This is a genomic window from Kitasatospora sp. NPDC018619 (assembly GCF_044391605.1).
Taxonomy (GTDB): Bacteria; Actinomycetota; Actinomycetes; order Streptomycetales; family Streptomycetaceae; genus Kitasatospora.
In genome coordinates this window covers 1-57,671 of record NZ_JBISAI010000025.1, presented here as the reverse complement: position 1 = coordinate 57,671, position 57,671 = coordinate 1, and the positions used below count along the sequence as shown (strand labels likewise).

Annotated in this window: 38 protein-coding genes and 2 pseudogenes (1 of these 40 running past the window's edge); 16 read left to right on the top strand and 24 right to left on the bottom strand. The window is 75.4% G+C overall.

Annotated elements, in window-relative coordinates:
- The 5 genes from ACH5AR_RS29920 to ACH5AR_RS29900 all read right to left on the bottom strand — a co-directional run.
- A protein-coding gene (locus ACH5AR_RS29920; RefSeq protein ID WP_396304658.1) for a non-ribosomal peptide synthase/polyketide synthase crosses the window boundary here: on the bottom strand, positions 1–7,795 show its 5' portion. 9,764 nt of this gene lie to the left of the window's left edge; 7,795 of the gene's 17,559 nt are visible here — the first part of the coding sequence; its start codon is at positions 7,793–7,795; the stop codon falls past the left edge of the window.
- Between the two features lie 171 nt (positions 7,796–7,966).
- Positions 7,967–9,331 carry a serine hydrolase domain-containing protein gene (locus ACH5AR_RS29915; RefSeq protein WP_396304657.1) on the bottom strand — a complete coding sequence of 455 codons (1,365 nt, stop codon included), beginning with the start codon at positions 9,329–9,331 and terminating at the stop codon, positions 7,967–7,969.
- Positions 9,332–10,127: 796 nt separating this feature from the next.
- Positions 10,128–10,637, bottom strand: a complete 510-nt coding sequence (locus ACH5AR_RS29910; protein ID WP_396304671.1) for a gluconokinase — start codon at positions 10,635–10,637, stop codon at positions 10,128–10,130.
- A 41-nt stretch (positions 10,638–10,678) separates the two neighbouring features.
- Positions 10,679–12,046: a glucose-6-phosphate dehydrogenase gene (locus ACH5AR_RS29905; protein ID WP_396304656.1), complete on the bottom strand. Its 1,368-nt coding sequence runs from the start codon at positions 12,044–12,046 to the stop codon at positions 10,679–10,681.
- Positions 12,043–13,872, bottom strand: coding sequence for a glycoside hydrolase family 15 protein (locus tag ACH5AR_RS29900; protein WP_396304655.1), 1,830 nt, complete (start codon positions 13,870–13,872; stop codon positions 12,043–12,045). The genes ACH5AR_RS29905 and ACH5AR_RS29900 overlap by 4 nt, the downstream gene beginning before the upstream one ends.
- 283 nt (positions 13,873–14,155) lie before the next feature.
- On the opposite strand from ACH5AR_RS29900, the gene ACH5AR_RS29895 reads away from it, so the two are divergent.
- Complete coding sequence (locus tag ACH5AR_RS29895; RefSeq protein ID WP_396304654.1) at positions 14,156–15,202, top strand: lactonase family protein; 1,047 nt, start codon at positions 14,156–14,158, stop codon at positions 15,200–15,202.
- 3 nt (positions 15,203–15,205) lie between these two features.
- Here the strand turns inward: ACH5AR_RS29895 and ACH5AR_RS29890 are convergent, their stop codons facing one another.
- The 4 genes from ACH5AR_RS29890 to ACH5AR_RS29875 all read right to left on the bottom strand — a co-directional run bounded on the left by ACH5AR_RS29890 (position 15,206) and on the right by ACH5AR_RS29875 (position 20,904).
- Positions 15,206–15,661 carry a universal stress protein gene (locus ACH5AR_RS29890; RefSeq protein WP_396304653.1) on the bottom strand — a complete coding sequence of 152 codons (456 nt, stop codon included), beginning with the start codon at positions 15,659–15,661 and terminating at the stop codon, positions 15,206–15,208.
- Positions 15,662–15,825: 164 nt separating this feature from the next.
- On the bottom strand, positions 15,826–18,576 hold the full coding sequence (locus ACH5AR_RS29885; RefSeq protein WP_396304652.1) for a bifunctional YncE family protein/alkaline phosphatase family protein: 2,751 nt from the start codon (positions 18,574–18,576) through the stop codon (positions 15,826–15,828).
- A gap of 4 nt (positions 18,577–18,580) precedes the next feature.
- Entirely contained in the window at positions 18,581–19,963 is a 1,383-nt protein-coding gene (locus tag ACH5AR_RS29880) for an ABC transporter permease (protein WP_396304651.1), read from the bottom strand.
- A complete protein-coding gene (locus ACH5AR_RS29875) occupies positions 19,960–20,904 on the bottom strand; it encodes an ABC transporter ATP-binding protein (RefSeq protein ID WP_396304650.1) in 945 nt (314 codons plus the stop codon). The genes ACH5AR_RS29880 and ACH5AR_RS29875 overlap by 4 nt, the downstream gene beginning before the upstream one ends.
- Positions 20,905–21,190: 286 nt before the next feature.
- On the opposite strand from ACH5AR_RS29875, the gene ACH5AR_RS29870 reads away from it, so the two are divergent.
- The 4 genes from ACH5AR_RS29870 (at position 21,191) to ACH5AR_RS29855 (ending at position 26,152) form a co-directional block, all read left to right on the top strand.
- Complete coding sequence (locus tag ACH5AR_RS29870) at positions 21,191–21,949, top strand: class I SAM-dependent methyltransferase (RefSeq protein WP_396304649.1); 759 nt, start codon at positions 21,191–21,193, stop codon at positions 21,947–21,949.
- A gap of 175 nt (positions 21,950–22,124) precedes the next feature.
- Positions 22,125–23,609, top strand: a complete 1,485-nt coding sequence (locus ACH5AR_RS29865; protein ID WP_396304648.1) for a Y4yA family PLP-dependent enzyme — start codon at positions 22,125–22,127, stop codon at positions 23,607–23,609.
- Positions 23,606–24,940: a pyridoxal-phosphate dependent enzyme gene (locus tag ACH5AR_RS29860; protein WP_396304647.1), complete on the top strand. Its 1,335-nt coding sequence runs from the start codon at positions 23,606–23,608 to the stop codon at positions 24,938–24,940. Before ACH5AR_RS29865 ends, ACH5AR_RS29860 begins: the two co-directional genes overlap by 4 nt.
- Positions 24,941–24,952: 12 nt before the next feature.
- On the top strand, positions 24,953–26,152 hold the full coding sequence (locus ACH5AR_RS29855) for an aminotransferase class V-fold PLP-dependent enzyme (RefSeq protein WP_396304646.1): 1,200 nt from the start codon (positions 24,953–24,955) through the stop codon (positions 26,150–26,152).
- Positions 26,153–26,229: 77 nt separating this feature from the next.
- Here ACH5AR_RS29855 and ACH5AR_RS29850 read toward each other — a convergent pair whose 3' ends face one another.
- Positions 26,230–27,075, bottom strand: coding sequence for a PIG-L family deacetylase (locus ACH5AR_RS29850; protein ID WP_396304645.1), 846 nt, complete (start codon positions 27,073–27,075; stop codon positions 26,230–26,232).
- A 194-nt stretch (positions 27,076–27,269) separates the two neighbouring features.
- Here ACH5AR_RS29850 and ACH5AR_RS29845 point away from each other — a divergent pair, with 194 nt between their 5' ends.
- Positions 27,270–28,103 carry an SAM-dependent methyltransferase gene (locus ACH5AR_RS29845; RefSeq protein WP_396304644.1) on the top strand — a complete coding sequence of 278 codons (834 nt, stop codon included), beginning with the start codon at positions 27,270–27,272 and terminating at the stop codon, positions 28,101–28,103.
- A 51-nt stretch (positions 28,104–28,154) separates the two neighbouring features.
- On the opposite strand, the gene ACH5AR_RS29840 is transcribed toward ACH5AR_RS29845, so the two are convergent.
- Positions 28,155–29,234 (bottom strand): inosamine-phosphate amidinotransferase 1, encoded by a 1,080-nt coding sequence (locus ACH5AR_RS29840; RefSeq protein ID WP_396304643.1) that lies wholly within the window; start codon positions 29,232–29,234, stop codon positions 28,155–28,157.
- Positions 29,235–29,535: 301 nt separating this feature from the next.
- Positions 29,536–31,329 (bottom strand): hypothetical protein, encoded by a 1,794-nt coding sequence (locus tag ACH5AR_RS29835; protein ID WP_396304642.1) that lies wholly within the window; start codon positions 31,327–31,329, stop codon positions 29,536–29,538.
- 287 nt (positions 31,330–31,616) lie between these two features.
- On the opposite strand from ACH5AR_RS29835, the gene ACH5AR_RS29830 reads away from it, so the two are divergent.
- The 3 genes from ACH5AR_RS29830 to ACH5AR_RS29820 are packed head-to-tail and all read left to right on the top strand — an operon-like array spanning position 31,617 to position 34,313.
- Entirely contained in the window at positions 31,617–32,528 is a 912-nt protein-coding gene (locus tag ACH5AR_RS29830; protein ID WP_396304641.1) for an HpcH/HpaI aldolase/citrate lyase family protein, read from the top strand.
- A 2-nt stretch (positions 32,529–32,530) separates the two neighbouring features.
- A complete protein-coding gene (locus ACH5AR_RS29825) occupies positions 32,531–33,766 on the top strand; it encodes an aminotransferase class I/II-fold pyridoxal phosphate-dependent enzyme (RefSeq protein WP_396304640.1) in 1,236 nt (411 codons plus the stop codon).
- A gap of 16 nt (positions 33,767–33,782) precedes the next feature.
- On the top strand, positions 33,783–34,313 hold the full coding sequence (locus ACH5AR_RS29820; RefSeq protein WP_396304639.1) for a MaoC family dehydratase: 531 nt from the start codon (positions 33,783–33,785) through the stop codon (positions 34,311–34,313).
- A gap of 56 nt (positions 34,314–34,369) precedes the next feature.
- Here ACH5AR_RS29820 and ACH5AR_RS29815 read toward each other — a convergent pair whose 3' ends face one another.
- Both ACH5AR_RS29815 and ACH5AR_RS29810 read right to left on the bottom strand, forming a co-directional pair.
- Entirely contained in the window at positions 34,370–35,341 is a 972-nt protein-coding gene (locus ACH5AR_RS29815) for a zinc-binding alcohol dehydrogenase family protein (protein WP_396304638.1), read from the bottom strand.
- Between the two features lie 71 nt (positions 35,342–35,412).
- Positions 35,413–36,738, bottom strand: a complete 1,326-nt coding sequence (locus ACH5AR_RS29810; RefSeq protein ID WP_396304637.1) for a peptide ligase PGM1-related protein — start codon at positions 36,736–36,738, stop codon at positions 35,413–35,415.
- 266 nt (positions 36,739–37,004) lie between these two features.
- On the opposite strand from ACH5AR_RS29810, the gene ACH5AR_RS29805 reads away from it, so the two are divergent.
- Complete coding sequence (locus ACH5AR_RS29805) at positions 37,005–38,048, top strand: NAD(P)-dependent alcohol dehydrogenase (protein WP_396304636.1); 1,044 nt, start codon at positions 37,005–37,007, stop codon at positions 38,046–38,048.
- A gap of 101 nt (positions 38,049–38,149) precedes the next feature.
- On the opposite strand, the pseudogene ACH5AR_RS29800 reads toward ACH5AR_RS29805, so the two are convergent.
- The 5 genes and pseudogenes from ACH5AR_RS29800 to ACH5AR_RS29780 form a co-directional block, all read right to left on the bottom strand.
- Positions 38,150–39,112, bottom strand: a pseudogene (locus ACH5AR_RS29800) (chitinase); the annotation flags it as partial.
- Between the two features lie 204 nt (positions 39,113–39,316).
- A pseudogene (locus ACH5AR_RS29795) lies at positions 39,317–39,850 on the bottom strand (carbohydrate binding domain-containing protein); the annotation flags it as partial.
- Positions 39,851–40,084: 234 nt separating this feature from the next.
- Entirely contained in the window at positions 40,085–41,095 is a 1,011-nt protein-coding gene (locus ACH5AR_RS29790; RefSeq protein ID WP_396304635.1) for a metallophosphoesterase family protein, read from the bottom strand.
- Between the two features lie 242 nt (positions 41,096–41,337).
- Entirely contained in the window at positions 41,338–42,921 is a 1,584-nt protein-coding gene (locus tag ACH5AR_RS29785) for an FAD-dependent monooxygenase (RefSeq protein ID WP_396304634.1), read from the bottom strand.
- Positions 42,922–42,987: 66 nt separating this feature from the next.
- Positions 42,988–43,635, bottom strand: a complete 648-nt coding sequence (locus ACH5AR_RS29780) for a TetR/AcrR family transcriptional regulator (RefSeq protein WP_396304633.1) — start codon at positions 43,633–43,635, stop codon at positions 42,988–42,990.
- A gap of 315 nt (positions 43,636–43,950) precedes the next feature.
- On the opposite strand from ACH5AR_RS29780, the gene ACH5AR_RS29775 reads away from it, so the two are divergent.
- Positions 43,951–44,862, top strand: coding sequence for a glycoside hydrolase family 19 protein (locus tag ACH5AR_RS29775; RefSeq protein WP_396304670.1), 912 nt, complete (start codon positions 43,951–43,953; stop codon positions 44,860–44,862).
- A 77-nt stretch (positions 44,863–44,939) separates the two neighbouring features.
- On the opposite strand, the gene ACH5AR_RS29770 is transcribed toward ACH5AR_RS29775, so the two are convergent.
- Positions 44,940–45,941 carry a LacI family DNA-binding transcriptional regulator gene (locus ACH5AR_RS29770; RefSeq protein ID WP_396304632.1) on the bottom strand — a complete coding sequence of 334 codons (1,002 nt, stop codon included), beginning with the start codon at positions 45,939–45,941 and terminating at the stop codon, positions 44,940–44,942.
- Between the two features lie 142 nt (positions 45,942–46,083).
- Here ACH5AR_RS29770 and ACH5AR_RS29765 point away from each other — a divergent pair, with 142 nt between their 5' ends.
- A complete protein-coding gene (locus tag ACH5AR_RS29765) occupies positions 46,084–47,820 on the top strand; it encodes an amidase (protein WP_396304631.1) in 1,737 nt (578 codons plus the stop codon).
- Between the two features lie 57 nt (positions 47,821–47,877).
- Here ACH5AR_RS29765 and ACH5AR_RS29760 read toward each other — a convergent pair whose 3' ends face one another.
- Positions 47,878–48,765, bottom strand: coding sequence for an alpha/beta hydrolase (locus ACH5AR_RS29760; protein WP_396304630.1), 888 nt, complete (start codon positions 48,763–48,765; stop codon positions 47,878–47,880).
- Positions 48,766–48,911: 146 nt separating this feature from the next.
- Between ACH5AR_RS29760 and ACH5AR_RS29755 the strand changes: the two genes are divergently transcribed.
- Positions 48,912–49,775 (top strand): helix-turn-helix domain-containing protein, encoded by an 864-nt coding sequence (locus tag ACH5AR_RS29755; RefSeq protein WP_396304629.1) that lies wholly within the window; start codon positions 48,912–48,914, stop codon positions 49,773–49,775.
- A 423-nt stretch (positions 49,776–50,198) separates the two neighbouring features.
- Here the strand turns inward: ACH5AR_RS29755 and ACH5AR_RS29750 are convergent, their stop codons facing one another.
- On the bottom strand, positions 50,199–51,251 hold the full coding sequence (locus tag ACH5AR_RS29750) for a 2,3-butanediol dehydrogenase (protein WP_396304628.1): 1,053 nt from the start codon (positions 51,249–51,251) through the stop codon (positions 50,199–50,201).
- Positions 51,252–51,561: 310 nt separating this feature from the next.
- Here ACH5AR_RS29750 and ACH5AR_RS29745 point away from each other — a divergent pair, with 310 nt between their 5' ends.
- Complete coding sequence (locus tag ACH5AR_RS29745; protein WP_396304627.1) at positions 51,562–52,566, top strand: PucR family transcriptional regulator; 1,005 nt, start codon at positions 51,562–51,564, stop codon at positions 52,564–52,566.
- 185 nt (positions 52,567–52,751) lie between these two features.
- Here ACH5AR_RS29745 and ACH5AR_RS29740 read toward each other — a convergent pair whose 3' ends face one another.
- Positions 52,752–53,957: a hypothetical protein gene (locus ACH5AR_RS29740; RefSeq protein WP_396304626.1), complete on the bottom strand. Its 1,206-nt coding sequence runs from the start codon at positions 53,955–53,957 to the stop codon at positions 52,752–52,754.
- Positions 53,958–54,372: 415 nt separating this feature from the next.
- On the opposite strand from ACH5AR_RS29740, the gene ACH5AR_RS29735 reads away from it, so the two are divergent.
- Both ACH5AR_RS29735 and ACH5AR_RS29730 read left to right on the top strand, forming a co-directional pair.
- Positions 54,373–54,855, top strand: coding sequence for a hypothetical protein (locus tag ACH5AR_RS29735; RefSeq protein ID WP_396304625.1), 483 nt, complete (start codon positions 54,373–54,375; stop codon positions 54,853–54,855).
- A gap of 489 nt (positions 54,856–55,344) precedes the next feature.
- The gene (locus tag ACH5AR_RS29730) at positions 55,345–56,091 is read left to right on the top strand and encodes a DUF5131 family protein (protein WP_396304624.1); all 747 of its coding nucleotides are present in this window, start codon (positions 55,345–55,347) and stop codon (positions 56,089–56,091) included.
- Here ACH5AR_RS29730 and tcmP read toward each other — a convergent pair.
- Positions 56,081–57,232 (bottom strand): three-Cys-motif partner protein TcmP, encoded by a 1,152-nt coding sequence (gene tcmP / locus ACH5AR_RS29725; protein WP_396304623.1) that lies wholly within the window; start codon positions 57,230–57,232, stop codon positions 56,081–56,083. The two genes, ACH5AR_RS29730 and tcmP, sit on opposite strands and share 11 nt — an antisense overlap.
- Positions 57,233–57,671 lie beyond the last annotated feature (439 nt).

Below are 57,671 nucleotides of genomic sequence, written 5' to 3'. Positions count from 1 at the left end.
CGGCCAGGTAGCGGGCGGCGGTCTCGCCGGGGCGGCCGGCGTAGCCGCGCGCGAGGCCGGCCCCGGCGATGTACAGCTCCCCGGTGACGCCCGGCGGCTGCGGCTGGAGCGCGCCGTCCAGGACGTACACCCGGGTGTCGTCCAGCGGGCGGCCGATCGGCAGCACGGCGGGCAGCTCCTCGCCGTGGCGGAAGGCCCGGCGGGTGGCGAAGGTGGTGGTCTCGGTCGGCCCGTAGCCGTCGACGACGGTGAGGCCGGGGCAGGCCGCCAGGACCTTGCGGACGGCGGCGCCGGGCACCGCCTCGCCGCCGGTCCACACCTCGCGGGCGCCGCGCAGGCAGCCCGGGTCCTCCTGGGCGAGCAGCCGGAACAGCCCGGCGGTCAGCCACAGGCAGGTGACGCCCCGCTCGGTGACGGCGTGCCGCACGGCGGCGGCGTCCAGGTCCCCGGGCGGGGCGAGGACGGCGGTGCCGCCGCGCAGCAGCGGCACCCACAGCTCGTAGGTGGCGGCGTCGAAGGCGTGCGGGGAGTGCACCAGCACCCGGTCGTGGCCGGCGAAGGCGCGGTCCAGGGCCAGCGCGGCGACGTCCCGGCGGCGCACCGCGACGCCCTTGGGGGTGCCGGTGGAGCCCGAGGTGAACATCACGTACTGGACGTTGTCGGGGTGCGCGGCCACCGGCGGCGCCGGCGGCGCCCCGTCGGGCCGGTCCAGCCGCAGCACGTGCCCGGCCGGGCGCAGCTCCGCGGCCTCCGGCGCCCGATGGGCGTCGGTGAGCAGCAGTTCGGCGCCCGCTGCGGCCAGCATCCGGCGCAGCCGCTCGCGCGGTGCCCGGCCGTCCAGCGGCACGTAGACCGCGCCGGTGCGCACCAGCGCCAGCTGGGCGACGACCAGGTCGGCGGAGCGCTCCGCCAGCACCCCGACCGGCTGCTCCACCCGCACCCCGCGGGCGGCCAGCCGGCCGGCCAGCGCGGCCGCGCGGGCGTCGAGCTCGCGGTAGGTCAGGCGCTCGTCCCCGGCCTCCAGGGCGACGGCCCCGGGGGTGCGGCGCACCTGCGCGGCGAACAGTCCGGCGACGTCCTGCGCGGGCTGCCCGGTGGCGGTGGCGTTCCAGTCGACCAGGACGCGCCGGCGCTCCCGGGCGCTCAGCAGCGGCAGCCGGGCCGGCGGGCGGTGGGCGCCGCCGGGCAGGCCGGTGAGCACCGCGGTGAGCTGCCCGGCCAGCCGCCGCACGGTGGACTCGTCGAACAGCCGCGGGTCGTAGCAGAGCCGCAGGGACAGCTCCGGGCCGGGGTAGGCGATCAGGGCGAGCGGGTAGTTGGTGGTCTCGATCCCGTCGAGGTCGCGCAGCCGCAGGCCGTGGGCCTCGGCGGCGTCGGCGTCCACCGGGTAGTTCTCGAAGACCACCAGGCTGTCGAACAGCCCGGCCTGCTCGGGCAGTCCGGTGCCGGCCCGCATCCGGGCGAGCGGGACGAAGCCGTGCCGCCGGTCCTCGGCCTGCCGGTCCTGGAGGTCGCGCAGCCAGTCCACGACGGTGCCGTGGTCCGGCACGGCCGTGCGGGTCGGCAGGGTGGTGATGAACAGGCCGGTCATCGCCTCGACGCCGGGCAGCTCGGGCGGCCGCCCGGAGGAGGTGGTGCCGAAGACCACCTCCTCCCGCCCGGCCTGGCGGCCCAGCAGCACCGCCCAGGCGCCCTGGACGAGGGTGTTGAGGGTCAGTCCGCGGCCGCGGGCGAGGTCCTCCAGCGCCCTGGTCGCGGCGGCGGGCAGGGTGAAGGGCACGGCCCGGGTGGACTCGGCGCGGTGGCTGGCCACCGGCTCGCGGTCGTACGGCAGCGGCGTCGCCTCGGCCAGCCCGGCCAGCCGGGTGCGCCAGTGCCGCTCGGCCCCGGCGTGGTCGCGCCCGGCCAGCCAGGCCAGGTAGTCGCGGTAGGGCCGGCGCTCCGGCACGGTGCCGTACGGGACCTCGCCGCGCGCTCCGGGGGCGGCCAGGGCGGCGTGCACCGCGAAGACGTCGGAGAGCACCTGGAACAGGCTCCAGCCGTCCAGCACCAGGTGGTGGAAGGACCACAGCACCCGCACCCGGTCCTCCGGGAGCCGGACCAGCAGCAGCCGTTGCAGCGGGGCCGCGGCGAGGTCCAGGCCGCGGGCGCGGTCGCGGTCCAGCAGCTCGGCCAGCCGGTCGCGGCGCTCCCGCTCGGGCAGCGCGCGCCAGTCCAGGTGGGTGACCGGCACGGCCGCCCGGCGGTGCACCACCAGCAGCGGCTCGGGCACCTGCTGCCAGTGGACGCGGGCGCGCAGCACGGCGGTGCGGTCGGTGACCCACTGCCAGGCCTCGGCCAGGCGCGCCGGGTCGGCCACCCCCTCCAGCACGAAGTCCAGCTGCTGGAAGTAGGCGCCGCTGTCCTCCTCGGCGAGACCGTGGAAGAGCATGCCGGACTGGGTCGCGGTGAGCGGCAGGACATCCTCGACGCCGCCCGGGTCGGCGCCGGTGACGAGGTCCACCGCGGCCTGGTCGAGCCGGGCGAGCGGGAAGTCGGACGGGGTGCGCCCGGCGGCGCCGGGGGCGGCCGCGTGCCGGGCGAGGTCGGCCAGCTCCGCGGCGAAGCGCCGGGCCAGCGCCTCGACGGTGGCGGCGCGGTGGACGGCGGTGGAGTGGAACCAGGTGAACTCCAGCGCGTCGCCGTCCAGGCGGCCGACCACCTCCAGCGGGTGGGGGCGCTCGACGGCCGGGTCGGCGTCCAGCTCCAGCGGCCGGAAGGTGCCGCGGAACAGCCCGTCCCCGCCGTCCGGCAGGTCGATGCGGCCCAGGTAGTTGAAGCCGATCCGGGCGGGCGGTGCCTCGGGCGCCGTCCCGGGGCGCCCGAGGTGGCGCAGCGCCTCGAAGCCGAGGCCGCGCCGGGGGACGGCCCGCAGCTGCTCCTTGACCTGCTTGAGGACGGTGTCCCAGCCGGCTCCGGCGGGGACGGCCAGGGCGACGGGGTGGCGGGTGGTGAACCAGCCGACGGTGCGGCCGAGGTCGAGGTCGGGGAAGAGCTCCTCGCGCCCGTGGCCCTCGACGTCCACCACGACCCGGTCCCGGCCGCCCTCCGCGCACAGCGCCCGGCCGAGCGCGGCGAGCAGGACGTCGTTGGCCTGGGTGCGGTAGGTGTCGGGCAGGGTGCGCAGCAGGGCGGCGGTGTCGGCGGCGCTCAGCCGGACGGTGACGGAGCGTTCGGTGGCGTAGGTGTCGGGGCCGTCCAGCTCGGCCGGGAAGGCCTCGGCGGGCTCCGCGGGCAGGGCCCGCGCCCAGTACGGCGCCTCGTCCTCGAAGCCGCCCGCGGCGGCGAAGGCGCTCAGCCGCCCGGCCCAGGCGCGCAGCGGCGAGGACTTCGGGGGCAGGGCGGCCGCGCCGTCCCGGCCCTCGCGGCGGGCCCGGTAGGCGGTGTCCAGGTCCTCCAGCAGCACCCGCCAGGAGACGCCGTCGACCACAAGGTGGTGGGCGGCCAGGTGCAGCACCGGGGGCCGGCCGCCGGCGCGCTCGTGCAGCACGGCGCGCAGCAGCGGGCCCCCGCCGGCCAGGTCGTACGGGCCGAAGTGCGGGCTGTCCTCGTCGGGGCCGGTGTGCCGGGCCAGGGTGAGGCGGCCCGTCGGCTCCTGGATCCGCCACCGCGCGGCGCCGCCGCCACCGGGGGCGGTGAAGGCGGAGCGCAGCGCGTCGTGGTGGTCGACCAGGTCGTTCAGGGCCAGCTCCAGGGCCGCCCGGTCGAGGTCGGCGGGCAGCAGCAGGGAGAGCGCCTGGTTGAAGTGGCCGGCCCGCGCGGCGGCCCGCTCCAGCCACCAGCGCTGGATCGGGGTGGGCACCGCATCCCCGGTGGCGCCCACCGGGGCGGCGGGCGCGGCGGGCGCCCCGGCGTCCCCGGCGTCCTCGGCGGCCAGGGCGAGCGCGGCGACGGTCTGGTGGCGGTAGAGGTCCCGGGAGGTCACCGCGAGCCCGGCGTGCCGGGCGCGGGCCACCACCTGGATGCCGAGGATGGAGTCGCCGCCGAGGTCGAAGAAGTTGTCGTCGGCGCCGACCCGCTCCACGCGCAGCACCTCGGCCCAGATCCCGGCGAGCACGCGTTCGGCGGGCGTGCGGGGGGCGACGTGGCGGGCGGCCGACGCGGCCGGGCCCGGGTCGGGCAGCCGGCCCCGGTCGAGCGTGCCGTCCGGGCGCAGCGGCAGGGCGGCCAGCGGCACCACGACGGCGGGGACGAGGTGGTCGGGCAGGGTCAGGGCGAGGGTGCGGCGCAGCGCCTCGGGCTCGATCCGGCCGCCGGGGACGGGCACCGCGTAGCCGACCAGCCGGCGCGGGTGCCCGGTGCGGACGGCGGCGGCCCCGGCCACGCCCGGGCAGCGGCGCAGCGCCTCGGCGGCCTCCTCCGGGTCGCCCCCGCGGCCGCCCGGCCGGGCCCACTGCTCGACCCGGCCGAGGCGCTCCAGCCGGCCGTCGGCGGTGCGCCGCACCAGCTCCCCGGTGCGGTGCATCCGCTCCCCCGGCGCGCCGTACGGGTCGGGGACGGAGCCCTCGTCGCCCTCCCCCGGGAGGTACAGCTCGCCGGGCACGCCGTCGGGCTGGGGGCGCAGCCCGCGGTCCAGGACGTACCCCTGGCGACCGGCCGCCGCCCGCCAGGAGCCGACCAGCGCGCGCTGCTCCTCCTCGGGGATCATCGGCAGCTCGGCGAGGGTGCGCCGCGGCCCGTCCGCCATCGCGGCGAGCAGCCGGTGCAGGCGCTCCGCCAGCGCGGCCGCCGTCCGGTGGTCGAACAGGGCGGTGTCGTACTCCACCGTCAGGGTGCAGCCGCCGTCGGCCTCGGGGGTGAACTCCAGCACCAGGTCGAAGCGGGCGGCCGGGCGGGGCAGCGGGTGGTCGGCGAAGCGCAGGCCGGCGGCGGGCGCCGGGACGGCGGGGGTCTGCTGGACGACGACGACCTGGACCAGCGGGGTGCGGCCGGGGTCGCGGGGCGGGGCGAGTTCCTCGACCACCCGGTCGAAGGGCACCTCGGCGTGGGCGAAGGCGTCCAGCAGGGTGGTGCGCATGCTCTCCACGAAGCGGTCGACGGTGGCCTCCTCGTCCACGTCGCCGCGCAGCACCACGGTGTTGACGAAGAAGCCGGCCACGTCCTCCAGTTCGCGCCGGGCGCGCCCGTCGGTGACGGTGCCGAGGACGACGTCGCGCTGGCCGCTGTGGCGCGAGAGCAGCAGCGCGCACGCCCCGGCGTACAGGGTGAACGCGGTGGTGCCGCGGCCCGCGGCGAGGTGGCGCAGCCGCTCGACCAGGTCGGCCGGGAGGCGGTGGCGGTGCGCCGCGCCGCGGCCGGCGCGCTGCTCGGGCCGGGGGCGGTCGGTGGGCAGCCGCAGGGTCGGCAGGTCCGCGAGGGTGCGCTTCCAGTAGGCGAGGTCGGCCGTGTGGTCGGCCGGGCGGTGCTGCTCCCAGTGGGCGTAGTCGGGGTACTGGAGCGCGGGGGCGGGCAGGGCGGCCGGTGTGCCGTCGGCCTCGGCCCGGTAGAGCTCGGCCAGCTCGCGGGTGAGGACGCCCACCGAGCGGCCGTCGGTGACGATGTGGTGCTGCGCCAGCAGCAGCAGGTGCTCCCGCTCGGCCAGCCGGAGCAGCAGCAGCCGGGAGAGCGGGCCCCGGGCCAGGTCGTAGGGCCGGGCCAGCTCCTCGGCGAGCAGGCGCTCGGCGGCCGCGGCGCGCTCCCCGGCGGGCAGGGCGCCCAGGTCCCGGGTGCGCAGCGGCAGTTCGGCCCGCTCGGCGACGCGCTGCACCGGCTGTCCGTCGAGGGTGTGGACGGTGGTGCGCAGCGCGTCGTGGCGGGCGGTGAGGCGCCGCAGGGCCCGGTCCAGGGCGTCCCGGTCGAGGGCGCCGTCCAGCCGCAGGGCGGCGCCGGTGTGGTTGCCGGCGCTGCCGCCGGCGAGGTCGTCCAGGAACCAGAGCCGGCGCTGGGCGGAGGAGAGCGGCAGCGGCCCGCCGCGCGGGGCGGGCGGGATCGGCGCGTCCGGCGCGGCGGCGGCCGGCTGGTCGAGCAGCGGGGCGAGGGCGGCGACGGTGCGGGCGGTGAAGACGTCCCGCAGGGTGAGCCGCGCGCCCAGCCGTTCGCGGATGCGGGTGAGGGTGCGGGCGGCGAGGACGGAGTCGCCGCCGAGGTCGAAGAAGTCGTCCTCCGGGCCCACCTCGTCGAGTCCGAGGACCTCGGCCCAGACGGCGGCCAGGGTGCGCTCGGCCCCGGTGCGCGGGGCGGGGCGGCCGGTGGCGGCCTGCCGGGCGGGCGCGGGCAGCGCCCGCTGGTCGATCTTGAGCTGCGGGGTGAGCGGGAAGGCCGGCAGCACGACGACGGCGGCGGGCACCAGGTGGGCGGGCAGCGCGGCGGCCAGGGCGGTGCGCAGCACGGCCGGGTCCGGGGCGCGGTCCGGGTCGGCGGGGGTCGCGTAGCCGACCAGCCGGGGGTGGCCCGGCTCGTCCTCGCGGACCGCCACCACGGCTTGGTCGACGGCGGGGTGGGCGCGCAGCGCGGCCTCGATCTCGCCCGGTTCGATCCGGAAGCCGCGGACCTTGACCTGCCGGTCGAGCCGGCCGAGGTACTCCAGCTGCCCGGCGGCGTCGACCCGGGCGCGGTCGCCGGTGCGGTAGAGCCGGGCGCCGGGCGGGCCGAAGGGGTCGGGGACGAAGCGGGCGGCGGTCAGCCCGGGGCGGCCCAGGTAGCCGCGGGCGACGCCCTCGCCGCCGAGGTACAGCTCGCCGGCGGTGCCGGGCGGCTGGGGCCGCAGGTGCTCGTCGAGCACGTGGGCGCGGGCGTGCGGCAGGGCGGCGCCGATGCCGGGCGCGCCGGTGCCGGCGGTGAGCGGGCCGGTCCAGGTGGCGACGATGGTGGCCTCGGTCGGGCCGTAGGAGTTGACCATGCGCCGGCCGGGCGCCCAGCGGTCGACCAGCTCGGCGGAGCAGGCCTCGGCCCCGACGATCAGGGTGCGCAGGTGGCGGCCCGCTCCGGCGGGGACGGTGGCCAGCGCGGCGGGCGGGATCAGGGTGTGGGTGATCCGGTGCTCGTCCAGGACGGCGGCGAGCTCCTCGCCCAGCCAGGGGCCGTGCGGGGGGACGACCAGGGTGGCGCCGGTGAGGACGGAGACGAACAGCTCCAGCACGGAGGCGTCGAAGCTGGGCGAGGAGAACTGGAGCACCCGGTCCCCTGGGCCGACGGCGTACCGGTCGGCCGCCGCCGCGGTGAAGCCGGCGATCCCCCGGTGGGTGACGACCACGCCCTTGGGCGTGCCGGTGGAGCCCGAGGTGTAGATCACGTACGCCGGGTGGTCGGGGCCGGCGGCGGCCGGGGCGTCCCGGTCGTCCGCCGCGCCGGGCCGGTCCGTCTCCAGGGCCTCGGCGAGGGCCGCCGGGTCGTCCAGGACGACCGCGGGGGCGGCGTCGGCGAGCATCAGGGCGCGCCGCTCGGCGGGGTAGGCCGGGTCGACGGGCAGGAAGGCGGCGCCGGCCCGGGCGACGGCGAGTTCCGCGGCGACCAGCTCCATGGAGCGCGGCAGGACCAGCGCCACCGTCCGCTCCGGCCCGGCCCCGCGCCGGCGCAGGTGGGGGGCCAGCCGCTCGACGCGCTGCGCCAGGTCGCGGTAGCTCCAGCTGCGCCGCCCGTCGGTCAGCGCGGGCGCGTGCGGGGTGCGGGCCGCCTGGTCGGCGAACAGGGCGTCCAGGCTCCGGGGCGTCCCGCGGGTGCCGCCGGCGGCCGGCGGCGGGGCGGACGGGGACACGGGCTGGGCAGGCCGGTCGGCCATGGCGGAAGGTCCTTCCGATGGGGGCGGCGACGAGGGCGCCGGGGCAGGCGGTGGCCGCCCTCGGGCCGGGGGAACGGTGCGGCGGCGGTGCGGGGAGGCGGCAGTACGGGGAGGCGGGGCGGGCGGCGGTACGGGGCAGGGCGGGCGGCGGTACGCCGGGCCGGAGGGCGGTCAGCCGCCCGCCCGGCGGGCGGTGCGCCCGGAGACCTGCACCCGGTCGATCCGGCCGGTGGCCGGGTCCCGGTGGAAGCGCCCGCCGGGCTCGGGGCGGCCGGTGTCGGGGGCGATCAGGTCGTAGGAGAGGTCGGCGTAGCAGCGCAGCGGGATCGGCAGGTCGCCGTCGACCGAGAGGGTGGCCGGTCCGGCGCCGGGCGGTTCGACCCGGTAGCGGACCGAGCCGTTGCGGTAGTCGCCCGCGCACCGGGCCAGCGTCGCCGGTCCGGCGAGCAGCGCGGGGCCGCCCGCCGCCACCGGCTCGATCGCCGCGGGTATCCGCAGCCCGGCCAGCTCCTCCAGTTCGGCCGCGAGGTCGCGCCACAGGGCGGTGGCCGAGCCGGCGTTGCCGGTGAAGGCGACCACCACGCCGCTGTCCGGGTCGGCCCGCAGGTGGCAGGAGGTGCCCATGGCGTTGCCGTCGTGGCCGCACCAGAGCCGGCCGTCCCGCCGGTGGAGCGCGACGCCGGCGCCCCAGCCGTCGGCGAGCGCGCCCGGCCGGGCGCCGGGCTCCGGGCGGCGCATCCGCGCGGCGGCCTCGGGGGGCAGCGCCTTGGCCCGGCCGACCAGGGCGGCGCCGAGCGCGGCGAGGTCGGCGGCGCCGGCCAGCAGGGCGCCGGCCGGGGCCTCCAGCGGGGCCAGGTTCTGCCGCACGGCCCGGGGCCGGCCGGTCGCCGCGTTGAGCGCGTGCCCGCTGGCGACGGGCCGCCCGGGCGCGGTCGTGCCGACGAACACCGCCCGGGTGCCGAAGGGTTCGAGCAGCAGGGTGCGCACCGCCTCGTGCCAGGGCATCCCGGTGACGGCCTCGACCAGGCGTCCGGCGGCGACGTAGCCGGCGTTGGAGTAGGAGAAGTCCGTGCCGGGCGGGAAGAGCGCGTCCCGGGCGGTGCACACCGCGGCCAGGTAGCGCGTCGCGGTGGTGCGGGCGGCGGTGTCGGAGTCCGGCCCGGTGGGCAGTCCGCCGGTGTGGCTCAGCAGATGACGAATCGTTACTTCAGGCAGCTCGCGGAGCTCCGGGAGGTGCTCGGCGGCCGGTTCGTCGAGGTCGAGGTCGCCGTCGTCGGCGAGCAGCACGACCAGGGCGGCGGTGTAGGGCTTGGTCAGCGAGCCCACCGGCACGGCGGTGTCCTCGGTGAACGGCTCCCCGGTGCCGGTGTCGGCCACCCCGGTGTGCAGGGCGACGGTCTCCGAGCCGGTGTCCAGCACGAGCTGGGCACCGGGCACCCGGTGGGCGCGGGCGAGTGCGTCGAGCCGGTGCTGCAGCTCGCCGCGCAGGAGGAGCGGCGACCGCTCGCGGGCGGGCGCCGGACTGGCGTACGGCATGACGGAAGCTCCCGTTGACTGGTTCTCGGGTGCGGGCGCGCCGGGCGCCCGCGGTGGATTCGCGGATCGGGGGTGCGGGGCGGTGGGAATTCCCGGCCGCCGGAACCGCCCGCTTCAGGACACGTGGGAACGGGGGAATCGGCCCGGGCCCGGTCGTGGGCGCGCGGTCGGTGCCGGGAACGGGAATCCCCGGACACCCGCGGCCGGGCGCCGATCCCGCCCTCGCGGAGCCGTTCCGGAGTCGCTCCGGCACGTCCTGACCGGGCCGTGCGAATGCGACCGGAAAATCCTTCCGCGCGATGAGCGGCGGACCGGTTCGCGGTGCACCGCGGACCGCGAATACCCTTACCCCGCCGGGACCTTCGAACAGAAAACCGTTCCCCGCCGACCGCCCGTTCTTCCGGCGCCCACCTGCGCAACGGCCTTACCCGGCATGTCCATCCCCCTTGTCGGCGATCCGTCCCCGCGCACGTCGCGCGGAACGCGCCGACACGGCCGAGGAGCCGCGCAATCCCTGTCGCCCCGAACGTCCGGACGACGAACGCGCAACAGTCTTCACGGCGGATCAGCCGCTCGCAACCCCATCCGATTGAACGGAAAGCGGCCCCGCCGGTAATCGGAACCCCAAAATCCCTGGTGCGCCTCCCGATCCCGCCCGGAACGCGCGAGAAGGGGCCCGAATTCTTTGGCTGAAAATATGAGGTTCAGATCTCACCAGCCACTCGAACAGCTATTCGTCAGATTATATGCGTTATTTCTTGGGCGCCTGTGACGGCTGTGCCGGAATGCGACAGGATCACGCGGTTGGGTCGGGAGTGGCGCCCCCCGGCCCCGGCAGCAGCGCCAGCGCCGCCTCGACCAGCACCGCGGGGGCCGGCCCGACGTCCAGCTCCGCGCCCCGCTCGTCCGCGCCGAGCGGTTCGAGCGCGTCCAGCTGCGAGCCGAGCAGCGACTGCGGCATGAAGTGCCCCCGCCGCCCGCCGATCCGTTCCGCCAGCAGCGCCCGGCTGCCCGTCAGGTGCAGGAAGAAGGCGTCCGGGCTGGCCTGCCGCAGGACGTCCCGGTAGCGCCGCTTCAGCGCCGAGCAGGTCACCACGCCCCCGCCGCCCGCCGCGTCCCGCTCCGCCAGCCACCGCCCGACGGCCCGCAGCCAGGGCAGCCGCCGCGCGTCGTCGAGCGGGACGCCCGCCGCCATCCGGGCGATGGAGTCCGGCCGGTGGAAGTCGTCCCCGTCCGCGAAGGGGACCGCCAGCCGCCGCGCGAGCAGCCGGGCCACCGTGGACTTGCCGGTGCCGGCCACCCCCATCACCACGACGCACGGGGTGCGGCCCCCGCCGCCCGGCACCGTCAGCTCCACCGCGGCGGCGGCCCCTGCGAGCCGGCCGGGTACTCCTCCAGCGGGACGAGGCCCCGCTCCCAGGCGGACAGCACCGGTTCGAGCACCCGCCAGGCCTCCTCGGCCTCGTCGCCGCGGATCGACAGCGCCGGATCCCCGTTCAGCACGTCCAGCAGCAGCCGGCCGTACGCGGGCAGCTCCTGCGGCGCCATCCGCGCGGTCAGCGAGACCGGGGCCAGCTCGTGGGCGCGGGCCCCGATGCCGGTCAGGTCCAGCGCCAGCCCCTCCGGCTCCAGCTCGAAGCGCAGCACGTTGGGCCGGGCCTGCCCGCCGTGGCCGAACGGCAGGTGCGGCACCGGGCGGAAGTGCACCGCGACCTCCTTGCGGTCCTCCCCCAGCGCCTTGCCGCTGCGCAGCCGGAACCGCGTCCCGGCCCACCGCCAGCTGTCCAGCCCCAGCTCCACCTCGGCGAAGGTCTCGGTGCGGCGCTCCGGGCGCACGCCCTCCTCCTCGGCGTACGCCGGGACGTCGCGGTCGCCGATCCGGCCGGGCAGGTAGCGCGCCCGCCGGGTGCGGTGCAGCACGTCGTCGCCGGTCAGCGGCCGCACCGAGCGCAGCACGTCCACCTTCCGGTCGCGCAGGTCCCGCTCGCCGAGCGTGATCGGCGGCTCCATGGCCACCAGGCAGAGCAGCTGGAGGAGGTGGTTCTGGACCATGTCCTTGAGCGCCCCGACCTGGTCGTAGTACCCGGCCCGGCCCTCCAGCGCCAGCGTCTCGTCCCAGACGATGTCCACCTCGCTGATGTGGGTGCTGTTCCAGATCGGCTCCAGCACCCGGTTGGCCAGCCGGCTGCCGAGGACGTTCTGGACCGTCGTCATGGCCAGGAAGTGGTCGACCCGGAACACCGCCCGCTCCGGCACGAGGTCGGCGAGCAGCCGGTTGAGCTCCTGCGCGCCGGCCAGGTCCTCGCCGAACGGCTTCTCCAGGACGATCCGGCTGCCGGCCGGCAGGCCCGCCGCGTGCAGGGCGGTGACCACGGCGGGGAACAGCGCCGGCGGCAGGGCGAGGTAGACGGCCACCGGCCCCTCGCCCGCGACGACCGCGGCCACGTCGGCAGGGTCCGTGACGTCGGCCCGCCGGAAGTCCACGGCGCCCGCCACCGCCTCCCGCGCCCCGGCCGGGAGGTCGCCGCCGTGCTCGTCCAGCCGGGCCGCCGCCCAGGCGCGGTACCGGCCGGTGTCCCACTCCTCCCGGCTCGCCCCGGTCACCCGCAGCGCGTCGCCGACGTGCCCGCCCGCCCGCAGCGCGGCCAGCGCCGGCAGCAGGAAGCGGGCGCTGAGGTCCCCGGTCGCGCCGAGGATCGCCAGTCGCTCGATCATCCCCGCCCACCGGCTCTCGCCCGGCCGAGGCTGACGCCGCCGGCGATGATCCCGATGTGGCTGAACGCCTGGGGGAAGTTGCCCATGAACTCTCCTGTGGACGGGTCGATCTGTTCGGACATCAGCCCCAGCGGGCTCGCCCGGGAGCACAGCGAGGCGTACAGCTCCTCGGCCTCCTCGGTGCGGCCCTGGCCGACGAGGTTCTCGACCAGCCAGAAGCTGCACAGGACGAAGGCGCCCTCGTCGCCCGGCAGGCCGTCCGGGGACTCCTCGTGCAGGTAGCGGTAGAGCAGCCCGCCGCCCGCCGACAGCCGCTCGGCCACGGCCGCGGCGGTCGCCACCATCCGCGGGTGGCCGGCCGGCACCACCTCGCGCAGCGGCAGGGCCAGCAGGCTCGCGTCCAGCGTGCCGCCGCCGTCCAGGTGGGCGCTGAGCGTCCCGGCGTCCTCGTCCCAGGACTGCTCCAGGATCAGCCGGCGCAGCTCCTCCGCCGAGGCGCGCCAGTGCTCCGTCCCGGCGGGCCGGCCGAGCCGCTCGCCGATCCGCGCCGCGCGGTCCAGGGCGACCTGGCACAGGCCCGCCGAGTACGTGAACACCCGGCCCTCGCTGCGCACTTCCCAGATGCCCTGGTCCGGCTGGCGCCAGGCCCGGGCGGCGGCGTCGGCCAGCCTGGCCAGGCCGGCCCAGAGCGCGGGCTGGATCTCGCCGCCGGCCCGCAGCCACTGGTCGGCGCAGTCCAGGATCTCGCCGTAGACGTCGTGCTGGCGCTGGTCGGCCGCGCCGTTGCCCCAGCGCACCGGGGCGGAGCGCCGGTAGCCCTCCAGCTCGCCGTCCTCGATCTCGTCCGGCACCGGGCCGCCGCGCAGGTCGTACATGATCCGGGGGCGGCCGCTGGCCTCGAAGGCGTCCAGGACCCAGCCGAGGAAGGCGTCGGCCTCGCCGCGGAAGCCGATCCGGCGCAGGGCGAAGACGGCGAACGCCGCGTCGCGGATCCAGCTGTAGCGGTAGTCCCAGTTGCGGACCCCGCCGATCGGCGCGGGCAGCGCGGAGGTGGGGGCGGCGACCAGCGAGCCGTTGGCCCAGTCGTCGCAGAGCTTCAGGGTGATCGCGGCCCGCCGCACCAGCGGCTCCTGGGGGCCGTCGTAGGCGAAGTGCCCCATCCAGCGGCGCCAGGCCTCGGCGGTGCCCCGCAGGGTGGCGTCGGCGTCGAAGCGGTGGTGCCGGTGGAAGCGGCCCCAGGACAGCACCAGGTCCAGGCGCTCGCCCTGCCGCAGCTCGTGGGTGGTGCGCAGGCCCGCCAGCGGCCGGTTGGCGCGCAGGTGCAGGCGCAGGTCCGGGCGCCGGTTGGGCCGCACCTCCAGCCCGCTGAACAGGGCCCGGCTCTGCGCGCCGCCGCGCGGCTCCAGCTCCGCCCGCAGCCGGACGGTGCCGTCCAGCACCACGGCCGAGCGCACGAGTTCGCCGCGGTCGGCCGGCGCGTCGTCGGTGAGGTCCGCGCCGGAGCGCAGGGTCAGCGCGTCGGTCACGCGCACCAGGCCGGTGGGGCCGCGCAGGTCGGTGACCAGCACGCCGGTGTCCGGCTCGTAGCGCTGCCTGGCCTCCAGCAGGCCCTCCGGGGCGAGCGTGAAGTGCCCGCCGCGCGCGTGGTCCAGCAGCCCGCAGAACAGCGGCTCGGAGTCGAACCGGGGCAGGCACAGCCAGCACACCGCGCCGTCCAGGCCGACCAGTGCGGCCGTGGTGCCGTTCCCGATCAGGCCGAGGTCCTCCAGCGGCGGGTAGCCGTCGCGCCGGCCCAGCGGCCGGAACGGCGGGTCGGGGTCGTGCATGGCGCCTCGCTTCCGCAGGGTCGTCGGGTGGGCGGGGCGCGGGACTCGGGACCCGGGGCACGGGACCGGCCGGACGGCGGCGCCGCCGTGACGGCGTCCGCCGGCTCCGGTGTGGCGGCCACCGGCTCCCACGTTCCCGGGGATCGGCCTGCCGCGCGATCCGGCCGCGCCCGGCAGCCGTGCATTCCGGTGAAAAATCCCGCCCGCCACCACCGGGCGCGGGCGGCCCGGAGCCAACTGCTAGCGTCTGAGCGCGCACAGACGGCGGACAGCGGAGGTTGCGGTGGCGGGCAGGGACGCGGGGCGGGCCTTCATCGGCTCCTTCACCTCGGGGGGCGGGCGCGGGATCGTGGTCGCCGCCGTGGATCCGGACACCGGGGCGCTGACCGCCACCGGTACGGTCGACGCCGTCGACCCGTCCTACCTCGCCCTCGGGCGGGCCGCGGACGGCCCGGTGCTCTACGCCGTGTCCGAGACGCAGCCGGGCGCCGTCGGCGCCTACCGCCTCGACGGGCCGCTGCCCCGCCCGCTCGGCGCCCCCGTCCCGGTGGACGGGGACCACCCCACCCATCTGAGCCTCGCCCGGGGCCACCTGCTGACCGCCAACTACGGCTCCGGGAGCGTCAGCGTGCTGCCGCTCGCCGCCGACGGCTCCCCGCGGCGGCCGAGCGACGTGCTGCGCCACCGGGGCAGCGGCCCGGACCCGGACCGCCAGCGCACGCCGCACGCCCACCAGGTGCTCCCCGACCCCTCGGGGAACTGGGTGCTCAGCGTGGACCTCGGCACCGACTCGGTGCGGGTCTGCGCCCTGGACCCGGCGACCGGCGCGCTCACCCTGCACGCGCAGACCCCGCTGCCGCCCGGCACCGGGCCGCGCCACCTCGCCTTCCACCCCTCGGGCCGGCTGGCGTACGTGCTCGGCGAGCTGCGGCCGGTCGTGACGGTCTGCCGCTGGGACGCCGGGGCCGGGACGCTCGAACCGCTCACGGAGGCCCCGCTGTTCCCCGACGGCGTCGAGGGCCCGGTCTCGCCGTCGGCCCCGGTGGTCTCCCCCGACGGCCGGTTCCTGTGGGCGGCCGAGCGCGGCACCGACACCGTCGTGGTGCTCGCCCTCGACGCGACGGGCGAGCGGGCGCACGTCACCGCCTCGGTGCCCTGCGGGGGCCGCTGGCCGCGCGACCTGGTGCTGGGCCCCACCGGCACCCGGCTCTACGCGGCGAACGAGCACTCCGGGGACGTCACCTGGTTCGACGTGGACGCCGCCACCGGCGTCCCCCGCCGGGCGGGCTCGCTGGCCGTCCCGGCGGCCTCCACCGTCCTGTTCGCCTGACGGCTACTCCTCCTCCCGGACCACCACGACCGGGACGGTGGCGTGCCGGGTGCAGTGCTGGGCCACCGAGCCCAGCAGCATCCCCGCGAAACCCCCGAGGCCCCGGCTGCCGACGACCAGCAGGTCCGCTCCGCGGGCCGCCTCGACCAGCGCCCCGGCCGGGGTGCCGTACCGCGCCTCGGCCCGCACCTCGACCGGCGGGCGCTCGCCCACGGCCTGCCGGACCGCCCGGTCGACCTCCTGGCGCGCCCGCCCCTCCAACGCCGCCTCGTCGGTGGCCGCCGGCGGGAACCAGCCGCGCGCGCCGTGGTAGGTCGGGTACTCCCAGGCGATCACCGCCACCACCGCGGCGCCGGTGAGCTCGGCCTGGCGCACGGCCCAGCGCAGCGCCCGCTCGGACGGCGCCGAGCCGTCCACCCCGACCACGATGCGGCCCCTGCCCTCGGGCTGCTCGGCCATGTCTCCTCCTCGACTCGACGGCGGCGGAGGATCGCACCGGTCGGTGGTCCGCCGTCACCGGGCTCGGGCTCCAGCCTGGTACCGACCGCACCGGGCGCGCAGTCCGGCTGGTCCGGACGGGGCCCGGCCGCCCACGGCGACCGGGCCCCGGCAGGGGGAGGCGCTCAGCCGTCGTTCTCCGGCGAGGGCAGGTACGCCCCGGGCACGTCGTCCGGCGCCAGGATCGCGCCCTCGCCCGGGTACGGCGTGGCCCAGTTGTGCGTCTGGTACCAGACCAGGTGCTCCATCTGCGCCGGGTTGGCGCGGTCCGGGGCCGCGTTCGGCCCGGTCAGCCGCTGGTGGGACTTCCAGGCGTCCCACTGGGCCGCGACGGACTGCCGCTGCGCCGGCGGCGCGGCCGTGACCGGCGCCGCGGCCGCCCTGAGGTCCTGCTCGCCGGGGACGTCCGGGCCGCAGGAGGGGGCCGTCTTCAGGCCGTCGGTGAGCGAGGTCCGGTTGGGCACCGCGGTGAACGGCGTGTAGTCCGGCTCGTCGGTGAAGGCGCCGGTCATCGGGCTGGCCGCACTGTCCTTCTGGTTCATCGGGTGGATGCCGAGGATCTGCTCGATGGTGCGGATCATCGTGATCTGCGAGTAGTAGCGGCTGTCCACGGCCCCGTGCTGCGCCCAGGGGCTGATGATCTGGATCGGGGCGCGGTGGCCGTCCACGTGGTCGAGGCCGGCCTGGGAGTCGTCCTCGACGACGAAGACCGCCGAGTCCTTCCAGTACGGGCTGTGGCTGATCTCGTCGACGATCCGCCCGGTGGCCAGGTCGTTGTCGGCGACCTGGGCGGCCGGGCTCGCCGGGCCGCCGGTGTGGTCGCTGGACAGCCACAGCATGTTGAGGTCCGCCGGGCCGTTCTTCTCGAAGTCCTGCTTCCAGACCTGGTAGCGGTACAGGTCCGGCACGTCGGTGTCGAACTTCGGGAAGCCCGGCACCGAGACGCTGTTGAGCGAGGGGATCGGCGAGGAGGACCGGAGGGCGTAGGCGCTGCCCTGCCCCGTCGCGTCCATGGTCCTGGCGTCGCAGTAGAGGTTCTGCCAGGTGGCGTCGGCGGGCTTGTCCAGGAACTGGTGGAACTCGCCGAAGTCGCGCACCGTCCTGCCCGCGGCCTGCGCGCCCGTCCACAGGAAGCCGGAGCGCTGGTGGCCCAGGGCGTCGTCCTCGGTGTCGTAGCTGCGCTCGTACTCGCCGGCCGAGGACTCGGTGTACTCCGGGTTGTCCGCCTGCATCAGCCAGTTGTGGCCCTCGGCGGAGTTGGTGCCGATGTCGTAGGTGTTGTCGTAGAGCCCGAACTGCTCGGCCAGCGCGTGCTGGTTGGGCGTCACGTTCGCGCCGAACTGGGCCAGCGCCGGATCGCCGTTGCCCTCGGCGACGTCGCCGAAGACCTGGTCGTAGGTGCGGTTCTCCTTGACGATCAGGAAGACGTGCTTGATCGGCGACGGGTCGCCGATCCGCTTGGGCACCGCCTCGGCCTTCGCCTTGCGGCCGTTCGCGAGCTTGACCGCGTTGGCGGTCCAGCCGTTCTGCCGGAACACCCCGGCGGTCTGCGAGCGGATCTCCCTGTCGCTCGGCAGCGTGAACCGGGTGAGGCTGGAGGTGGTGTCGTGGGTCCGGTGCGCACCGGTGCTGTCGGGCCGCCGGGCGTCGATGCCGCGGGTGTTGGAGACGATCACCTCCGAGCCGACGGTGGCGATCTCCGCCGGGAAGTAGTCGGTGGGCAGCAGGCCGACGTAGCCCACCGGCTCCTGCGCGCCGGTGAAGCGGTAGACGGCCACGGCGTTGGCCCGACCCAGGGTCACCAGCAGCCGGCCGTCGTCGGTGAGGGTGACGGCGGTGGGCTCGTAGCCGACGGAGGCCTCCGGCCAGGGCTTGGTGGAGACGGTCTGGACGACCGTGTCGTGCGCGGTGTCGATCACCGACACCTCGTCGGAGGCGGTGTCGGCGACGAACACCACGCCGTCGCGGGCGTGCAGCGCGGTCGGGTGCAGGCCGACGGCGACGGAGCGCACGGCGGCGGCCGGGTCCGCGAGGTCGATCACGCTGACGGTGCCGGTGGTGGTGGCGGCGGTCGAGGGGTCGGCCGGGACCTGGGTGCCGTAGGAGTTGATCGTGGTGTCCCCGGCGGTGGCCGCGCGCCCGCCCTCGTTCGAGACGTACAGCTTCGCGCCGACCCGCACCACGGCGCGCGGCGCGTTGCCGACCGTCCAGCTCTGCCGGACGGCGCCCGTCGCCGCGTCGATCGCGACCACCCGGTTCTGCCCGTTGACGGCGGCGTACACCGTCGAGCCGTCGGCGGAGAACACCGCCCCGGAGGCCAGCGCGTGCTTGCCGCCGTCGGCCGGTATCGGCACCGCGACCGGGGCGGACAGCGTGCCGTCGGCCTGCACGGTGAACCGGGTGTAGCCGTCGAGCTGGCCCAGCCACAGCTGCCGGCCGTCCGGCGAGTAGACCGGGGACTCCTGGCCGACCGAGCCCTTGGGGATGCGCAGTTCGTCGGCCTTGTTGGTGCCGACGCGCTGCCGTACCTTGCCGGTCTTCAGGTCCACCACGACCAGCGCCGCGTCACCGTCGGCGACCGCGGCGGCCAGGTGGGTCCCGTCCGGGCTGACCGCGGAGCCCATGATCTTGCCGTTGTCGATGACCTGCCGGGTGCCGTACGGGGCGAGGTACTGGTCGCTGGAGATCACCAGACCGTTCGCGGTGCTCTGACCGACCTGGTCCTCGCCGAACTGGTGGGTGCTCGCGAAGGCGGTGCCGGTGGCCACGGCCACCGCCGTGACGCAGGCCGTGGCGAGCGCGGCCCTGCGGCCCACCTGTCGGCCGAGGAGGACCACGTGCTCGTTCCGGCTGCGTCGACGACGCGTTACCTGCATGGCGTCAGCCCTTCTTGGGGTTGGTCGTGTCTCTCGGGGAAGCGAGCAGTCCGACCTGGCCGTCGAACTGCCACAGCGGGTTGGGCGCGTCCCCGGCCGGGGTGCGCACCAGGAAGTAGCCGTTGACTTCCTTCGGGCCGTCGCCGTCGGCCGTCAGCCGTCCGTCCGGGGCCACGTCCAGCTGGTAGACGGCCGTGCCCGGCGCGTCCGTCCCGGGCAGGTGCCAGGTGACCACGCAGCGCCAGTCGTTGCCCGCGCCCTGCGGCTCCACCTGACCGTCGCCGCGCAGGCAGGCAGCCGTGGCGCGCAGCTCGGGCTCCGTCACGGCGGGGCGGTGCAGCTGCTCGGTCTGGAGCCGGTACAGGTGGGCGAAGACGGTGGCGACCTCCTGCTGCACCTTCTCCTGCGTGATGCCCGAGCCGGTCGAGGGGGTGGCCGCGGCGAGCGCGCCGGTGGTCAGCGCGAGCAGTCCGGCCAGCGGCAGCGCCCCGTAGGCGAGGGCGCGGCGCCCCACCCCGTCCTCGCTGCCGGTGGTGAAGTCCCGCCGCAGGAAGAGCAGCCGGGCCGCCGCGGTGGCGGCCGCCGCCCAGACCAGGCTGACCGCCACGGCGATCAGCAGCTCGCCCGGCCGGCCGGGCTCGGCGAACAGCCCGTTCCAGGCGACGAAGGCGTAGCCGGGCAGGGCGAGGCGCAGCGCCACCGGCAGCGGCAGCACCTGGGCGAGCTGCATGGCGACCGCCGCCAGCGCGGGGACCAGCAGGCCCATCGGCGAGCGGCCCAGCAGGACGGAGCCGAGCAGGCCGAGTGCGGCCAGGGCGAGCGTGGGCGCCAGCGCGCACACCCAGGCCAGCAGCACCGCGCCGGCCGCGTCGGACGGCGCCAGCAGGTGCCCGTCCACGCCGACCAGCGGCTCGTCGCCGACCGCCGCCAGGCCGCCGACCGTGCTCGACGCCGCCAGCCCGGCCACCAGCAGCACGATCACGGTGGTGCCGGCCAGCGCCTTCGCCCAGAAGATCCGCCGCGGTGAACGGACCGTCACCAGCAGGTGCCGCCAGGTGCCGAGCCGGTCCTCGGCGGCGAACACGTCGCCCGCGACGACGGAGGTCAGCAGGGGCAGCGCCCAGGAGCCGGCGAAGCCCAGCACCACCAGCGGCCCGGCCCAGCCGGTGGCGTGCATCCAGCGGCCGAACAGGGTGTCGGAGGGCAGCGTGCCCTGCTGGGCGACGGCGGCCGTGAACAGGCCCGGCGCGCTCCAGCAGGCGAGCGCCAGCAGCCTGATCCGCCACTGCGCGAGCAGCTTGACCAGCTCGAAGCGGTACACCCGGCCCAGCGGCACCGGGCCCGGCCCGTGGGCGGCCACCGCGCGGGCGGCCGTGGTCGTGGTCACCGTCCGTCCTCCTGCTGCTCGGTCAGGGCGAGGAACGCCGCCTCCAGGGGCGGGACCAGCGGGGCGGCCTCGCGCACCCGTACGCCCGCGCGCACCAGCGCCGCCACCAGTTCCTCGACGGCCGGGCCCGGCGCGTGCACCACCAGCGTGTCGGCGGCGCGCCCGGTGCCGGCGCGCTCGGCGACCCGCACCCCGGCGACGCCGGAGGCCACCCGACGGGCGGCCGCCGGGTCGGAGGTGAGCAGCCGGTGGTCCAGCGCCCGGTCGTCCGCGGCCAGCTCGCCGAGCGGCCCGCGGAAGCGGACGCGCCCGGCGGCCAGGATGGTGACCTCGTCGCAGAGCGCCTCCAGGTCGTCCATCCGGTGGCTGGACAGCACCACCGTCACGCCGTCGTCGGCGAGCCGCCGCAGCGCCCCGTGCACGTGCTGCTTGCCGGCCGGGTCCAGGCCGTTGGACGGCTCGTCGAGCACCAGCAGCCGGGGCTCGGTGAGCAGCGCGGCGGCGAGTCCCAGGCGCTGGCGCATGCCGAGCGAGAAGCCCCGCACCCGGTCGTCGGCGACCTCGCTCAGCCCGACCTCGGCGAGCACCCCGTCGATCCGGGCGGCCCGGCCGTCGTGGCCGCGCAGGGCGGCCAGCGCGGCGAGGTTGCGGCGTGCGGTGAGCGAGGGGTACAGCCCCGGTCCGTCCACGAAGCCGGCCACCCCGTGCGGCGCCGGGAGGGACCGGCCGAGCGGCCGGCCCAGCACCTCCAGCTCGCCGTCGTCGGCGTGGGCGAGCCCGAGCAGCAGCCCGAGCAGCGTGGTCTTCCCGGCTCCGTTGGGCCCGGCCAGCCCGTGGACCCGCCCGGGGGCCAGCTCCAGCTCGACGGCGTCGAGCGCGACCACGTCGCCGAAAGTCTTCGTCAGTCCCCGTGCCCGTACGGCAGGTTGGCTTTCCTTCATGGCTCCTTCTCGCTGTTCCCCCGGGAACCTAGGGGGCTGACCGCGTGCCGTCAGGAGCGCCCGGTTGAACTCCGCGGGAACAGCAGCGGCCCGCGCTGTGGCGGTCCTGCGTCCGCGCCGGGGGCGTGCCGGGTGGGAACCGGGTGAACCGAGTGGAAACCATCTAATGAAAACGGATATCGTTTCGCTGGATTCCCACGCCACCCCGCTTGCAGAGCTGGATGAACATGACAAACACTGGCAGAAAGCGAAACCCCGAACGCGCACGGACACGGCGGGAGTCGGAATGCGAGTAGACGCCGCCCTGGCCGGGACCTGGGTGGACCGCTGGGAGCGCCAGCAGGAGCGGTACGCCGTGGAGCGCGAGGAGCGCTTCACCGTCATCGCCGACGTGCTGGAGCAGACCGTCGGCCACCGCCCGCGGCCGCTCGTCGCGGACCTCGGCAGCGGCCCCGGATCGCTGTCGGCCCGCGTCGCGGCCCGCCTGCCGCACGCCGAGATCGTCGCGGTCGACATCGACCCGCTGCTGCTCGCCCTCGGCCGGGCCCGGCACCCCCGGGTGGCGCGCTGGGTCGAGACCCTCATCGGCCGCCCCGGCTGGATCGGGGAGCTCGCCCTCGACCGCCCGCTGGACGCCGTGGTCTCCACCACCGCGCTGCACTACCCGCCGCCGGACGCCCTGCTCGGGATCTACCGCGACCTCGCCGGCGCGCTGCGCCCCGGCGGCATCCTGGTCAACGGCGACCACCTCATCCCCGACGAGCGGCCGCTCGCCGAGCTCGCCCTCGCGATCGGCCGGCTGCGCGCCCAGCGCAAGGGCACCGGCGCGGCCGAGGACTGGTCCCAGTGGTGGGCCGCGGCCGGGCGGGTCCCCGAGTTCGCCGACCTGCTGACCGCCCGCGAGCGGCAGCTGCCGCCGACCGACGGCCCCGGCAACGGCCTCTCCGCGGCCCGGCACGGCGAGCTGCTGCGCGAGGCGGGCTTCCGCCAGGCCGGGCCGGTGTGGCAGTACGGCACCAGCTCGGTGCTGGTCGCACTGCGCTGATGGCCCGTCAACCGCTGTTCCGGAGTGCCCATTTCCGGATGGGCACGGTCTTTGCCAGGGCGTGACACGAAGCGCCCTGTCGATCACCGGGGGAAAGGGTTAGCGTTTCCCTCGGTCGCCGACGCCCCTGCCGCACACCCCGTCCCGCCGACTTCTCACGGAGAGCTGGTTTCGCATGCGGCCCTTACCGCTGTATCTCGAACCACGGCTGGAGACCCCGCTCCGCTCCCTCCTGGAGGAACGCGACCTCCTGCACACGCTGACCGACGCCCTGGGCTCCCCCCTCAACGTCCTCCTGCCCGACCGGATCGCCGACAACCTGGACCGGTTCCGGGCCGTCTACCGCAAGCACCGCCTCACCGGCCGGATCCACTTCGCCCACAAGGCGAACCGCTCCAGCGCCCTCGTCCGCCGGCTCGCCGCCACCGACGCCGGCGTGGACGTCGCCTCGCTCGCCGAACTCCAGCACGCGCTCGGGGCCGGCTGCCCGCCCGAGCGGATCGTCGCGACCGGCCCGAAGAACGGCGCCTACCTCTGGCTGGCAGCCCGCACCGGCGCCACCGTCCACCTGGACTCGCGCGCCGAACTCGACGCCCTGGCCGAGCTGGTGCGCGGGCACGCACTGCCCCCGGTGCGCGTGATGCCGCGGCTGTCCGGCTTCCGGGCGCCGGGCGTCACCGTGCTCACCCGGCCGAGCCGGTTCGGCACCGACGTCGGCGCGCTCGGCGACCTGCTCGACGCCCTGGAACGCCACCGGGACGCCGTCGAGCCCACCGGCGTCGCCTACCACCTGGACACCACCGGCGTGGCGGAGAAGGCCGTCGCCCTGGAGACCTGCGTCACCGTGCTGGACGAGTGCCACCGCCGCGGCCTGCGGCCGCACACCGTCGACATCGGCGGCGGCTTCGGCGTCGGCTACCTCGCCCACGCCGCCCAGTGGGAGCGCTACACCACCGCGCTCACCGAGGCCGTCCTCGGCAAGCGGCCCCCGCTCACCTGGCAGGGCCACGCCTACGGGCTGCGCGCCGAGGCAGGCCGGCTGCGCGGCGCCCTCGGCCTCTACCCGGCGCACCGCCCGGTCGCCGCCGAGGCCTACCTGGACGAGCTGCTCTCCCACCCGGCGCCCACCCTCGGCAGGCCGCTCGGCACCCTGCTGCTGGAGCACCTGTACGACCTCGCGGTGGAGCCCGGCCGGGCGCTGGCCGACCAGTGCGGCGCCACCCTCGCCCGCGTCCTGGAGGTCCGGCGGGCACCGGGTGGCGAGCCGCTGGTCCGCCTGGAGATGAACGCCCGGGACGTCGGACTGGAGGAGCACGGGGTGCTGATGGACCCGCTGCTGCTCCCCCGGCCGGGCACCCCCGCCGCGCCGGAGCGGCCGGTCGGGGTGTACCTGATCGGCAACCTCTGCCTGGAGACCGACCTGATCACCCGGCGGACGGTGTTCCTGCCGCGCCTGCCCGCCCCCGGCGACCTGCTGGCCTTCGCCAACACCGCGGGGTACCTGATGGACTTCGGCGCCGGCGAGGCGCTGCGCCAGCCCGTCGCGCGCAAGGTCGCCGCGTACCGGCAGGACGGCGCCTGGCGGTGGCGCCTGGACGAGGAGTACTGGCCCGTCGACGTGACGGCGGGCGCCGGACACCGGGGGGACGAAGAGGCATGAGGTACGACAGCATCACCGACGCGATAGGCAACACCCCGCTGGTCCGGATCGACCCGGCGGTCACCGGCCTACGCCACATCGACCTGTACGCCAAGCTGGAGATGCTCAACCCCTTCGGCTCGGTCAAGGACCGCGCCGCCTGGCACATGACCCGGGACGCGCTGCCCGGCGCCGTCGAACGCGGCGACACCGTCGTGGAGCTGTCCAGCGGCAACACCGCCAAGGCGCTGGCCCTGATCGCCGGGCTGCACGGACTGCCCTTCAAGAGCGTCACCAACCGGATGCGGGTCCCCGAGGTCAAGGACCTGCTCCTGCTGCTGGGCGCGGAGATCGAGGAGCTGCCCGGCCGCACCGAGTGCCTCGACCCGACCGACACCGACGACCCGCTCACCCGCATCCACCGGATGATCTCCGCGGCCGACTCCGGCTATCTGCACACCGACCAGTACTACAACCCGCTCAACCTGGACGCCCACCTCACCGGCACCGGGCCGGAGATCGTCCGCGACCTCGACGGCCGCGCCCCCGACCACTTCGTCGCCTGCGTCGGCACCGCCGGCTCCTCCACCGGCGTGGCGGCCGCGCTGCGCGCCCACGACCCGGCGGTCGACGTCCTCGGGCTGGTCGCCCACAAGTCCGACTTCATCCCCGGCATCCGCACCATCGACGAGGTGCACGAGGTCGGGCTGTTCGACCCGGCCACCTACGACTCCATCGCCCCGGTCAGCGCCGACCAGGCCATCGACGGCATGCTCACCCTGATCCGCCGCTGCGCCCTGCCGGCCGGCCCCACCGGCGGCGGCGCCTTCTTCGGCGCACTGCGCCACCTGCGCCCGGTGGACGACGCCCTGACGGAGCGCGGGACGGGCGAGCGGCGCACCGCCGTCTTCATCGTCTGCGACCGGGTGGAGAGCTACCTGAGCTACATCCGGCAGCGGCGCCCGGAGCTGTTCGACCGGCCCGCCCGGCCGAACACCGTGGGCAGCGTGACCCCGGCCGAGCTGGCCGCCGCCCGGGTCGTCGAGGTCGACGCCGCGCGCAAGTGGATCGCCGAGGAGCGGCCGCTGGTGGTGGACCTGCGCGGCCCGTTCGCGTACGCGGCGCTGCACATCGAGGGCTCGATCAACATCGTCGACGAGCTGTTCGACGAACTCCTGCACGGCGGGCTGCCGTTCGGGACCCACCAGCCGGTGCTGCTGGCCTGCCCGGTCGGCGAGAAGTCGGCCGCGTACGCCGCGCTGCTCACCCGGATGGGACACCGGGACGCCCGCAGCCTGGCCGGCGGCGTCATCGCCTGGCGCGACGCGGGCGCCCCGCTGGTCCGGACCTGAGCGGAGCCGACCGTGACCACCCCCGACGCGACCCTCGCAGAACTCCACGACTGGCACCGCGAGCTGCGGGCGCAGTTCCCCATCATCACCGACCACCCCGACCAGGCCTACCTCGACAGCGCGGCCACCTCCCAGAAGCCGCGGGCGGTGCTCGACACCGTGCAGCGCTACCTGACCACCGCCAACGCCAACGCCGGCCGCGGCACCTACACCTGGGCCAACGCCACCACTGCGCTGGTCGACCGCACCCGCGCGCGGGTCGCCCGCTTCCTCGGCGACCCGGCCCCGCTGCGGCGCTCCGGCGTCCACTTCGTCAGCGGCGCGACCGAGGGGCTGCGCGCGATCGCCCGGGACTGGCTCCCCCACCACCTGCGGGACGGCGACGAGATCATCGTGCCGTTCGCCGACCACCAGGCCAACGCGCTGCCCTGGACGGAGGCGCAGCAGCTGCTGGCCCGCCAGGGCGTGCGCGTCACCGTGCACGAACTGCCCTACGACCCGGCCTCGCACGACTACGACCACCGCGCGCTGGCCGGCCTCGTCACCGCGCGCACGGCGTTCGTCGCCGCCACCCACGTGCACCACGTGTACGGCGGCGACATGAACGTCCACCGCATCCGGGCCGCGGTCGGCCCGGACGTGCCGATCTGCCTGGACGCCGCGCAGAGCGTCGGCCACCTGCCGGTGGACGTCGGCGCGCTGGACGTCGACTTCGTGGTCTTCTCCGGCCACAAGGCGATGGCCCTGCCCGGCACCGGCGCGGTGTGGGCCCGCAACACCCGCGGCCCGGCCTTCGCCCCCGGCGGCTGGGCCGGCACCCCCAACACCTGCGGGATCGCCAGCCTGGAGGCCGCGCTGGACTGGCTCGACGGCGCCGGCCCCGACCGCGTGCAGCGGTGGAGCGGCGCCCTGGCCGCCCGGCTCACCGACGGGCTGCGGACCCTGGCCCCGTACGAGGTGCTCGGCTGCCAGCGGAGCCTGGCCGCGGACTCCCCGGTCCAGCGCCGCGAGGGCATCGTCACCTTCCGGCACCGCGGGATCGGCTCCAACGACCTGGGCTTCGTGCTCGCCAGCCACGGCCTGATGGTGCGCGCGGACGGCCACTGCCAGGCGCGGGCCGGGGAGCGCGAGAGCTCGGTGCGGGTGAGCCTGCACGTCTACAACAGTCCGGAGGAGGTGGACCTGCTGCTCTCCGTGCTGCGCGGGCTGTAGGGCGCGGGTGCCCGGGCCCGGGTCCGGCGCGGGCCCGGGTCCGGCGTTGGCCGCCCGGGCTCAGCGCAAGCCCGGGCTCAGCGCAGGCCCGCGAAGAGGTCGTTCTCGGGGACGGCCGCGCCGGTGGTGTCCCTGACCCGCACGAAGGTCTCCATGCCCATCAGCTCGGTGAACCGCTCCCGCCCCATCTTCAGGAAGAAGATGTTCTCCCCCTGGCTGGCGTGCGCGGCCAGCGCGTCGAACTTCCGGCCGCCGAACGCGGTGGTGTCCACCCAGGTGGTGATCTCCTCGTCCGGCAGGCCGATCTCGGCCATCTCCGGCTGCTCGGCCGCCGCCGCAGGATCCGGCTCCTCCCAGTCCGCGCCGAACTCCCGCATGACCTCCCCGAACCGCTGCATGGCCGAGCGCGGGGCCGTCGTCCAGTAGACCTTCGCCGCCGGGTCGGCCACCTGCTCCAGTGCCGCCATCGTGATGCGGTGGGCCTGGATGTGGTCGGGGTGGCCGTAGAAGCCGTTCTCGTCGTAGGTGACGACCACGTCGGGCCGGTAGTGCCGCATCAGTTCGGCGAGCCGGGCGGCGCCGTCCGCCACCGGCGTGCTCCAGAACGAGCCGGGCGCGTCGTTGGCCGCCCAGCCCATCATCCCGGAGTCGGCGTACTCCAGCAGCTCCAGGTGATCGACGTTCAGCACCTCGCAGCTGGCCTCCAGTTCCTTTCTCCGCATCGCCGCGACGGCCTGCGGATCGTGCCCGTCCTCCCCGGGCTTGACCCCTCCCGGGCCGTCACCGCACCGGCCGTCGGTACAGGTGACGAGGACGGTGCGGATGCCCTCCGCCGCGTACCGGGCGAGGACACCGCCCGTCCCGGTGGCCTCGTCGTCGGGGTGGGCGTGCACTGCCATCAGCGTCAGGGGCCGGTCAGCCATGAAGATCCATCCTCCGGTGTGAAGAGTTCCCGCCCAGTCTGCGCCACCCGGACCGGGTGGTCGCTCGCGGTGTCCGCGCGGGACGGAACACCCGGGACGGGTCCGCGCATTCCCGCCCGCGGGCCGACGAGCCCGGGCGGGGCCGTCCGCCTACGATCGGTTCGACAGCGGCCCCCAGCGACGGGTTGGTTCCCATGACCGGTCACAGCGCGAGCATCGACGAGTCGACACCGAGCATCGCCCGCGTGTACGACTACCTGCTCGGCGGCACGGACAACTACGCCGTCGACCGCGAGGTCGGCGACTTCTTCCTCCGGGACCTGCCCGGCTCGGCGGTCATGCCGCTCGCCAACCGCCGGGCCCTCGTCCGCGCCGTGGGCGCGATGGCAGAGAGCGGCATCCGCCAGTTCGTCGACCTCGGCAGCGGCCTGCCGACCGCCGAGAACGTGCACCAGGCCGCCCGGCGGCACGTCGCCGACGCCCGCGTCGTCTACGTGGACAACGACCCGACCGTGCTCGCCCACGGCCGGGCCCTGCTGGCCGCCGATCCCCGCACCGCGCTGGTCGCGGGGGACCTGCTGGAGCCCGAGGAGATCCTGCGCCACCCCGACGTCCGGCGGCTGGTCGACCTCGACGAGCCGGTGGGCGTGGTCTTCAGCGCCGTCCTGCACCACATCGAGGACGCCCGGCGGCCCGCGGACCTGGTGCGCTGGTGGGCGGAGCGGGTGCCGTCGGGCAGCCTCGTCCACATCTCCCACTTCCGGTCCGCCGGGACGGTCGGGAGCGCGGAGACCGCGCGGATGGAGCGGAAGCTCCAGGAGAGCTTCGGCCGCGGCCGCTGGCGCACCGACGAGGAGATCCGCGGGCTGTTCGGCGGCCTCGAACTGCTCGCCCCCGGGCTGGTGCCCTGCTCGCTGTGGCGGCCGGAACCGGCCCCGGGCCAGGACCCCGCCGAGCTCCCCTCCGACGAGCGCAACCTGTCGGTGTGGGAGCGGCTGATCTCCTGCGCGCTGGCCCGCAAGCCCTGACCGGCGCGGGCCCGGCCCCGTGGAGCCGCGGCCGGGCCCGCCGGCCGCGGCTCAGGACAGGTAGTCCTCCAGTCCGCCGTCGCGCCGGATGTCCAGGGTGACGCAGTGGAACCCGCCGCCGAGTGCCCGGGAGTGGCGCAGCCGGTGCGGCAGGACGGTGATCCCGGCGTGCTCCAGCAGCTTGATCAGGCCCTCCTGGCCGGACTCGACGATCGCCGTGTCCGGGGAGACCATCAGCAGGTTCATGCTGATCCAGCTCTCGCTGAGCGCGTGCGCGGGCGCCTCGCCGCAGGCCTCGGCCGGCGGGCACCACAGCACGTCCCAGCCCTTGAGCGGCTCCGGCACGGTGTCCGGGCCGATCCGCTCGGGGTTGAGCAGCACCAGCCCCGGCCGCAGCAGCGCGATGGTGCTGTCGATGTGGGTGTAGCCGTAGACCCCGCGCAGCGGGTGCAGCCGCAGCCCGCCGTCGCCGAGCAGGCCGAGGGTGGACTCCAGCCACCGCAGGCCGAGTTCGTTCCCGCTGCGGGAGACCTGGTAGAACACGTCCCGGCCGAGCCGCAGCACGTTCGCGGCGTCGAAGACCGGCTCGGCCTCGCCGAGCAGCGGCAGGCCCCGCTCGTCGAACTCGAAGAGCTCGTCGGCCAGCCGCGGCCGGGGAGCGGCCAGCCAGCGCGCCCCGCGGCGCAGGTAGTCCTGGAAGAGCCCGCGCAGGCCGAACACCTCGAAGTAGCGCTGCCGCATCGGGCTGGCCACCTCGATCAGCGTCTCGCCGACGACCAGGGTGAGGTCCCGCGGGCAGTAGGAGTGGAAGCCGCCGTCGGCGTTCCACAGCGGGGAGGCGAACTCGGCGGCGTGGTCGACGGGTTCCGGCCGGTGGACGGTGACGCCGAGGCCGCGCAGGGTGGCCGTCAGCGCCGCCAGGTCCTCCTCGGTCTCCTCCACGACCTGCTGCGGGTAGGGGCCGGCCTCGATCGCGGCGAGGCCGGCGGCGTCGGTCTTCGGGAAGCAGGACAGCCAGGAGGACGGCTCGGTCTGCTCGGGCAGCCGGGCGCCGGCGGCGGTCCCGACCACGATCTCGCGCAGGGTGGTGAACTCGTCCCAGCTGTGGACCGGACGGGCCGATTCGGACATGACTCTCCCTTGGCACGGGTTTGGGGGAACGCGGGGACGGGCGGCGCAGGCGGCGGACCGGAACCCTGCGGACTGACCGCCGGGCCGGCTGCGGCCGACCACGGCGTACGGGAAATCACCGACGGGGCAAGCGGATTCGCTGTGACGAAGGGCCGGGATCGTTCGTCAAGCTACCCGGAGCACCGAGAGCGACGCAAGGAGCGTGATCGGTGCCGGACACCCGCCGCCGGCCGGTCCGCCCGTTGTTCACGTTCCTTCCCTCCGAGGCTCACCAACACCGCGGACCGCCCGGGCGCCCCGCTCACCCCCGCCAGGCCCGGCGGAACCGGCTCCCTCCGGCCAGCGCCAGCAGCGCCCCGCCCGCCGCGGCGACCCCGGCCACCGCCAGGTTCTGCCGCTGCGCCCGGCGCCGGTCGGCGACGGCCGCCCGGGCCGAGGCCGCCAGGAAGGCCCGCTCCACCCCGGCCGCGGCCAGCTCGCCGGCCGCCACCCGGCGCATCAGCTCCTCCAGGCGCACGCCCCGGAACAGCAGCCCCGGATCCCGGTCGGCGGCCGCCCAGCCGCGCGCGGCCGCGGTGAGCCGGCGCTGCTCGCCCAGCGCCTCCCGGCCCTCCGCGAGCCAGCCGCGCAGCCTGGGCCAGGCCTGCGGCAGCGCCTGGTGGGTGAGTTCGACGGTGTCCCGGTCGACCACCACCAGCCGTGCCCGCACCAGCCGTTCGATCAGCTCGGGCACACCGGGATCGTCGAACTCGGCCCGCCGGGCGGGCGTGCGGGCACCCTCCTCCCCGCCCGGCACCAGCTCGCCGCCGGGCAGCGCCCCACCGCCCGGCAGCAGCGCACCGCCCAGGGCCGTCGCCCCGCCGACGGCGTCCTCACCGGCCCCGGCCGGCTCCCCGCCGAGCCGCAGGAACACCGCCTGCGCCCGGGCCCGGTCGGCCGCCTCCAGGCCGTTGTACAGCGCCTCCGCGGTACGGGCCAGCGCGCCCTCGAACCCGCCGGTGGCCTGGAACCCGGCCAGGGTGAGCGCGTTGCCGCTGCGCCGCCGCCACGTCTCCAGCAGGGCCGCGGACACCAGCGGGAGCGCACCCGGCTGCTGGGCGGCCGTCGAGATCAGGACGGCCAGCAGGGCGCCCTCGACCGTGCAGCCGGAGCGGGACGCGGGCTCGGTGATCGCCCGCCGCAACTCGTCCGGCGCCGGGCGCCCGACCGCCAGCACCCCCTGGCGGCCGGCCCCGGCCAGGCCCGGGTGCTCGGCGAGCAGCGGTCCGCAGTGGTCCGAGCGGACCACCAGCACCACCCGGCAGCGGGTCGGCGCCGCCGGCAGCCCGTCCGGTGCCTCGCCCGGGATGCCGGTGGCGGTCGCCACCAGCGCGTCCAGGAAGCGCGTCCGCTCGGCCGCGTCCCGGCACCGGGTGCGCAGCTGCTCGGCCTGGTCGACCACCAGCACCGGGTCCCCCGCGGTCGGTGCGGGCGCGCCGCGCGTCGTCCCCCCGGCCCGCTGCCCGAGCCGGGCGAGCGCGAGCGCGTACGCCTCCATCGGTCGTTCACCGGGTGTCAGCAGCGCCACCGGGACACCGCCGTCGGCCGGGGGCCGGCCCGCTCCGCCCCCGGCCCCGGGTCTGTCGACCGCCTCGCCCCCGGCGGGGGGCCAGCCCAGCCGCGCCAGCAGACCTGCCCTGACCAGCGAGGACTTTCCCACCCCGGACGGCCCGGAGACGATCACCAGCCGCCGTTCGGCCAGCAGGGCGAGCAGCCGGTCCAGCAGCGCCTCGCGGCCGAAGAACCGCTCGGCGTCGGCCGCCTCGAACGCGGCCGCGCCCGGGTAGGGGGCCCGTCCGACGTCCTGGGCGCGCTGCCGGGCTGCGGTGTCGGCGGCCAGTTCGGCGGCGAGCAGCTGCCAGCGGTGCCGCCACTCCCGCACGTCCCCGCCGCAGGCCTGCACATAGGCCAGGGTGACGGCGAGGCTCGGCAGCCGCCGGCCTCCCGCGGCCACCGACAGGCTGGCCGCGGAACAGTGGGCCCGGAGGGCGAGTTGACGGTACGGCGGGAGGCCGGCGCGTTCCCGCAGGGCCCGTAGATCGCCTGCGAACCGCACCAGCGGCCCGTCTCCGGGCTCCAATGGACTTTCCCGACGCGGCACTTCGGCCCCCTTCTCCGTTGAAGCGGTGTCCTGAAACTCGAGTGCCCACGCGCCACACGCCTCGCGCGTGCCTCGTCACCATCCCCCCGTTGTTTCATCATGCACAGCACCGTTGGCGCCGAACAACGGTGCGTGCGGGTCGGTTGTTCCGAGTTGATGTTCAATGTCCAGCCGCACGGCACCGAACAATGCCGGTGGGATAGAACCGGAAGCCGCAGCCTTCGCTGACTTCGGAGACATCCATGAGGTTCACGCGGTACTGCCGTTCCCTGCTGTCCACACCCGCGATGGCGGTGGAGCGGTACACCAAGAGCCACCAGTCCGGCGCCGACATCGCCATGGTCGACCTGGAGGACTCGGTCCCACCCGCCCGCAAGGAGGAGGCCCGGCGGCTGGCCGAGGAGTTCTTCGCCCTGCCCTCCACCAAGCTCGCCCGCAGCGCGGTGCGCATCAACTGCCTGTCCGGGCCGGAGGGCCTGCGCGACCTGGTCGCCATCGCCCGGTACGGCGTCAAACCGGACCTGGTGCTGGTCCCGATGGCGGAGTCGCCCCGGGACATCGAGATCGCCGCCGGCGCGCTCGGCGCGGACTGCCCGGAGACGGAGTTCCTGGCCGTCGTGGAGACGCCGCTGGGCATCGAGCGCGCGCCCGAGATCGCGGCCGCCGGGCACCGGCTGCGCGGGCTGGTCTTCGGCTCGGCCGACTACGCCTTCGCGGTCGGCGCCCGCCTCTCCTGGGAGGCCCTGGCGCACGCCCGCTCCCGGGTGGTCAACAGCGCCCGCGCCGCCGGGGTGGAGGCGATGGACGCGCCGTTCTTCGAGGTCACCGACCTCGCCGGGCTGCGCCGGGAGGCCGGGCTCGCCCGGGACTTCGGCTTCAGCGGCAAGATCGCCGTCCATCCGCGCCAACTCCCGCTGATCAACGAGACCTTCAGCCCCGGCGAGGAACTCCTGGAGCGCGCCCGCCGGGTGGTCGCGGCGGGCGCGGAGAACGGCCGCTCGGTCACCGTGGTGGACGGGGTGATGGTCGGCATGCCGTTCTTCGAGGCCTCGCAGCGCCTGATCGAGCAGTTCGACCCGCCCCGGCCCGACGGTCCGCGCGACCGGCGGGACCACGCGCCCACCCACGCCCCGAACCCCGTGACGGAGAAGTGACGATGACCGAAGAAACCATCCTCGGCCCGCGCCGGTACCGCAACGCCGAGGCCATGCTGGCGAGCGCCGACCCGGTCTGGCAGGCGGCCGCCGCCCACGGCCTGATCGGCGTCACGGTGGACTCGGAGTCCAACAACCGGCTGGTCGTCCGCGAGAGCGGCCACACCTTCGCCAACATGGTCTCCTGCTCGTACCTGGGCCTGAACAACCACCCCTCGGTACTGGCCGGCGCGGTGGACGCGCTGGGCGAGGCCCGCGGCACCTCGCTCGTCCTCTCCACCACCCGGGTCCGGCACAACCTGCTGGTGCGCCTGGAGGAGGAGCTCGGCGAGCTGTTCGGCGCGCACATCCTGCCGGGGGCGTCCTGTACCACGCTCACCGCCGGCATCCTGCCGCTGATCGCCTCGGGCCACCTGGACGGCACCTGCCAGGGCGGCGGCGGCCCCCGGGTGATGGTCTTCGACCGCTTCTGCCACTTCTGCATGGCGTACATGAAGCCGGTCTGCGCCGACGAGTCGCTGGTGCTGACCTGTCCGCACAACGACCTGGACTACCTGGAGGACGTCTGCCGGAAGTACCCGAGGGTCGCCTACGTGGCCGACGGCGCCTACTCGATGGGCGGCACCGCGGCCCTCGACGGCCTGCTCGAACTCCAGGACCGCTACGGGCTGTTCCTCTACATCGACGACTCCCACTCGCTGTCCATCGCGGGCGGGCGCGGCGAGGGCTACATCCGCTCCCGGCTGGAGATGAACCCGCTGACGGTGATCACCGCGAGCCTCGGCAAGGCCTTCGGCACCAGCGGCGGGGTCGCGATGCTCGGCAACCGCGAGCAGTTCGAGTTCCTGCACCGGCACGCCGGCCCGATCGGCTGGTCGCAGAACATCCCGCTGCCGATGGTCGGCGCCTCACTGGCCAGCGCCGCCATCCACCGCTCCCCCGAACTGGCCGACCTCCAGGCGGCGCTGGCCCGCAACATCGAGCTCTTCGACGAGCTGCTGCCGACCGCCTTCGCGGGCAACGGCCTGCCGGTGCGCCGGGTCGACGTCGGGGAGGCCGAGCGGGCGGTCAAGCTCTCCGCCCAGCTCTTCGAGCGCGGCTTCTACAGCTCCGCGGTGTTCTTCCCGATCGTGCCCAGGGGCGAGGCCGGGCTGCGGCTGATGCTGCGCGCCGACATGGACGAGCGGCTGATCCGCGAGTTCGCCGGCCACGTCAAGGACCTCACCGCCGACCTCTGACCCGGGAGCACCCACGATGGACGCGACGGAGCCCGCCGGCTACCGGCGGATCGGCGAGCGCCGCTACCGTGAGGTGGTCGGGCGCTACTACGAGGAGTTCGAGGTCGGCGAGGTGGTCGAGCACCGCCCCGGGCGGACCGTCACCGAGCTGGACAACGTGCTGATGAGCATGCTGAGCATGAACGACGCCCCGCTGCACATCGACGCCGCCTACAGCGCGCACACCCCCTGGGGCCGGCCCATCGTCTCCAGCCTGGTGACGCTCAGCATCGTCGGCGGGATGACCGCCCGCTCGACGAGCGGGCGCACCATCGCCAACCTGGGCTGGGAGAACATCCGGATGACCCACCCGGTCTTCACCGGCGACACCCTCTACGCGCAGACCGAGACCCTCGCCAAGCGGCTGTCCGGGAGCCGGGAGGGGCAGGGCATCGTGAGCTGCCGGACCACCGGGACGAAGTCGACCGGCGAGGTCGTGGTGGTCTTCGAGCGCAGCTTCCTCGTCCCGCTGCGCGGCCACGGCCTGGACGAGGTCGCCGGGTACTGACCGCGGGCGCGGGGCCCGACCGCTCCGGCCGCCGGGCCCCGCGCCTCCCGCACCGCTCAGTCCACCCGGTGCACGTCCACCAGCACCTTGCCGACGGTCTCCCGCGCGGCCATCGCCCGGTGCGCGGCGGCCACCCCGGACAGCGGCACCGTCCGGTCGATCCGCGCCACCACCCGCTTCTCGGCGGCGAGCCGGAACAGGTGGTCCACGACGCCCGCGAACAGCGCCCGGTCCGCCAGGACGTGCTTGAGCCAGAAGCCGTGCGCCCCCGCCGAGCGCTCGGTCAGCTCGGTCACCGTGAGGGCGTCCTGCACGCCCTCCCTCGCCCCGACCGACACCAGCCGCCCGAACGGCGCCAGCGCGGCCAGCCCGGCGCGCAGCACCGGGCCGCCGACCGAGTCGAGGAACAGGTCCACCCCGCCCGCGGCGGCGAGCCGGCCGGCCAGCTGCGGGTCCCGCGGGTCGAGCACGGTCCCCGCGCCCAGGGTGCGCAGGAACTCCCGCTTCTCCGGGGTGGAGGCCAGGGCAACCACCCGGCCCGCGCCCAGCTCCCTGGCCAGCTGCACCGCCAGGTGGCCGACCCCGCCCGCGGCGGCGGTCACCGCGACGGTCTCGCCCGGCCGCAGCCGCCCCGCCAGGGCCAGCGCTCCGTACGCCGTCGCGCCCTGCTCCAGCAGCGCGAGCGCCTGCTCGTCGCCCACGCCGTCCGGCACCTCCACGGTGTGCGCCGCCTCGGGCGCGGCGACCGGGGCGTACCCGCCGCCGGTGCGCAGCAGCGCGACGACCCGGCGGCCGTCCGCACGGCGGCGCCCGACCACGTCGACGCCGAGCACCGCCGGCAGCGGGAACTTCAGGTACTCGCCGGTGCGGCACTCCAGGTCGGCGTAGTTGAGCCCGGCGAGGGTGACGTCGACCAGCACCTGCCCCGGGCCGGCCGCCGGCTCCGGCACCGTCTCGACGCGGAGTTCCTCCGGCCCGCCGTAGCGGTGGATCACCAGTGCGCGCATCCCGCTCCCGTCCGTTCCCATCCCGTGCCTCTCCCTCTCTCCCGCCGCCCCGGTGGGCCCCGGCCCGGCGCGCTCGGTCGTCCTCCCGGGGCTCATCCGGCGAACAGCGCGTGCAGCTCGGCCTCCAGGGCGCGGACGGCCTGCGGGCTCCCGGCGACCACGCAGTACATCACCGAGCCGTCGACGGGCCCGAAGTCGCTGCTGAACAGCACGCCGGTGCCGGTGCGCCGGTCGAAGGCCAGTCCGGCCCCGTCGAGCGCCGCCACGGCCCGGGCGAAGGACGGCACCGCGAGGCCGCCGAGCTCCAGGACGAAGCGCGCGCCGCGGTGCTCCTCGCGCAGCAGGCGGCCGAGGTAGACGTCGTGCAGGTGGCTGGAGCCGGTGAGGCGCGCGTTGGTCTCGTGGAAGTAGATCTCGCCCTTCGGGGTCAGCACGGCGTCCGCGCTGACGGTGCCCCGGTAGCCGATCAGCCGCAGCGCCTCGCACAGCCGGGCGCCCTGGTCGACCAGTTCGGCGCGGGCCGCGGCGTCCGGGGTGACCGGCGGGGTGATCTCCCCGACCACCACCGGGCGCATGATCATCTCGCCGCAGCCGGAGAGCACCACGGCCGCGTCGCCGACCAGGAACTGGGCGTAGAGCGGCGCCGAGTCGGCGAAGTAGCGCTCCACCACCACCCGTTGCCCGCGCCCGCCGGTCAGCCAGGTCCACCGCTCGGCCACGTACCCGGCGACCGCGGCGCGGTCCGGCAGCGGTACCACCCGCTCGGCGCCGACCGGCTCCACCTCCTCGTCCCGGGCGAGGATCTCGTTGCCGAGGCCGCCCGCCTGGTACTCGACCTTCACCATCGCGCTGTGCCCCCGCGCCAGCAGCCGCTCGATCGCGGCCTCCACCTCGGCGGGCGAGCCGGCCACCCGCCCGGGCGGGATCGGCACCCCGGCGCCGGCCGCCAGCGCCCGGAACCCGGCCTTGCTGTTCACCAGGGCGTTGCCGCCCTGCGCGGCGAACGGCCCGCCGGGCATGGCGTGCGCGAGGCCGAGCGCCTCGGCCAGGTCGGCCACCGCGCCGTTCGGCGAGATGGCCAGCACCTCGTCGACGGTGCGCCCGGCCAGGGCGCGGCGCAGCTCCGCGCGGAAGCCCGGGTCGGCCAGGCGGTCGGCGGTGAGCAGCTGGTCCCCCTCGGCGCCCGGCGGCGGCACCACGAAGGCCAGGCTCTCGGCCCGGGCGCCGGTCAGCCCGGTGACGTACGCCAGGAACTCCGGGTCGGGGGCGCAGGGCAGCACCAGGACGTCGCCGTCCTCGGCCCACCAGAGCATCCGCTGGGCCCCGCAGCCGGCGAACCGCCGCTCCGGGGGCGCCATCCCGGAGAGGTCCCCGACCATCTCCTCGGTGCGGTTGTTCGCGATGCAGAGCGTCGTCATCTGGGGGGTCTCCCGCGTCCGGTGCCGTCGTGACCTGTGCTACCGGTGTAGCGCACCGGGGTTGTTCGGGTTCGGCCCTCGGTCATTGAACAAAAACGCCGAACAACCCCGCGGCCCGCGCCGTCGGCCCGGGCGGAGCGGCCGCTCCGCCCGCCGGCGCGCGCCCGGGCTCGGTTAGGGTGGCGCAGTCCGCGCCGCGGCAGCCGGCGGCCCCGCCCGTCCGGCCCCTCCGCCCGGCCCCGTCCGCTGAAAGGGAACGCACCCGCATGAGCACCACCGTCACGGCCTGGGCCGCGCCCGCCCCCAAGGCCCCGCTGGAGCGCACCACCATCGAGCGCCGCGCGGTCGGCGAGCACGACGTCCTGATCGACATCGCCTTCGCCGGCATCTGCCACTCCGACATCCACCAGGCCCGCGAGGGCTGGGGCGAGGCGATCTTCCCGATGGTGCCCGGGCACGAGATCGCCGGCGTCGTCGCCGAGGTCGGCCCCGGCGTCACGGGGTTCGCGGTCGGCGACCGGGTCGGCGTCGGCTGCATGGTCGACTCCTGCCGCACCTGCGACAACTGCCGGGCCGGCCTGGAGCAGTACTGCGCCGAGGGCCCGGTGTGGACGTACAACGACACGGGCAGGGACGGCCGGCCCACCTACGGCGGCTACGCGAAGACGGTCGTCGTCGACGAGAACTACGTCGTGCGCGTCCCGGACGCGCTGCCGCTGGACAGGGCCGCCCCGCTGCTGTGCGCGGGCATCACCACCTACTCCCCGCTGCGGCACTGGAAGGCCGGCCCCGGGAAGCGGGTCGCCGTGGTGGGCCTCGGCGGGCTCGGCCACATGGGCGTGCAGCTCGCCCACGCGATGGGCGCCGAGGTCACCGTGCTGTCGCAGTCCCTGCGCAAGAGGGAGGACGGCCTGCGGCTGGGCGCCGACCACTACCACGCCACCGCCGACCCGGCGACCTTCCGCGACCTCGCGCGCAGCTTCGACCTGATCCTCAACACCGTCTCCGCCCCGATCGACTTCGCCGCGTACTTCTCCCTGCTGCGCACCGACGGCGCGATGGTCAACGTCGGCCTGCCGGAGGAGCCGCTGCTGGTCGACGTCCGGGCGCTGGGCGGCCACCGCCGCAGCATGAGCTCCTCGGGCATCGGCGGCATCGCCGAGACCCAGGAGATGCTGGACTTCTGCGCCGAGCACGGCGTGGCGGCCGAGATCGAGGTGATCGGCGCCGAGGGGATCAACGAGGCGTACGAGCGCGTCCTGGCCAGCGACGTCCGCTTCCGCTTCGTCATCGACAACTCCACCCTCTGACGGCAGGCGTCCCGCGCCCCCGGAGCGGTGCTCGGGGGGCGCGGGACACCGGCTGTCGCGCCTGCGTCGGTCACCGGTGGCGGCTCACCGGCGGCGGGTGCTCACCGGCCCTGGAGGCGCTTGACGTTGTCGCCGAAGCTCCAGCCCTTCGAGCCGTCCCAGTTGATCGACCAGGTCATCAGGCCCTTCAGTGACCCGTTGAAGGCGTTCCACGACTGGCTCACCAGGCCCGGGTCCATGTAGCCGCCGCCCGCGCCGGGCTGGGCCGGCAGGCCGGGCACCTGCTTGTCGTACGGCACCTTGACGGTGGTGCCCTGGATCGTCAGGCCGTTGTTGAGGCAGGTGGTCTGCGCGGTGAAGCCCTGCACGGTGCCGGCCTGGTAGGAGTCGCCGGAGCAGCCGTACATGCTGCCGTTGTAGTACTGCATGTTCAGCCACCACAGCCGGCCGTTGTCGACGTACTTCTTGATGATCGGCAGGTAGGCGCCCCAGATGGAGCCGTAGGTGACGCTGCCGCCGGTGACGTACGCGGTCTCGGGGGCCATCGTCAGGCCGAAGCCCGCCGGCATCTGGGCCAGCACGCCGTCGATGATGCGGATCAGGTTGCTCTGCGAGGCGGACAGCGTGGTGAGGTTGCCGCTGCCGGACAGGCCGGTCTCGATGTCGATGTCGATCCCGTCGAAGTTGTACTTCTTGAGGATCGGCACGACGGTCGCCACGAACCGGTCGGCGACGGTGCTGGAGCTCAGGTCGATGCCTGCGGCGGCGCCGCCGATGGACATCAGGATCGTCGCGCCGGCCGCCTTGGCCTGGCACATCTCGGCGGGAGTGGAGACCTTGACGTTGGTGTCCATGCCGTCCTGCCACAGCACGGTGCCGTCCGAGAGGATCACCGGGAAGGCGGCGTTGATGACGTTGTAGCCGTGCGCGGCCATCCGGCTGTCCGTGATGGGCACCCAGCCCATGCCGGGGTGGACGCCGTTGGAGGCGCCGTCCCAGTTCTCCCAGTACCCCTGGAGGACCTTGCCGGAGGGCTTGGGCTTCGTGGGGCAGGTCTCGCCCGGCGGCGTCGTGGTGGGCGGGGTGCTGGTCGGCGGGGTCGACGTGGGCGGGGTCGACGTGGGCGGGGTGCTGGTCGGCGGCGTGGAGGTGGGCGGGGCCGTGGTCGGCGTGGTGGCGGTCGCCGTCGGGCTGGGGCTGCTGCCGCCGGGGCCGGTCAGCGCCACGTCGTCGGCGTAGAACGCGGGCTGCCCGTACCAGCCGTGCAGGAAGACGGTCACCGAGGTGGTGGTGGCCCCGGTGGTGAAGCCGACGCTGAGCTGGCTGTACGCGGGGCTGCTCGCCGTCCAGGTGGACGCGTTGGCGCTGATGCCGGTGCCGGTGGCGCCGAGGTAGACGTAGCTGCCCTGGACGTAGGCGCTCAGCGTGTACTGGGAGTTGGGCTGCACGCTGATGGTCTGGGTGCACTGCGCGGTGTCCTGGCCGGTCGGCGTCGCCTGGAGCGCGGAGCTTCCGGAGTGGACCGGGCTGCCGACGGCCGCGCCGGTGCCGCCGGAGCAGCTCCAGCCGCTGAGCCCGTCCTCGAACCCGGGGTTGGCCACCAGGTTCGGGGTGGCGGCCCCGGCCGTGACGCTGCCCGCCACGGCGAGGCCGGCGCCGACCACGGCGGCGGCGCTCACCCCGGCGACGGTGCGCCGCAGCAGGCTCGGTCCGGGCTGCTGCCGGCCGGTGCGGTGGGCCTGCGACGCGCGTTCCAGGGGCGCCTGCGGCGGGCGTGGACGACTCGGCCTTCGACGGAACATGCTGTGCTCCCTTCCCGCCGAGCGCCATGGACATGACCGACGCGTGGGGGCGTGACGCCCGGCTTGGGTGAGGTGGGACCTGTGGGGGTGTGCCGGACCGGATCGTAGGAGGGGCCGGATGGCCCGTCAATAGGTCTGGACCAATTGAGGTCTGGACCAATCCCCGGAGTCGGGCGCGAGCCGAGCCGAGGAGCCCCGCCGGGCGGCCGGCCCGGCGGGTGCCCCGGCGTCGCGTCAGATCCGGGTGGCCAGCGGTACGGAGATCCGCTTCATCCAGGTGCCGGTGGCGAAGTCGCGCGCCCGGATGACGACGCGGTCGCGGTACACCTCCACCTGGAGCCCCTGGTTGAAGCGCCCGGGCACGGTGGTTTCGCCGCCCTGCCCGTTGTCGGCGAAACCGGTCTGCACGGCACCGGTGTTGACCACCGAGAAGCCGTCGAGGTTGGCGGTGCCCGGCACGACGCGGCGCACGTACCAGTCGGAGAGGGTCAGGTCCCAGTGGGTGTGGCCGCTGAAGAGGAACACGTCGCGGTAGCGCCCCAGCAGGCCGAGGAGGCGGTCCGGCTGGAGGTAGTCGCTCCGGTAGATCCTGCTGCGCGTGCCGGAGACGGTGTCGGGCAGCGGGTGGTGGGTGACCACCATGACCGGCTTCCGGCGGCGCGCCCAGTACTGCAGGCGGTCGTCGAGCCACTGGAACTGCGCCTCGCTGATCCACACCTCGTCCCAGAGCGAGCTGTCGTGGTACCTCATGTAGCGCTCGGTGCCGAGGGTCAGGACCGGGATGCCGCCGAACGTCGTCTCCGCGTAGACCGTGGAGCGCCGGGCGAAGCGATGGAAGCTGCGGAAGAGGGAGTCCTCGGTGGTGCCGTTGGGCCAGGTGCTCTGGGCGAGGGTGTCCGGGTCGGCCCACTTGGGCACGTAGAACTCGTGGTTGCCGATGGCCCAGGCCACCTCGCGGGGCTTGGGCCCCTGGTCCAGCACCTTCTGCACCTCGGCGTACTCGAAGTCGTAACCGCGCGGGGTGATGTCTCCGGCGACGGCCAGCCCCGAGGAGCGCGGGTTGGTGGCCCTGATGTCCCGCAGCGCCTGGGCGAGGTCGCCGAGGTCGCCCTGGATGTCGCTGATCACGTTGAACGTGCTCACCGGTGCGCCGCCGTCGGCCGGCTCGGCCGCGGCCGTCCCCTGGGCGAGGCCTCCGAGCACCAGGGCCCCGGCGGTCGCGCCGAGCAGGGATCTGCGTTCCATGGTCGTTCCTTTCGACTGTCGCGCGGGGCCGGGCGGTCCGGGCCCCGCGCTCGGACCAGACCCGTTATCCATAGGCGACCGAGTGGACGGCCAGGTGAACGGACGCTGTCGCGCTGCCGAGGCCGGGCGGGGCGCCGTACGGACCGCCGCCCCGCCCGGAGGCTCCCCGGGCCCGGACCGCCGGGCCCGGACCGCCGCCCCGCCCGGAGGCTCCCCGGGCCCGTTCCGCCGGGCCCGTTCCGTCAGGCCCGTTCCGCCGGGCTTCCGGAGCAGCCCGGGAACCAGCGCTCGACGGCCGCCCGCAGGCCGTCCAGCTCGGCCGCGTCGGGGCGGGGCGAACCGCCGGCCCAGGCCACGTAGCCGTCCGGGCGGACCAGCAGGCCGCCGAGGCCGGCCGGGCCGCCGTCCGCGACGACCGGCTCCACCGCCTCCTGGCCCTCGGCCAGCACCGCCACCAGCGCCCTGCCCTCGGTCAGGTCGACCAGCAACGGCCGTGCGCTCCGGGCGAGTTCGGCCAGCCTGACCTTCCCGGCCCCGGTGACGAGCTCCAGCTCCGGCGCGAAGCGGCCGACCGCCGGGTGGGCGTCGGCGACGCCCATGTCGTAGCGCACGTCGGTGCCCGCGGTCAGGTCGGCGAGGTGCTGCACGACCTCCCTGTGGGTGAGCAGCTCGGTGAACAGCTCGCGCAGGGCGGTGGTGTCGCTCCCCGGTGCGGTGAGCGCGGACTGCGCCTCGGCGTTGAGCACCATGCGGCGGGCGGCCCGGCGGCGCTCGGTGTCGTAGGTGTCGAGCAGGCCGAGCGGGGCGGTGTCGCGCAGCACGGCGGCGAGCTTCCAGCCGAGGTTGGCGGCGTCCTGGAGGCCGAGGTTGAGCCCGGGGCCTCCGCCGGAGGTGTAGACATGGGCGGCGTCGCCGACCAGGAGGATCCGGCGGTCGCGGAACCGGTCGGCGACCCGGGTGTTGCCGCCGTCCAGCCGCCGCAGCACGTGCGGGCCCGCACCCTGCGGCGGGCCGAGCGGCAGGTCGGTGCCGAGCACCCGGCGGATGCTCGCCTCCATCTCGGCCAGGGTCATCGGCTCGTCCGTCGGGGGCTGGTCCCACTCGGTGGTGCTGACCAGCGGCGGCTGCCCGGGGAACGGCGCGTAGGTGAAGCCGCCCCGGTCGGTGCGGTGCGGCAGGAACGGCAGGACCGGCCCGTGGCCGGGAACGGTGAGGGCGCCACTGGCCGGGTCGACCCGGTCGGCCGGGAGGGTGGCGTGGACGGTGCGGTTGGTGCGGCGGTCGTAGCTGACGCCGGGGAACCCGATGCCGGTCAGCTTGCGGACCACGCTGCGCGCGCCGTCCGCGCCGACCACGTAGCGGGCGCGCAGCCGCCGGTCGCCGTCGGGGCCGGTGACGTCGAGGGTGACGGCCTCCTCGTCCTGGGCGACGGCGGTGACCCGGTGGCCGCGGCGCAGGTCGACGCCGAGCGCCCGGGCGCGCTCCTCCAGGACCTCGACGATGCGGCGCTGCGGGACGGCCAGGCCGTGGACCGGGCTGTCGTCCAGCAGGCTGAGGTCGAGGCCCATGGCGGCGAACATGAAGTAGGCGGAGTTCGCGCGCGGGGGCTCCTGTCCGCCGCCGAGCGCCTCGTACAGGCCGCGGTGGTCGGCCAGCCGCACCACCTGCCCGAGCAGGCCGTTGGCCTTGGGCTCGTCGCTCGGCCGCGGGAGCCGCTCCAGCACCACGGGGCGGACGCCCGCCAGGCTCAACTCGCAGGCCAGCATCAGCCCGTTGGGGCCGCCTCCCACGATGATCACATCGTCTGTCGCGGTCTCGTCTGTCACGGTCACGTCTCCTCGGGGCGAACGGAAGGGGGTGGCACCGGGCAGGGCGCCGACCGCCCTGCCCGGCTACGGGACGGGCAGGCCGGCGGCGAGCTGCTCGAAGACCTGGGCCAGGACCGTGCCGAGCGGCACGGAGGCGTCGGCGCGCAGGCTGTGCTCGACGGCCACCGCGCTGCCCGCCGCGACCACGGCCGCGACCAGCTTCGGGTAGACGTCGCGTTCGGCGTCGAGGCCGGTGCGCCGCGCGACGGCCCGGGCCAGCTCCTGCTGGGCGGCGGCGTTGGCCTTGACGATCTCGCCGGCCAGCGCCGGTTCGGCCAGCATCAGCCGCACCCCCTCGCGCCAACGGTCGCCCTGCGGCCCGGAGCCGCCGGCCAGCGCGAACTGGCCGAGGACGGCGTGCAGCAGCGCGTCCCACAGCGGCTCGCCGTCCGGCCGGGCGAGCAGCTCGTCACCGACCCGGAGCATCCGCTCCAGGTGGCTGGCGGCGATCGCCTCGGCCTTGCTGCCGAAGTAGTTGCGGAAGGTGCGGACCGAGACGTCGGCCTCGGCCGCGATCCGGTCGACCGTCACGGCGTCCCAGCCGTGCAGGACGCAGAGCCGGATCGCCGCCTGGCTCAGCGCGACCCTGGTCTCCCGCTTCTTGCGCTCGCGCAGCCCGGGCCGGCCGGAGGCGCGGTCGACGGTGGTACGGGTCTCGTCTGCAGGTGCCATGCGAGGAGCATAGAGAGAATCTTGCCGGGACGGCAAGGTTTCCGGTTCGGCAACTTTTTCGCGGGCGCGACGGGCGCCGCCCGGCCACCGGGGCACCTCCCCCGCCCTGACTTCCCGTCCGGACCCCTTGACAGGTATAGACCACTCCGCTTGAGTCTGGGGCAGCCCCGCACCGGCCCGCACCGCCGCCGGCCCGCCCCCACGACGGACCGTCACGACGGGCTCCGCGCCCGCGGGGCGCGCTCCCCTGCCCCGACGTCCCCTTCCTCCACGACCGTGCGGCCCCACACCGCACAAAGGGGTGATCAAGTGTCCATGAAACGCCTGCTCGCACTGCTCTGCGCCGTCGTCACGGCGTTGGCGGTGGCCCTGCTGCTGCCCGCGGCCAACGCCAGCGCCGCCGTCTGCGCCGCGCCCTGGAGCTCCTCGGCCGTCTACACCGGCGGCGCCACCGTCTCCTACAACGGCCACAACTGGCTCGCCAAGTGGTGGACCCAGAACGAGCCGCCCAGCACCGGCGGCTCCGGCGTCTGGTCCGACCAGGGCGGCTGCGGCACCGGCCCGACCCCGACCGGCACCGCGACGTCCACCGGCACGCCGAACCCGGGCGGATTCCCGGTCAGCCAGGCCCAGTTCAACCAGATGTTCCCGAACCGGAACGCCTTCTACACCTACCAGGGCCTGATCGACGCCCTCGGCGCCTACCCCGCCTTCGCGGCCACCGGCAGCGACACCGTCCGCAAGCAGGAGGCCGCCGCCTTCCTGGCCAACGTCAACCACGAGACCGGCGCGCTGGTCTACGTGGTCGAGCAGAACACCGCCAACTACCCCCACTACTGCGACGCCTCGCAGCCGTACGGCTGCCCGGCCGGGCAGTCCGCGTACTACGGGCGCGGGCCGATCCAGCTGAGCTGGAACTTCAACTACAAGGCGGCCGGCGACGCCCTCGGCATCGACCTGCTGCACAACCCCAACCTGGTGCAGACCGACCCGGCCGTCGCCTGGAAGACCGCGCTCTGGTACTGGAACACCCAGAACGGGCCCGGCACCATGACCCCGCACAACGCGATCGTCAACGGCTACGGCTTCGGCGAGACCATCCGCAGCATCAACGGCTCCCTGGAGTGCAACGGCGGCAACCCCGCGCAGGTGCAGAGCCGGATCGACGCCTACCAGCGCTTCACCCAGCTGCTCGGCACCGTGCCGGGCGACAGGCTCGGCTGCTGAGCCCCGCCCGGGCCCGCCCCGTGGACGGGGCGGGCCCGGGCCGCTCCCGTGCGGCCGCCAGGGGCGCGGGGCCGGCCTCAGGCCCCGCCCGCGGTGGACTCCCGGACGTTCAGCGTCCAGTCGTGGCGCCGTACGACACCGGGCCGGGCCGCTCCCGCCAGCAGGTCGCTCAGCACCGCCGCGCAGGCGCGCCCGTACTCCGCCGGCCGCAGGTCGACGGCCGTGACCTGCGGGACGGAGCCGCGCGCCGCCGCGCCGTCGACACAGCCCGCCACCAGCAGGTCCGCCCCCACCCGCAGGCCGGCCCGCGCCGCCGCCGCGAGCACCCCGGGCACCGCGCCGTCGGGGGCGCAGACCACCGCGTCCAGCCCGGGAACGCCGGCGATCAGGTCCGCGGTGGCGGCCTCGGCCTCGGCCGGCGTGGCCGCGAACGGCACCGTGCGCACGGTGACGCCGACGCCCCGGCGCCGGCTCCAGGCCTCGGCCGCGCCCCGCAGCGCCGCCGCCCAGTCGGAGCCCGGGCCGGGAGCCAGCAGGGCCGGGCGCCCGGCGCCGCGCTCCGCGAGGTGGTCCAGCAGGACGGCCAGCGAGGCGGCGTTGTCGCACACCACGGCACCGCTGGGCGCGACCCCGCCGCCGAGGTAGCGCTCACCGGTGACCACCGGCACGCCCGCGTCCAGCAGGGCCGGCACGGCCGGGTCGTCGAGCTCGGGGTCGATCACCAGCAGGCCGTCCACCCGGGAGGCCAGCCCGCCGTCGGCCGCCGTGCCGGGCGCCAGCAGGACGAGGTCCAGCCCGTCCTCCCTGGCCCGCTCCACCGCGCCGAAGGCCAGGTTCATGTAGTAGTCCAGCCGGGTGGCGGTCCGCGGCAGGTACAGGCCGACCGCCCCGGTGCTGGACCGGCGCAGGCTGCGGGCCGCGGTGTTCGGCCGGTAGCCCAGCTCCCGGGCCACGTCCCGGATGCGCTCGCGGGTGGCCTCGGACACCCGCCCGGAGCCGCCGAGCGCGTTGGAGGCGGTGCTCTTGGACACCCCGGCCGCCCGGGCCACGTCGATCAGGGTCACGGAGCGGCTGGTCACAGCCGGGAAGTCTAGACGCAGCCCACGCCGGTCCCGCGACGCGCCCGCCGCTGGTTGCTGGAACGTTCCAGCAGTGCGTAAGGTGCCGACCACTGCTGGAACGTTCCAGCACCAGTGACCCGAACATCCAGGAGACACCCGCATGACGCGCGGATTCGATGTTGTGGAGACCGGTATCGCCGACCTGCGCGCCGCGCTGGAGAACGGCGAGACCACCTCGGTCGCACTCCTCGACGCCTACCTCGCCCGGATCGAGGCGTACGACCGGCCCGGCACCGCCACCGCGCTCAACGCGATGGTCGTGATGAACCCGCACGCCCGGGCCGAGGCCGAGGCCTCCGACGCCCGCCGTGCCCGGGGCGAGACCCTCGGCCCGCTGGACGGCATCCCGTACACCGCCAAGGACAGCTACCTCGCCAAGGGCCTGACCGCCGCGGCCGGCTCGCCGGCCTTCGAGCACCTGGTCGCCCAGCGCGACGCCTTCGCGATCGAGCGGCTGCGCGCCGGCGGGGCCGTGCTGATCGGCCTGACCAACATGCCGCCGATGGCCAACGGCGGCATGCAGCGCGGCGTGTACGGCCGCGCGGAGAGCCCGTACAGCGCCGACTGGCTCACCAGCGCCTACGGCTCCGGCTCCTCCAACGGCTCGGGCACCGCGACGGCCGCCTCGTTCGGCGCCTTCGGCCTCGGCGAGGAGACCTGGTCCTCGGGCCGGGCCCCCGCCTCCAACAACGCCCTGTGCGCCTACACCCCCAGCCGCGGCGTCATCTCGGTGCGCGGCAACTGGCCGCTCGTCCCGACCATGGACGTCGTCGTCCCGCACACCCGCACCATGGCCGACCTGTTCGAGCTGCTGGACGTCGTGGTCGCCGATGACCCGGACACCCGCGGCGACCTGTGGCGCGCCCAGCCCTGGGTGCGGCTGCCCAAGGCCTCGCAGGTCCGCCCCGCCTCGTACCCGGCGCTCGCGCCCGCCGACGCGCGGGCCGCCCGCGCCGCGCTGGCCGGAAAGCGCGTCGGCGTGCCCCGGATGTACATCAACGCCGACCCCGGGGCCGGCACCAACCCCGACGGCGGCATCGGCGGCCAGACGGGGCAGCCGATCGACACCCGCCCCTCGGTGATCGACCTGTGGGAGGCCGCCCGCCGCGACCTGGAGGCCGCCGGCGCCGAGGTCGTCGAGGTCGACTTCCCCGCCGTGACCAACTACGAGTCCGACCGCCCCGGCGCGCCCTCCCTGTTCACCCGCGGCCTGGTCGGCCGGGACTTCCTCACCGTCGAGATCGAGGACCTCTCCGCCTGGGCCTGGGACGACTTCCTGCGCGCCAACGGCGACCCGGCGTTCCCCACCCTGGCCGAGGTCGACGGCGACCGCATCTTCCCCCAGCACGAGGGCGAACTCCCGGACCGCTACGACGGTTTCGAGGACTCGATCGGCGACTACCCGCGCTTCGTGCGCGAGCGCCCCTACGCGTCCTTCACGGACATCCCGCACCTGGAGGAGGGGCTGCGCGGGCTGGAGGAGACCCGCCGGATCGACCTGGAGCTGTGGATGGACGACCTGGGCCTGGACGCGGTGGTCTTCCCCACCGTCGCCGACGTCGGCCCGGCGGACATGGACGTCTCCAAGGACTCCGCCGACCTCGGCTGGCGCAACGGCGTCTGGGTCGCCAACGGCAACCTCGTCCCCCGCCACCTGGGCATCCCGACGGTCACCGTGCCGATGGGCACCATGGCCGACATCGGCATGCCCGTCGGGCTGACCTTCGCGGGGCGCGCCTACGACGACAACGCCCTGCTGGCCCTCGCCGCCGCCTTCGAGGCGACCGGCAGCCGCCGCACGGAGCCGCCGCGCACGCCGCGCCTGCCGGCGCGGTGACGGGGCGTGCGGGCCCGGGCCGGCGGTGAACGGCCGGCCCGGGCCCGCGCGTGGGCCTCAGGCCAGGTTCTTCCGGAAGAACCCGACGAGCTTGGCCACGGCCGTCGCGACGTACGGGTCCCGGTCGTAGAGGTCCACGTGGGTGGCGCCCTCGATCAGGAACAGTTCGGCGTTGCCGGGGCTGTCGGCGACGGCCTTCTCGGAGAAGCCGCGGGTCACCGCCTCGGTGCCGGCGATCATGAGCAGCGGTCGGGGTGCGATCTTCGCGACGTCGGCGAAGGAGTCGAACTGGTCCAGGAGGTCGGCGCTGCGCACGACCACGTCCCCGGTGGAACGGGGGTGCCGCCCGCGCGGCGTCTTGTAGTAGTCGACGAACTCGGCCGTCGGGGCCGGGGTGTCGGCGTCGGCCCGCTCCGGCAGGACGGGGAAGGTGGCCGCGGGCTCGCCGGCGGCCTCGGCGCTGCGGAGCCGGCCGGAGTTCGCCACCATCTCCCGCCAGCCGTCGGGGTCGGCCTCGCGGAAGAAGCTGGGCACGTCGGTGCCGGACACGCCTGCCACGGCCCTCATCCGGTGGTCGGTCTGCGCGGCGTAGGGCACGTAGGCGCCCGAGCCGCACACGCCCATCACACCGATGCGGTCGGGGTCGACCTCGGGGCGGGTGGTGAGGTAGGACACCGCGGCGCGGAAGTCCTCCGCGCGCTGGAACGGGTCCTCCAGGCCGCGCGGCATGCCCTCGGACTCGCCCTGGAAGGCGGCGTCGAAGGTCAGCACGGCGAAGCCCTCCGCGACGAGGCGCTCGGCGTACACCGCCGGGGACTGCTCCTTGACGCCGGTGGTCTGGTGGCCGACGACGATCGCGGCGAGCGGGCCGTCGGCGTCCTCGGGGAGGTAGAGGTGGCCGGCCAGCTGGAGGCCGTTGGTCGGGAATCGGACATCGGTCCTCATGGTCTGCTCCTGACGGGATCACGGTGGCCGGCGATCTGCGGCCTGTCTCCACTGTCCGGCGACGAGCGGGCGCGGGGAAGGTCGGGCCGCATCCTGGGAACGATCCTTCCCAGGCAGGGGCCCCGCCCCGGTGCCATCCTGGACGGGTGACCTCATCCGCACACCTCCGCGAGCTCGGCGAGTTCCTCAGGCACCGCCGCGGCGAGTTCACCCCGGCCCAGGTCGGGCTGCCCGAGCACGGGCACACCCGGCGCCGCGTCCGGGGCCTGCGCCGCGAGGAGGTGGCGCAGCTGGTCGCGATCAGCACCGACTACTACGTGCGCATCGAGCAGGGGCGCCTCGCCCCGTCGCCGCCGGTGCTCGACGCGCTCGTGCGGGAGCTGCGGCTCGACGGGGACCAGCGGACGTACGTCGAAGGACTGGTCGGCCAGGCCGCCCGCGCCGGGCGGCACCGGGCGCCGCGCCGGCCGGCCCGGCCCAGGCTGCACCCGCACCTCGCGCGGCTGCTGGGGCAGCTCACCGACACGCCGGCCATCGTCTTCGGACCGCGGCTCGACATCCTGGCGTGGAACCCGCTGGCGGCGAGGCTGCTGTACGACTTCGCGCGCGTGCCGGAAGCCGAGCGCAACTACGTCCGCCTGGTCTTCACCGAGCCGGCGATGCGCGAGGTCTACGCCGACTGGGAGGACGTGGCCCGCACCTGCGTGGAGGTGCTGAGGATGGAGGCGGGCACCAACCCCACCGATCCTGCCCTCACCGCCCTGGTGGGCGAACTGTCCGTGGCGGACCGGCAGTTCCGAGTCTGGTGGGCCGAACACCGCGTCGCGCACCAGGACTTCGGCAGCAAGCGCATCAGCCACCCCGTCGTCGGCGGCCTCACCCTCGACTGGGACACCTTCCGCTACGCCGGCGCACCGGAGCAGCAGCTCGTGCTCTGGTCCGCCGAGCCCGGCACCCCGGACGCCGAACGGCTGGCCGAGCTGGCCCGCGGCGCGGTTCCGGGCCGGTAGCCGCTGCACGGCCGACGCCCGCCCGCCCGGCGACGGCCCGGGCCGGTGCCCTCGGAGACCTCGGCGCCCTCGGAGGCCCGGCCGCCGGTAGCGGCGGGTCCACCGCGCTGAACGGGTGCCCGCACGTCACCACGACGGGCACCCGCTCCTCAACCACCCCGGTCCTGCCCGGACCGGCTCCCGCCCCGATGCTGCCGCACCCGGGCCCCCGCACGCCAGCTCCGCTCCCCGAAGGAGTGACAGGTGCCAACCCTTGCGATTACCGCCGCTCGGCCGGGAGGCCCGCCGCGGTCCTGCCGCCGCCGACCGCACTGAGCCGGAGCCCGCGGCCACGCCCGCGCCCGGGCCGGCGACCACGGGCCGGCGACCACGGGCCGGGGCGGACGCCCTGTCAGGCGCCCGCCCCGGCCCGTTCGACGGCGCTCAGCCGACCCGCAGGAGCACCTTCGCGCCGATGCCGGCGCGCAGCGACCGGATCGCGTCGACGGCGCCCTCCACCGGGAGCTCCGTCACCCAGCCGGTGGTGTCGTAGACCCCGTCGGCCATCGCCGCGATGACGTCGTCGAACTCCTCGGGCCGGTACCCGACCGCACCGACGACCTCCGTCTCGCCCATCATGAGCTGCGTCGGCTGGAACTGCATCGGCTGCTCGTGCAGCGCGGTGACCACCAGCCGGCCGCCGGGGACGAGGGCGGCCAGGGCGGAGGTGACCGCCGGGCCGGCGCCCGCCGCGTCCACGGCGACGTCCACGCCCCGCCCGTCGGTGAGCGAGGCGACGGCGCCCGCGAGGTCCTCGTGCACCGGGTCGACGACCCGCGCGCCCAGGGCCGCGATGATCGCCCGTCGGTCCGCGCTCGGCTCCGACACCAGCACCCGCTCCACCCCGCGGGCCTTGAGCGCGAACCAGGCGCCGATCCCGATCGGTCCCGCCCCCGCGACGAGCGCCGTGCCGCCCGCCTCGACGCCGCTGCGCGCCACCGCGTGCCAGGCCACCGCCATCGGCTCGACGAGCGCGCCCAGGCGCAGGTCCACGCTCTCCGGCAGCACGTGCAGCAGCGACGCGTCGAACGTGGAGAACTCGGCCAGGCCGCCGCCTTCCACGTTCGCCCCGAGCGATCCCATCAGCCGGCAGGAGAAGGGCAGCCCCTTGCGGCAGGCCCCGCACTCGCCGCAGGAGACCGCCATCGGGTAGACGGCGCCGCGGTCGCCGACCTTCACGTCCGTCACGCCCTCCCCGACCTCGACGACCGTGCCGGAGAACTCGTGGCCGAGGATCTGCGGCAGGGTGGCGCCGGTCAGGGGGTGCGGCCGGTTCACGTCGAACGGCAGCGACTCGGGGTGGAAGAAGAAGTGGAGGTCGGAGCCGCAGATGCCGGCGAACGCGTTGCGCAGCTTCACCTGCCCGGGACCGGGACCGGGCTCCGGCACCTCCTCGATGCGGAGGTCTTCCCTGCCGTGGAACCGTGCTGCCTTCATGTTTCGCCTTTCCTGGGAATCTCCTGGCCGGCCGGGATCGCCCGTCGCCGACCGGTTCGGCCTGGGGGCCGAACGACCGCGGGCCGCGACGGCGGCCGGAGCCGGCCTGCCCCGCGCCGCGCGGTCGCGCCGTCCGTCCCATCGTCGGGCGCCCCCAGGCCACGGGCCACCGCCGTCCGCGGCGGATTCCGGCGGTGCTGCCCGCCATTCGCGCGCCCCGGCGCGCGGAACCCTGCGGACGGCGCGCCCCGCGCGCCCCGGCCCCCGCCGGGCGCGGCGGTAGGGTCGCCACGTACCCGAGGGAGCGAGGATGCACGAACTCATCGACCGGATCGACGCGCTGGACCCACGAGCGGCCGAGGCCCTCAAGGTGGTCTCCTACTTCGACACGCTGATCACCGGAGACGTCGGCCTGGACGGCCTCCTGCGCGGGGCCGCCGCCCTGTCCGGCACCGTCGCCGGCGCCGAGCGGCACGGCCGGACCAGCCGGCGCGACCCGGACGGCCGGCTGCTGGACGGCACCACCGGCCGCGAGCCGCGCTCCCCCGCCCGCCCCTGCTCCGACGGCTGCGTGTGGCTGGAGCGGGACGGAGCCGCACACCCGAACGACGCGGTGATCGTCGAGCGCCTCGCCTTCGCGGTCGAACTCCTCGACCTGCGCCGGCACACGGGCAGCGCCCTGGAGATCGGCATCGACGCGGCCCGCACGCTCGACGACCGCACGACGGCCCTGGCCCGGCTGCGCCTGGATCCGGGCACCCGGATCCGGCTCATCGCGACCCGCGTGGACGACCAGGCTCCCGACGCGCCCTCCACGATCCTGCCGACCCGCTACGGGATCCTGCGCGCGAGCCTGGACACGACGGGACGCGTGCCGTTCCAGGGGCGGGCCGGACTGGGCCCGTGGGTGCGGGCGGACCGCGCGCCCGCGTCCTGGGACGGCGCGGTGATCGCGCTGCGGCTGACCGCCCCGTCCACGCCCACCGTCGACGCGACCGACCTCGGCGCCATGCTCATGCTCGCCCAGGCCCACGACCCGCACGCCCCGCACGAGGACGTCCGGGCCCTGCTGCGCCTCGACGCCCGCTCGGCCACGGTGCTGCGCGCCCTCGTGGAAGCGGACAGCCTCCGCGCCGCCGCGGCGGAGCTCGGCATGCACCACTCCACCCTCCAGGCGAGGCACGAGGCGCTGACCCGCGACCTCGGCTACGACCCGCGTTCGACCACCGGCCGGATGCGCTACATCGCGGCGGCCCTCCTCCAACGCCTCACCGACCCCGTCCCGGGACCGCCCTGCGCCCCGGGGCGGGGCTGAGCGGGCGGGGCGAACGGGACGGACGCCGCGCAAGCCTGCCCGGGCCCCGGGCCCGCGGGCCCGCGGGCGCAGGACCGCGGGCGCAGGACCGCGGGCGCAGGACCGCGACCCGCCGGGGGGTCCGCCGCGAGCCGCCGGAGCGGGGCCCGGACCGTTGGGCCCCGGCCCGGGCCCCGGCCCACCCGTCAGCCGCCGCCGTAGGTGGCCTGGGTGACCGCGAAGACGTTGCGCCCGCCCGTGGTCTCCTGCAGCGACCACAGCAGGTCGGGGTCGGTGGCGTCCTCCCAGTAGGAGAGGCTCTCGCCGCCGCCCACCCAGGCGAAGGTGGCGGGGCCGGCGGTCGGCGTCCAGTAGTAGAGCGCCTTCTGCCGCGAGGAGTTGAACCACCACCGGCCGTTGTGGGAGGCCACTCCGTTGAGGTTGTACCAGGGCAGCTGGAGCGCCTGGCTGGCGGTCGTCGTCGCGGCGAACGTGGCCGCCCCGGAGGCGAACGGGAAGCGGACCGCCCTCGGCGGGCGGTTGGGGTAGTCGGTGCAGCCCGACTGGCAGGTGTACTCCGTCATCACGATCGACCTGCTGACCCGGTCGAGGGAGACGGACGACCACACCAGCTTGTCCGCGGAGGTCGTCTGCGCCGTGATCGTGCCGACCTGGGGCAGCACGTAGGCGTAGTTGTGGGCGTAGTAGGCGCCCCCGGCCTGGCGGCCGATCTGGTCGGCGGTGCCGCCGGAGTCGGTGTTGAGGATCTTGCGCATGTCGAAGACGCGCATGCCGCGCCCGGTGTCGGCGACGTAGAGGTAGTCGCCGTACCAGGAGACGCCCCCGGCGTGGATCGGGATGTCCTTGAAGTCCGGCGCCGCGGCGGTGCCGGTCGGCTCCACCAGGAGGATCTTGCGGTAGGTGTTGGGGTAGGTGGCGTCCCAGTCGACCAGGGTGATCCGGCTGCGCTGCTGGGCGCCGCTGCACCCGTCCTTGGTGTACCAGCTCACCAGCACGAGCTGATGGCCGTCGTAGTTGCCGCTGTCCGCCGTCCCCACGGCGTCCCGGCTCGTCGTGATGCCCTGGGGGAAGCTCTGGCAGTCGGAGTTGTCGCCGTCGTCGAACCGGAAGCCGGCGGTCAGGCCGGCGACGGAGAAGGACGACGGGAGCGGCTGCCGGTCGTGGTTCGCGTGCTCCATCACGGTGTGCACGGGGGAGGTGCCCAGCTGCGCGACCAGGGCCGAGTCGAGCGCGTCGAACCGGTGGTAGTCCGCGGTGAGGGTGTAGTCGGACGCGGCCAGGGCGGTCGGTGCCGTGGCGGCCGCCGCCGGCGGTGCGCCGACGAGCGCGCCGGTGACGAGCAGGCCGGCCGCGAGCACCGCTCGCGCCGCGGTCCTGACATGACTGAACATCAAGGAGGCCTCTCCGTAGGAAGATCGTCGGGGGCCCCTCACGCTAGGGGCGCCTTGAGCATGTCCGCAACACCCGAGCAGCGGCCGCACGGGCGAAGGGACGGGTGGCGGCCCGGGCCGCACCGCCCCCGCTCGGCCGTTTCGACGCGCCTCGGGCCACCGTCCGTCACGCGAAATTCACAGACCGGGGTCTACTCGCATAGACCCCGGTCGGCCATCCTGGTGCGATGCCGACCGCAGGGCACCGCGCACGAGCACCACGGAGCGCCGGAGCACCCGCGCGGCACAGCACGGCGTACGACCCGTTCGTCCGGGCCGGTTCCTGGGCCCGGCGCCGGACTCCCCGCCCCCGCCGGGGCTCGGCACCCGGGGGGCGGGCGGGGTCCAGTCGGAGGCACACCATCCTCACCGGGAGATGCAGATGAAGCCACGCACCGCAGCCACCGTCGTCGCCCTGGCCCTGGCCGGCCTCGCCCTCTCGGCGCCCACGGCGGGCGCCAGCGGCACCAAGCTGTCGCAGTCCGCGGCCGCCGCCCAGTTCAGCGGCGCCGGCATCACCTGGAGCTCCAGCGGGGGCTGCACCACCAGGTCCAACTCCAGCTGCACCTCGTTCGACCAGATCAACTCGGGCACGGTGAGCGCCATCATCACCCTCAAGCAGGCCAGCGGCTGTGCCGTCAACATCACGGGCGGGACCGAGGTGGGCCACGCCTCGGGCACCTACAGCCACTACAACGGCTACAAGGTGGACATCTCCCGCAACTCCTGCATCGACAACTACATCCAGAACAGCTTCACCTACATCGGCTACCGCAGCGACGGCTACCCGCAGTGGAAGGCCGCCTCCGGCAACCTCTACTGCAACGAGGGCAGCCACTGGGACATCCTCGTCTACTGACGCACCCGCCCCGGGTGCCGGCTCCCCCCGGGGCGCCGGCGCCCGGGGCGCTTCCCGCGACTCCCCGACCACCCCGAAGGCCCGGGGCCCGCCTCCCCCACCCTGCCCGCATCCGCCCGCGGCAGGATCGCGTAGCCCAGGCACTGGAGGCCGTAGAAGCCCGCCCGAAGTACGCCGACTGGCCTCGGAGTTGAGGATCGACGAAGCAGGCGCAGAGCCGCTCGATCACCTACTTCATCACCGACGAGTCGCTCCCGGCCAGGCCGCCGCAACACTCCGGCACCCGAGCCTGACCAGCACAGAGATCGGGAGGGGACCTCGCTCCGCATGACGTACCGGGCGGTGACCCCAGGAGAGGAGCTGGACGGCACTCCTGTGACCTGCCGGGTTCGACAGGTCCCTGCTCAACGGAGGAGTGTGGTAGCGGACATGGGATTCGGGCTCCTCCAGGGACGGGGCCCCGGTGCACAACGGAGATCGGGAGCGGCAGTGGGCGAGCGCAGCGGGATCGAGTGGACGGAGGTGACGTGGAACCCCACGACGGGGTGTGACCGGGTGTCGGCCGGGTGCGACAACTGCTACGCGCTCACGCTGGCGAAGCGGTTGAAGGCCATGGGAGCCGCGAAGTATCAGAACGATGGTGATCCCCGGACGTCGGGGCCCGGTTTCGATCTCACGCTCCACCCGGACGTGCTGCGGGCGCCGTACGGATGGCGCGGTCCGCGGACGGTCTTCGTCGACTCGATGTCCGACCTCTTCCACGCCCGCGTGCCGCTCGCCTTCGTCCGCCAGATCTTCGCGGTGATGGCGGACACCCCGCAGCACACGTACCAGGTGCTCACCAAGCGAGCCCGGCGGCTGCGGCGCGTGGCGGACCGACTGGTGTGGCCGTCCAACGTGTGGATGGGCGTGTCCGTGGAAAGCACGGAGGAGCTCGACCGGGTGGAGGACCTTCGTGCGGTGCCCGCCGCTGTCCGGTTCCTGTCCTGCGAGCCGCTGTTGGGCCCGCTGGGCGGGCTGGAGCTGGACGGCATCCACTGGGTCATCGCGGGCGGCGAGTCCGGGCCCGGCTACCGGCCCATGGAGGCGGCCTGGGTCCGAGAGGTCCGCGATGCCTGTCTCCGGGAGGAGGTGGCGTTCTTCTTCAAGCAGTGGGGCGGGCACACCCCCAAGGCGGGCGGCCGCCTGCTCGACGGCCGCACCTGGGACCAGCTACCGCTACCGGTCAGCGCCTGACCGACGGACGCACCTCCAGGTTCTTGATCCTCGACACCTTCCCGCCGTTCGCGAGGAGGCCCGCCGCGTGCAGTTGCCGAACCGCCTTGCCGACGACGGTTTCCGGCACCTGACCGTAGTAGTCGCCGAACACCTGGACCGTGTGGTCCACCAGCTTGAACGGCCGTCCCCGCTGCAGGAGCGTCCAGATGTTCTCGGCGATGGCCGGCACCGCCTCCTTCTGCACCTCCGTCGGGTCCGGTCGCTGCATCGTCGCCACGGTGAACAGGGCGTTTTCTCTGGCCTCTTCCTGGAGTTCGACACCCTCCCACCAGGTGTCGCGGGCACGGGCATGCGCGTCACCGAAGACCCACAGGCCGTGGTTGCTGCGCGTCCCGAACACCAGGTTGTAGACCGCCTTCTGCCCCGGCCCCTTGGTGACCGGCACCGACACCATCCGCATGTCGGTCGCGCTCCCCAGCCGCAGGCTGTACTCGGTGGCCACTTTCTCGTCCGCGTCCTGGGTGTACCCGTCGGCGAAGTACCGCCGCCACCACGTCCCGCCGCACACCGCGTCGAGCCGTTCGTTGGTCCGCTCGTTCCCCTTCGGGGAGTGCGAGTTGCCGCCTATCCGGCGCACCGCCATCATGCTGAAGTTGAGCAGCAGTTCGGTGGGCGGCCAGGCCGCGGTGGTGCGCCGTCGGGCGAGGACCTCGACCAGGCGGTCGAAGGGCAGCGCGAGCCCGCACGGATCGAGGAACAGGAACAGCGGCCTGCCCTCTGCGGCGGCGAGCACCTGGTCGAACAGGCCGACCACGTCGCCGCGGAAGGCCCGGGCGTCGACGCCGCGGGACCGGTACTCCCCCACCAGTGCTTCGAGTTGGGTGAACGAATCCGCGGACCGCTCCGCGAAGAAGCACGTCCACCGGACCAGCCCCTTCGACTGATGGTCAGCCGCCACCTTGAGCACCCGCTCGGCCGAACCCGACTCGCCGTTGAGGTACCGCCCCTCGCCCGCGTACCCGTCCAGGTAGACCACCTCCTTGGCCTGCGAGCCGGTCATGCCGCCGAACTTCGGTATGTACCGGCTCAGCAGGTCGTGCTTGAAGACGCTCGGCAACGCCGGCGCGGTCCAGTACTCCCCCGAGGTGCCCTTCGACATCCGTCCCCTCCCGGCCCGACACCCGTACCAGTCTCGACCGCTACAGAGTGGGCGAGGCGGGAGGGCGCCGTAAAGGGGGCGTGCAGGCCGGTGAGGCTCTGCACCGGCGGATACGGCCTAACGGAGCGGGGAGCGCCAGGGAGCAGACCCCGTGCCCGGCCGCGAGGGCCGCGGTGTCGGCCACCGGTCCTCGTTCGCGTACCCGTGGTGGGCGTGGGCGCGGGGGTCGAGCCCCCGCCATTCGGCCGAGCGTGTCGCCTAGGGCGCCATCACTGGCCGTACACCGGCACCCTTCGCCAGGGAAGGCAGTCTGCGGCCCGGCCGCGGGGGGGGGGGGGGGGGCGGGGGCGCGGGGGGGGGGGCGGGCCCCGCGCCCCCCCCCGCCCCCCCCCGGGCGGGGGGCGGGGGGGCTCGAGGAAGGGGCGGCGCGCGGCTCGGC

What these genes read in the sequence shown, in the direction of transcription:
- ACH5AR_RS29760 (WP_396304630.1), bottom strand. Translation starts at nt 48,765, where the DNA reads ATGAGGACCGATGTCCGATTCCCGACCAACGGCCTCCAGCTGGCCGGC.
- ACH5AR_RS29750 (WP_396304628.1), bottom strand. Translation starts at nt 51,251, where the DNA reads ATGAAGGCAGCACGGTTCCACGGCAGGGAAGACCTCCGCATCGAGGAG.
- ACH5AR_RS29870 (WP_396304649.1), top strand. Translation starts at nt 21,191, where the DNA reads ATGCGAGTAGACGCCGCCCTGGCCGGGACCTGGGTGGACCGCTGGGAG.
- ACH5AR_RS29825 (WP_396304640.1), top strand. Translation starts at nt 32,531, where the DNA reads ATGACCGAAGAAACCATCCTCGGCCCGCGCCGGTACCGCAACGCCGAG.
- ACH5AR_RS29850 (WP_396304645.1), bottom strand. Translation starts at nt 27,075, where the DNA reads ATGGCTGACCGGCCCCTGACGCTGATGGCAGTGCACGCCCACCCCGAC.
- ACH5AR_RS29845 (WP_396304644.1), top strand. Translation starts at nt 27,270, where the DNA reads ATGACCGGTCACAGCGCGAGCATCGACGAGTCGACACCGAGCATCGCC.
- ACH5AR_RS29840 (WP_396304643.1), bottom strand. Translation starts at nt 29,234, where the DNA reads ATGTCCGAATCGGCCCGTCCGGTCCACAGCTGGGACGAGTTCACCACC.
- ACH5AR_RS29865 (WP_396304648.1), top strand. Translation starts at nt 22,125, where the DNA reads ATGCGGCCCTTACCGCTGTATCTCGAACCACGGCTGGAGACCCCGCTC.
- ACH5AR_RS29790 (WP_396304635.1), bottom strand. Translation starts at nt 41,095, where the DNA reads ATGGAACGCAGATCCCTGCTCGGCGCGACCGCCGGGGCCCTGGTGCTC.
- ACH5AR_RS29875 (WP_396304650.1), bottom strand. Translation starts at nt 20,904, where the DNA reads ATGAAGGAAAGCCAACCTGCCGTACGGGCACGGGGACTGACGAAGACT.
- ACH5AR_RS29905 (WP_396304656.1), bottom strand. Translation starts at nt 12,046, where the DNA reads ATGATCGAGCGACTGGCGATCCTCGGCGCGACCGGGGACCTCAGCGCC.
- ACH5AR_RS29740 (WP_396304626.1), bottom strand. Translation starts at nt 53,957, where the DNA reads ATGTTCAGTCATGTCAGGACCGCGGCGCGAGCGGTGCTCGCGGCCGGC.
- ACH5AR_RS29745 (WP_396304627.1), top strand. Translation starts at nt 51,562, where the DNA reads ATGCACGAACTCATCGACCGGATCGACGCGCTGGACCCACGAGCGGCC.
- ACH5AR_RS29815 (WP_396304638.1), bottom strand. Translation starts at nt 35,341, where the DNA reads ATGGGAACGGACGGGAGCGGGATGCGCGCACTGGTGATCCACCGCTAC.
- ACH5AR_RS29810 (WP_396304637.1), bottom strand. Translation starts at nt 36,738, where the DNA reads ATGACGACGCTCTGCATCGCGAACAACCGCACCGAGGAGATGGTCGGG.
- ACH5AR_RS29890 (WP_396304653.1), bottom strand. Translation starts at nt 15,661, where the DNA reads ATGGCCGAGCAGCCCGAGGGCAGGGGCCGCATCGTGGTCGGGGTGGAC.
- tcmP (WP_396304623.1), bottom strand. Translation starts at nt 57,232, where the DNA reads ATGTCGAAGGGCACCTCGGGGGAGTACTGGACCGCGCCGGCGTTGCCG.
- ACH5AR_RS29910 (WP_396304671.1), bottom strand. Translation starts at nt 10,637, where the DNA reads ATGGGGGTGGCCGGCACCGGCAAGTCCACGGTGGCCCGGCTGCTCGCG.
- ACH5AR_RS29780 (WP_396304633.1), bottom strand. Translation starts at nt 43,635, where the DNA reads ATGGCACCTGCAGACGAGACCCGTACCACCGTCGACCGCGCCTCCGGC.
- ACH5AR_RS29805 (WP_396304636.1), top strand. Translation starts at nt 37,005, where the DNA reads ATGAGCACCACCGTCACGGCCTGGGCCGCGCCCGCCCCCAAGGCCCCG.
- ACH5AR_RS29830 (WP_396304641.1), top strand. Translation starts at nt 31,617, where the DNA reads ATGAGGTTCACGCGGTACTGCCGTTCCCTGCTGTCCACACCCGCGATG.
- ACH5AR_RS29775 (WP_396304670.1), top strand. Translation starts at nt 43,951, where the DNA reads ATGAAACGCCTGCTCGCACTGCTCTGCGCCGTCGTCACGGCGTTGGCG.
- ACH5AR_RS29900 (WP_396304655.1), bottom strand. Translation starts at nt 13,872, where the DNA reads ATGCACGACCCCGACCCGCCGTTCCGGCCGCTGGGCCGGCGCGACGGC.
- ACH5AR_RS29820 (WP_396304639.1), top strand. Translation starts at nt 33,783, where the DNA reads ATGGACGCGACGGAGCCCGCCGGCTACCGGCGGATCGGCGAGCGCCGC.
- ACH5AR_RS29885 (WP_396304652.1), bottom strand. Translation starts at nt 18,576, where the DNA reads ATGCAGGTAACGCGTCGTCGACGCAGCCGGAACGAGCACGTGGTCCTC.
- ACH5AR_RS29765 (WP_396304631.1), top strand. Translation starts at nt 46,084, where the DNA reads ATGACGCGCGGATTCGATGTTGTGGAGACCGGTATCGCCGACCTGCGC.
- ACH5AR_RS29860 (WP_396304647.1), top strand. Translation starts at nt 23,606, where the DNA reads ATGAGGTACGACAGCATCACCGACGCGATAGGCAACACCCCGCTGGTC.
- ACH5AR_RS29915 (WP_396304657.1), bottom strand. Translation starts at nt 9,331, where the DNA reads ATGCCGTACGCCAGTCCGGCGCCCGCCCGCGAGCGGTCGCCGCTCCTC.
- ACH5AR_RS29735 (WP_396304625.1), top strand. Translation starts at nt 54,373, where the DNA reads ATGCAGATGAAGCCACGCACCGCAGCCACCGTCGTCGCCCTGGCCCTG.